Source organism: Pseudomonas sp. P4_C4 (genome assembly GCF_056402055.1).
The window spans coordinates 1-56,557 of the sequence record NZ_JBFUID010000011.1 but is presented as its reverse complement, the minus strand read 5'-3'; the positions used below and the strand labels follow the sequence as shown (position 1 = coordinate 56,557).

The 56,557-nt window shown below is 60.5% G+C and carries 53 protein-coding genes and 1 pseudogene (1 of these 54 cut by a window edge); 21 read left to right on the top strand and 33 right to left on the bottom strand.

Annotation, left to right across the window (positions count from 1 at the left end; translation table 11 throughout):
- Nucleotides 1–224, bottom strand: the 5' end (the start) of a protein-coding gene (locus AC1DXW_RS08490; RefSeq protein WP_477755309.1) for a TetR/AcrR family transcriptional regulator. It extends 484 nt beyond the left edge of the window; only the first 224 of its 708 coding nucleotides appear in the window; its start codon is at nt 222–224; its stop codon lies beyond the left edge, outside the window.
- A 229-nt stretch (nt 225–453) separates the two neighbouring features.
- Between AC1DXW_RS08490 and lexA the strand changes: the two genes are divergently transcribed.
- Together lexA and sulA are read left to right on the top strand one after the other, a co-directional pair.
- Nucleotides 454–1,062 carry a transcriptional repressor LexA gene (lexA, locus tag AC1DXW_RS08485; protein ID WP_477755310.1) on the top strand — a complete coding sequence of 203 codons (609 nt, stop codon included), beginning with the start codon at nt 454–456 and terminating at the stop codon, nt 1,060–1,062.
- Between the two features lie 10 nt (nt 1,063–1,072).
- Nucleotides 1,073–1,549, top strand: a complete 477-nt coding sequence (gene sulA, locus AC1DXW_RS08480; RefSeq protein WP_477755311.1) for an SOS-induced cell division inhibitor SulA — start codon at nt 1,073–1,075, stop codon at nt 1,547–1,549.
- Nucleotides 1,550–1,642: 93 nt separating this feature from the next.
- Here the strand turns inward: sulA and AC1DXW_RS08475 are convergent, their stop codons facing one another.
- From AC1DXW_RS08475 to AC1DXW_RS08445, 7 genes are all read right to left on the bottom strand, one after another.
- Entirely contained in the window at nt 1,643–1,876 is a 234-nt protein-coding gene (locus AC1DXW_RS08475) for a hypothetical protein (RefSeq protein WP_015095953.1), read from the bottom strand.
- A 94-nt stretch (nt 1,877–1,970) separates the two neighbouring features.
- Complete coding sequence (locus tag AC1DXW_RS08470; RefSeq protein ID WP_477755312.1) at nt 1,971–2,495, bottom strand: DUF6586 family protein; 525 nt, start codon at nt 2,493–2,495, stop codon at nt 1,971–1,973.
- A gap of 228 nt (nt 2,496–2,723) precedes the next feature.
- Complete coding sequence (gene topA, locus AC1DXW_RS08465) at nt 2,724–5,351, bottom strand: type I DNA topoisomerase (protein ID WP_477754641.1); 2,628 nt, start codon at nt 5,349–5,351, stop codon at nt 2,724–2,726.
- Nucleotides 5,352–5,465: 114 nt separating this feature from the next.
- Nucleotides 5,466–5,702: a DUF1653 domain-containing protein gene (locus AC1DXW_RS08460; RefSeq protein WP_477754640.1), complete on the bottom strand. Its 237-nt coding sequence runs from the start codon at nt 5,700–5,702 to the stop codon at nt 5,466–5,468.
- A 99-nt stretch (nt 5,703–5,801) separates the two neighbouring features.
- A complete protein-coding gene (gene fadA, locus AC1DXW_RS08455) occupies nt 5,802–6,977 on the bottom strand; it encodes an acetyl-CoA C-acyltransferase FadA (protein ID WP_053160736.1) in 1,176 nt (391 codons plus the stop codon).
- Between the two features lie 29 nt (nt 6,978–7,006).
- Nucleotides 7,007–9,154 carry a fatty acid oxidation complex subunit alpha FadB gene (gene fadB, locus AC1DXW_RS08450; protein ID WP_477759920.1) on the bottom strand — a complete coding sequence of 716 codons (2,148 nt, stop codon included), beginning with the start codon at nt 9,152–9,154 and terminating at the stop codon, nt 7,007–7,009.
- A 606-nt stretch (nt 9,155–9,760) separates the two neighbouring features.
- Nucleotides 9,761–10,198, bottom strand: coding sequence for a hypothetical protein (locus tag AC1DXW_RS08445; protein ID WP_477759919.1), 438 nt, complete (start codon nt 10,196–10,198; stop codon nt 9,761–9,763).
- A 104-nt stretch (nt 10,199–10,302) separates the two neighbouring features.
- On the opposite strand from AC1DXW_RS08445, the gene AC1DXW_RS08440 reads away from it, so the two are divergent.
- On the top strand, nt 10,303–10,743 hold the full coding sequence (locus AC1DXW_RS08440) for a universal stress protein (protein ID WP_477759918.1): 441 nt from the start codon (nt 10,303–10,305) through the stop codon (nt 10,741–10,743).
- Nucleotides 10,744–10,862: 119 nt separating this feature from the next.
- On the opposite strand, the gene AC1DXW_RS08435 is transcribed toward AC1DXW_RS08440, so the two are convergent.
- The gene (locus tag AC1DXW_RS08435) at nt 10,863–12,782 is read right to left on the bottom strand and encodes an ATP-binding cassette domain-containing protein (protein WP_477759917.1); all 1,920 of its coding nucleotides are present in this window, start codon (nt 12,780–12,782) and stop codon (nt 10,863–10,865) included.
- A 215-nt stretch (nt 12,783–12,997) separates the two neighbouring features.
- Here AC1DXW_RS08435 and AC1DXW_RS08430 point away from each other — a divergent pair, with 215 nt between their 5' ends.
- Complete coding sequence (locus AC1DXW_RS08430; RefSeq protein WP_477754635.1) at nt 12,998–14,926, top strand: transglycosylase SLT domain-containing protein; 1,929 nt, start codon at nt 12,998–13,000, stop codon at nt 14,924–14,926.
- Nucleotides 14,927–15,106: 180 nt separating this feature from the next.
- Here the strand turns inward: AC1DXW_RS08430 and AC1DXW_RS08425 are convergent, their stop codons facing one another.
- Together AC1DXW_RS08425 and AC1DXW_RS08420 are read right to left on the bottom strand one after the other, a co-directional pair.
- Complete coding sequence (locus AC1DXW_RS08425; RefSeq protein ID WP_477754634.1) at nt 15,107–15,544, bottom strand: Fic family protein; 438 nt, start codon at nt 15,542–15,544, stop codon at nt 15,107–15,109.
- Nucleotides 15,545–15,566: 22 nt separating this feature from the next.
- Nucleotides 15,567–17,342, bottom strand: coding sequence for an ABC transporter transmembrane domain-containing protein (locus tag AC1DXW_RS08420; protein ID WP_477759945.1), 1,776 nt, complete (start codon nt 17,340–17,342; stop codon nt 15,567–15,569).
- 251 nt (nt 17,343–17,593) lie between these two features.
- Between AC1DXW_RS08420 and AC1DXW_RS08415 the strand changes: the two genes are divergently transcribed.
- Nucleotides 17,594–17,773 carry a PA1571 family protein gene (locus AC1DXW_RS08415; protein WP_126046427.1) on the top strand — a complete coding sequence of 60 codons (180 nt, stop codon included), beginning with the start codon at nt 17,594–17,596 and terminating at the stop codon, nt 17,771–17,773.
- A gap of 103 nt (nt 17,774–17,876) precedes the next feature.
- Here the strand turns inward: AC1DXW_RS08415 and pdxB are convergent, their stop codons facing one another.
- Nucleotides 17,877–19,019 (bottom strand): 4-phosphoerythronate dehydrogenase PdxB, encoded by a 1,143-nt coding sequence (gene pdxB, locus AC1DXW_RS08410; protein WP_477754633.1) that lies wholly within the window; start codon nt 19,017–19,019, stop codon nt 17,877–17,879.
- A 190-nt stretch (nt 19,020–19,209) separates the two neighbouring features.
- On the opposite strand from pdxB, the gene AC1DXW_RS08405 reads away from it, so the two are divergent.
- The gene (locus AC1DXW_RS08405) at nt 19,210–20,613 is read left to right on the top strand and encodes an MATE family efflux transporter (protein WP_477754632.1); all 1,404 of its coding nucleotides are present in this window, start codon (nt 19,210–19,212) and stop codon (nt 20,611–20,613) included.
- Nucleotides 20,614–20,738: 125 nt separating this feature from the next.
- Here the strand turns inward: AC1DXW_RS08405 and tusA are convergent, their stop codons facing one another.
- Complete coding sequence (tusA, locus tag AC1DXW_RS08400; protein WP_007987255.1) at nt 20,739–20,990, bottom strand: sulfurtransferase TusA; 252 nt, start codon at nt 20,988–20,990, stop codon at nt 20,739–20,741.
- Nucleotides 20,991–21,161: 171 nt separating this feature from the next.
- On the bottom strand, nt 21,162–22,235 hold the full coding sequence (gene rlmM / locus AC1DXW_RS08395; RefSeq protein WP_154910041.1) for a 23S rRNA (cytidine(2498)-2'-O)-methyltransferase RlmM: 1,074 nt from the start codon (nt 22,233–22,235) through the stop codon (nt 21,162–21,164).
- Nucleotides 22,236–22,457: 222 nt separating this feature from the next.
- On the opposite strand from rlmM, the gene acnA reads away from it, so the two are divergent.
- On the top strand, nt 22,458–25,199 hold the full coding sequence (gene acnA, locus AC1DXW_RS08390) for an aconitate hydratase AcnA (RefSeq protein ID WP_477756329.1): 2,742 nt from the start codon (nt 22,458–22,460) through the stop codon (nt 25,197–25,199).
- 23 nt (nt 25,200–25,222) lie between these two features.
- Here the strand turns inward: acnA and AC1DXW_RS08385 are convergent, their stop codons facing one another.
- A complete protein-coding gene (locus tag AC1DXW_RS08385) occupies nt 25,223–26,086 on the bottom strand; it encodes a LysR substrate-binding domain-containing protein (protein ID WP_477759916.1) in 864 nt (287 codons plus the stop codon).
- Between the two features lie 96 nt (nt 26,087–26,182).
- On the opposite strand from AC1DXW_RS08385, the gene AC1DXW_RS08380 reads away from it, so the two are divergent.
- Complete coding sequence (locus AC1DXW_RS08380; protein WP_477755753.1) at nt 26,183–27,094, top strand: DMT family transporter; 912 nt, start codon at nt 26,183–26,185, stop codon at nt 27,092–27,094.
- Between the two features lie 130 nt (nt 27,095–27,224).
- On the opposite strand, the gene AC1DXW_RS08375 is transcribed toward AC1DXW_RS08380, so the two are convergent.
- Nucleotides 27,225–27,935 carry a FadR/GntR family transcriptional regulator gene (locus AC1DXW_RS08375; RefSeq protein ID WP_477755754.1) on the bottom strand — a complete coding sequence of 237 codons (711 nt, stop codon included), beginning with the start codon at nt 27,933–27,935 and terminating at the stop codon, nt 27,225–27,227.
- A 280-nt stretch (nt 27,936–28,215) separates the two neighbouring features.
- Between AC1DXW_RS08375 and AC1DXW_RS08370 the strand changes: the two genes are divergently transcribed.
- The 3 genes from AC1DXW_RS08370 (at nt 28,216) to ampC (ending at nt 32,187) form a co-directional block, all read left to right on the top strand.
- On the top strand, nt 28,216–29,562 hold the full coding sequence (locus AC1DXW_RS08370; RefSeq protein WP_477759915.1) for an MFS transporter: 1,347 nt from the start codon (nt 28,216–28,218) through the stop codon (nt 29,560–29,562).
- A 24-nt stretch (nt 29,563–29,586) separates the two neighbouring features.
- A complete protein-coding gene (gene gudD / locus AC1DXW_RS08365; RefSeq protein WP_477759914.1) occupies nt 29,587–30,930 on the top strand; it encodes a glucarate dehydratase in 1,344 nt (447 codons plus the stop codon).
- Between the two features lie 147 nt (nt 30,931–31,077).
- Nucleotides 31,078–32,187: a class C beta-lactamase gene (ampC, locus tag AC1DXW_RS08360; RefSeq protein WP_477755759.1), complete on the top strand. Its 1,110-nt coding sequence runs from the start codon at nt 31,078–31,080 to the stop codon at nt 32,185–32,187.
- 50 nt (nt 32,188–32,237) lie between these two features.
- On the opposite strand, the gene AC1DXW_RS08355 is transcribed toward ampC, so the two are convergent.
- Nucleotides 32,238–32,585 (bottom strand): DUF6124 family protein, encoded by a 348-nt coding sequence (locus AC1DXW_RS08355; RefSeq protein WP_477755757.1) that lies wholly within the window; start codon nt 32,583–32,585, stop codon nt 32,238–32,240.
- A gap of 522 nt (nt 32,586–33,107) precedes the next feature.
- Here AC1DXW_RS08355 and AC1DXW_RS08350 point away from each other — a divergent pair.
- Nucleotides 33,108–34,331 carry an AAA family ATPase gene (locus AC1DXW_RS08350; RefSeq protein WP_477759913.1) on the top strand — a complete coding sequence of 408 codons (1,224 nt, stop codon included), beginning with the start codon at nt 33,108–33,110 and terminating at the stop codon, nt 34,329–34,331.
- Between the two features lie 112 nt (nt 34,332–34,443).
- Here the strand turns inward: AC1DXW_RS08350 and AC1DXW_RS08345 are convergent, their stop codons facing one another.
- The gene (locus AC1DXW_RS08345) at nt 34,444–34,995 is read right to left on the bottom strand and encodes a DUF4174 domain-containing protein (RefSeq protein ID WP_477756574.1); all 552 of its coding nucleotides are present in this window, start codon (nt 34,993–34,995) and stop codon (nt 34,444–34,446) included.
- A gap of 180 nt (nt 34,996–35,175) precedes the next feature.
- Here AC1DXW_RS08345 and AC1DXW_RS08340 point away from each other — a divergent pair, with 180 nt between their 5' ends.
- Nucleotides 35,176–35,544: a VOC family protein gene (locus tag AC1DXW_RS08340; RefSeq protein ID WP_477756575.1), complete on the top strand. Its 369-nt coding sequence runs from the start codon at nt 35,176–35,178 to the stop codon at nt 35,542–35,544.
- Between the two features lie 20 nt (nt 35,545–35,564).
- On the opposite strand, the gene AC1DXW_RS08335 is transcribed toward AC1DXW_RS08340, so the two are convergent.
- Nucleotides 35,565–36,350 carry a sulfite exporter TauE/SafE family protein gene (locus AC1DXW_RS08335; protein ID WP_477756576.1) on the bottom strand — a complete coding sequence of 262 codons (786 nt, stop codon included), beginning with the start codon at nt 36,348–36,350 and terminating at the stop codon, nt 35,565–35,567.
- A 128-nt stretch (nt 36,351–36,478) separates the two neighbouring features.
- A complete protein-coding gene (locus tag AC1DXW_RS08330; protein ID WP_477759912.1) occupies nt 36,479–37,228 on the bottom strand; it encodes a hypothetical protein in 750 nt (249 codons plus the stop codon).
- A gap of 279 nt (nt 37,229–37,507) precedes the next feature.
- Between AC1DXW_RS08330 and AC1DXW_RS08325 the strand changes: the two genes are divergently transcribed.
- Nucleotides 37,508–38,329 (top strand): aldo/keto reductase, encoded by an 822-nt coding sequence (locus AC1DXW_RS08325; protein WP_477757007.1) that lies wholly within the window; start codon nt 37,508–37,510, stop codon nt 38,327–38,329.
- A gap of 29 nt (nt 38,330–38,358) precedes the next feature.
- Nucleotides 38,359–38,829: a DUF1810 domain-containing protein gene (locus AC1DXW_RS08320; RefSeq protein WP_477755777.1), complete on the top strand. Its 471-nt coding sequence runs from the start codon at nt 38,359–38,361 to the stop codon at nt 38,827–38,829.
- On the opposite strand, the gene AC1DXW_RS08315 is transcribed toward AC1DXW_RS08320, so the two are convergent.
- A complete protein-coding gene (locus AC1DXW_RS08315) occupies nt 38,794–41,154 on the bottom strand; it encodes a DNA polymerase II (protein WP_477755772.1) in 2,361 nt (786 codons plus the stop codon). The two genes, AC1DXW_RS08320 and AC1DXW_RS08315, sit on opposite strands and share 36 nt — an antisense overlap.
- Before the next feature lie 332 nt (nt 41,155–41,486).
- On the opposite strand from AC1DXW_RS08315, the gene AC1DXW_RS08310 reads away from it, so the two are divergent.
- Entirely contained in the window at nt 41,487–41,927 is a 441-nt protein-coding gene (locus tag AC1DXW_RS08310) for a CBS domain-containing protein (RefSeq protein WP_007987990.1), read from the top strand.
- Between the two features lie 66 nt (nt 41,928–41,993).
- On the opposite strand, the gene AC1DXW_RS08305 is transcribed toward AC1DXW_RS08310, so the two are convergent.
- Nucleotides 41,994–42,617 (bottom strand): glutathione S-transferase family protein, encoded by a 624-nt coding sequence (locus AC1DXW_RS08305; protein WP_477759911.1) that lies wholly within the window; start codon nt 42,615–42,617, stop codon nt 41,994–41,996.
- Nucleotides 42,618–42,877: 260 nt separating this feature from the next.
- Between AC1DXW_RS08305 and AC1DXW_RS08300 the strand changes: the two genes are divergently transcribed.
- Entirely contained in the window at nt 42,878–43,279 is a 402-nt protein-coding gene (locus tag AC1DXW_RS08300; protein ID WP_477755774.1) for a hypothetical protein, read from the top strand.
- 77 nt (nt 43,280–43,356) lie between these two features.
- On the opposite strand, the gene AC1DXW_RS08295 is transcribed toward AC1DXW_RS08300, so the two are convergent.
- Complete coding sequence (locus tag AC1DXW_RS08295) at nt 43,357–44,448, bottom strand: DUF1615 domain-containing protein (protein ID WP_477755775.1); 1,092 nt, start codon at nt 44,446–44,448, stop codon at nt 43,357–43,359.
- Between the two features lie 137 nt (nt 44,449–44,585).
- Here AC1DXW_RS08295 and AC1DXW_RS08290 point away from each other — a divergent pair, with 137 nt between their 5' ends.
- Nucleotides 44,586–46,121 carry an FAD-dependent oxidoreductase gene (locus tag AC1DXW_RS08290; RefSeq protein ID WP_477755776.1) on the top strand — a complete coding sequence of 512 codons (1,536 nt, stop codon included), beginning with the start codon at nt 44,586–44,588 and terminating at the stop codon, nt 46,119–46,121.
- A gap of 123 nt (nt 46,122–46,244) precedes the next feature.
- On the opposite strand, the gene hemB is transcribed toward AC1DXW_RS08290, so the two are convergent.
- Both hemB and AC1DXW_RS08280 read right to left on the bottom strand, forming a co-directional pair.
- Nucleotides 46,245–47,219, bottom strand: a complete 975-nt coding sequence (gene hemB / locus AC1DXW_RS08285) for a porphobilinogen synthase (protein ID WP_477755715.1) — start codon at nt 47,217–47,219, stop codon at nt 46,245–46,247.
- 153 nt (nt 47,220–47,372) lie between these two features.
- Nucleotides 47,373–48,083: a glutathione S-transferase family protein gene (locus AC1DXW_RS08280; RefSeq protein ID WP_477755716.1), complete on the bottom strand. Its 711-nt coding sequence runs from the start codon at nt 48,081–48,083 to the stop codon at nt 47,373–47,375.
- A 354-nt stretch (nt 48,084–48,437) separates the two neighbouring features.
- Between AC1DXW_RS08280 and AC1DXW_RS08275 the strand changes: the two genes are divergently transcribed.
- Entirely contained in the window at nt 48,438–49,109 is a 672-nt protein-coding gene (locus tag AC1DXW_RS08275) for a histidine phosphatase family protein (RefSeq protein ID WP_477755717.1), read from the top strand.
- A gap of 137 nt (nt 49,110–49,246) precedes the next feature.
- On the opposite strand, the gene mnmH is transcribed toward AC1DXW_RS08275, so the two are convergent.
- From mnmH to AC1DXW_RS08250, 5 genes are all read right to left on the bottom strand, one after another.
- Nucleotides 49,247–50,350 (bottom strand): tRNA 2-selenouridine(34) synthase MnmH, encoded by a 1,104-nt coding sequence (gene mnmH, locus AC1DXW_RS08270; protein ID WP_477755718.1) that lies wholly within the window; start codon nt 50,348–50,350, stop codon nt 49,247–49,249.
- The gene (gene selD, locus AC1DXW_RS08265) at nt 50,350–51,384 is read right to left on the bottom strand and encodes a selenide, water dikinase SelD (protein WP_477755719.1); all 1,035 of its coding nucleotides are present in this window, start codon (nt 51,382–51,384) and stop codon (nt 50,350–50,352) included. The genes mnmH and selD overlap by 1 nt, the downstream gene beginning before the upstream one ends.
- 176 nt (nt 51,385–51,560) lie before the next feature.
- On the bottom strand, nt 51,561–52,517 hold the full coding sequence (locus AC1DXW_RS08260) for a quinone oxidoreductase family protein (protein WP_477755720.1): 957 nt from the start codon (nt 52,515–52,517) through the stop codon (nt 51,561–51,563).
- 28 nt (nt 52,518–52,545) lie between these two features.
- A complete protein-coding gene (locus AC1DXW_RS08255; RefSeq protein ID WP_477755721.1) occupies nt 52,546–52,719 on the bottom strand; it encodes a DUF1427 family protein in 174 nt (57 codons plus the stop codon).
- A 106-nt stretch (nt 52,720–52,825) separates the two neighbouring features.
- On the bottom strand, nt 52,826–53,605 hold the full coding sequence (locus tag AC1DXW_RS08250) for an AraC family transcriptional regulator (protein WP_477755722.1): 780 nt from the start codon (nt 53,603–53,605) through the stop codon (nt 52,826–52,828).
- Nucleotides 53,606–53,753: 148 nt separating this feature from the next.
- On the opposite strand from AC1DXW_RS08250, the gene AC1DXW_RS08245 reads away from it, so the two are divergent.
- Both AC1DXW_RS08245 and AC1DXW_RS08240 read left to right on the top strand, forming a co-directional pair.
- On the top strand, nt 53,754–53,981 hold the full coding sequence (locus tag AC1DXW_RS08245) for a DUF6555 family protein (protein ID WP_477755723.1): 228 nt from the start codon (nt 53,754–53,756) through the stop codon (nt 53,979–53,981).
- Between the two features lie 34 nt (nt 53,982–54,015).
- On the top strand, nt 54,016–54,294 hold the full coding sequence (locus AC1DXW_RS08240) for a hypothetical protein (RefSeq protein WP_477755724.1): 279 nt from the start codon (nt 54,016–54,018) through the stop codon (nt 54,292–54,294).
- Between the two features lie 32 nt (nt 54,295–54,326).
- Here AC1DXW_RS08240 and AC1DXW_RS08235 read toward each other — a convergent pair whose 3' ends face one another.
- The 3 genes and pseudogenes from AC1DXW_RS08235 to AC1DXW_RS08225 all read right to left on the bottom strand — a co-directional run.
- The gene (locus AC1DXW_RS08235) at nt 54,327–54,491 is read right to left on the bottom strand and encodes a metallothionein (protein ID WP_015094211.1); all 165 of its coding nucleotides are present in this window, start codon (nt 54,489–54,491) and stop codon (nt 54,327–54,329) included.
- A 239-nt stretch (nt 54,492–54,730) separates the two neighbouring features.
- Nucleotides 54,731–55,486, bottom strand: coding sequence for a methyl-accepting chemotaxis protein (locus tag AC1DXW_RS08230; protein WP_437128390.1), 756 nt, complete (start codon nt 55,484–55,486; stop codon nt 54,731–54,733).
- Between the two features lie 102 nt (nt 55,487–55,588).
- A pseudogene (locus tag AC1DXW_RS08225) lies at nt 55,589–56,407 on the bottom strand (cache domain-containing protein); the annotation flags it as partial.
- Nucleotides 56,408–56,557: the final 150 nt, after the last annotated feature.

The window sequence follows — 56,557 nt, the reverse complement described above, 5'->3', positions numbered from 1 at the left end:
CGCCGCTCCAGCTCTTTATCGAGACTGATGCAGAACGGCCCGAGGAACCGCGAGAAAACCGCCTGGATCAACGCCTTCTTCGAACCGAAGTGATAGTTCACCGCCGCCAGGTTGACACCGGCCTTGCTGGTGATCAGGCGCAACGAGGTTTCGGCGAAACCTTTTTCCGCGAACAACTGCTCGGCAGCATCGAGAATGCGTTCAACGGTTTCCGACTGGGCCATGGCTACTCCGCCTGACAAACACTTGTTTGAAACATACGTTTCAGCCTGCGCCTTGTCAAGCCTGGCAGTTCGTTTCGGGAATGGTCGGTCAGACATTTAACCACACAACAGCGAAGCTTCAATCCACTGCCTGATTGACCGTCCGGCGGCCATTAAAAAAAGGAGCATTGCCAAGACCGGCTCACTGTATATAATCCCAGTCACTGTATAAAAAAACAGAGCGATCAATATGCTAAAGCTGACGCCACGCCAAGCCGAGATTCTGGCCTTCATCAAACGCTGCCTGGAAGACAACGGTTATCCACCTACCCGCGCGGAAATCGCTCAGGAACTGGGTTTCAAATCACCCAACGCGGCGGAAGAACACCTCAAGGCACTGGCCCGCAAGGGTGCAATCGAGATGACGCCTGGCGCCTCCCGTGGCATTCGCATCCCCGGCTTCGAAGCCAAGGCCGACGATTCCACCCTGCCGATCATTGGCCGGGTCGCAGCCGGCGCCCCGATTCTTGCGCAGCAACACATCGAAGAGTCCTGCAACATCAATCCCGCCTTCTTCCATCCGCGCGCCGACTACCTGCTGCGCGTCCATGGGATGAGCATGAAGGATATCGGCATTTTCGACGGTGACCTGCTGGCGGTCCACACCACCCGCGAAGCCCGTAACGGCCAGATCGTGGTGGCGCGAATCGGCGACGAAGTGACCGTCAAGCGCTTCAAGCGTGAAGGCAGCAAAGTCTGGCTGATCGCCGAGAACCCCGAGTTCGCCCCGATTGAAGTGAACCTTCAAGACCAGGAACTGGTGATCGAAGGCTTGAGTGTCGGCGTCATTCGCCGCTAAAGGAGGCACCATGCAGTTCCCACAGCCATCACCACAGCAAACCCAACTGCCGTTGTTCGAAGCGTTCATGGCGCAGCCATTGGCGCCGATTCTGAAAGACGTAGTCGAGTCCCCCTGGAGCGCCGAACCTGACGTTTTCAGCGAGCTGTCACTGCGTGGTGCAACCGGGAACTGCCTGAGCCTGCTGGCACCGATCCTCAGGGAATTGAGCCAGGACCAGGATGCACGCTGGCTGACACTGATCGCGCCACCCGCCAGCCTGACTCAAGCCTGGCTGCGAGATGCCGGCCTCAACCGCGAGCGCATTCTGTTGCTGCAACCGCGGGGCACCCAGAGCGCCCAGCAACTGACCTGCGAAGCGCTGCGCCTGGGTCGCAGCCACACGGTAGTCAGCTGGATCAACCCGTTGAGCCCGCAATCGCGGCAACAACTGATCAGCGCCGCCCGCACCGGGGACGCTCAGAGCCTGAATATTCGTTTGGGCTAACTGACAGACAGGGCGCGAGCTTCACCGCGCGAGGCTTCTCCAGGGACTGAGAAGCCGATGAATAGCGACATCAAGAAAAACGACAGACGGGGATCAATGAAGAACCCGTGACCCCTCGTCCTTGTCGAATTCGCCTTCAACCAGGCGACCCGCCATCTGAACACCGACGCTCAACATCGCCTTGGCGACTTCCACGTGCTGTCCTTGCAGGAACGCTTTGGCGTCCTCGGAGAAATCCAAAGTAACCAGAGAACCCTCGTCCTCGGCCCTGCGCAGCTCGATACGGCCGTCTGGTAACTCGACAATTTCTAGAAAGGACGTTGGCATAAAGGACTGTTCTCCACGAAAGGCGGGGATTATATAGGCATCGTTCGGGGTTCGCTTGAGATCTTGACCAGATGTCATTACCCAAATGTGTGCGTCAGCACTCGTTCAACCCTTCACGAAACCGGATCGCCAATGCTTTCAGGTTCTGACGCCAACTCTCCAGCTCCTCCCGACTCAGCTCTTCCGGCGCATCCTCTTCATCCAGGTTGACAGCCAGGATCAGTGGCTGGGTCACGTCCCCTTTCGGCTTGTGCGGCGCGCGCGGCGGTTGAAACAGCGCAGCATGGGCGGCCAGGAGTTTGGCCAGCCAGGTCTCCGGGTTATTGGCCAGCTCGACCAGCTCAGCCATTTCCGGAATGGCGATGGCATCCAGCACCTCGCGAGTCAGCAATAACTCTGCACGGGGCGCATTGGCCTGAGGCAAGCGATAGTAACCGGCGATTTCGTGACACAGCCCCAACAGCGCGCCGTACAGGTGAAACAGAGCGGATTCGCGTCCCGCCTGGATCAGCGCCAGCGAATTCATCGCCCGCCCCTCTTCAGTGCGGGCCAGTGCTTCCAGCGACAGGCCGGCGAAATAAATCTTCTGATTGGTGCGGGTATAAAGTTCGTGGGCCATGACGGCAGCCTCCACAACGAAATAATTGCTTCACGCAGGTTGGACAGTGTCGTGGATCAGCCGATCCAACCGCAAGCCCAAAACAAGAAAGGCCGCATGAAAACCCGAAGGTTCTCATGCGGCCTTGCGCACTGTAGGAGCTGGCTTGCCAGCGAAGGCGTCCGCAAGTTCGGCGCATGACTCAAGGGACCCTTCGCTGGCAAGCCAGCTCCTACAGGGTCGGCGGCTTTAAGCCTTGGCAGCCGGACGCTTGTCTTCGACTTTCCACTTGCCGCCGTCGTAGAACGCTTTCCAGCCAGTGGGCTTACCGTCAACCTCGGTCTGCACGTACTGTTCCTTGGTCTTGCGGCTGTAACGAATCACAGTCGGGAGACCATCCGGATCTTTCTTCGGCGCCTCACAGAGGAAGTGATACTTCGGATCGATCTCATCCTTGTGCGGGATGATTTCCATCACCAGCGGAGCACGGGTCTCGCGGTTTTTCGGGAACTGGCTGGCCGCCAGGAACAGACCGGATGCACCGTCGCGCAGAATGTAGGTGTCGTTGACCTTTTCGCACTTCAGCTCAGGCATCTTCACCGGGTCCATCTTCGGCGGTGCCGCATCGCCGCTCTTCAGCAGTTTGCGCGTGTTCTTGCAGGTCGCGTTGGTGCAACCGAAGAACTTGCCGAAACGGCCGGTCTTGAGCTGCATTTCGCTACCGCACTTGTCGCATTCCAGGCTCGGGCCTTCATAGCCCTTGATGCGATAGGTGCCCTCTTCGATTTCGTAGCCATCGCAATCCGGGTTGTTACCGCAGATGTGCAACTTGCGCTTCTCATCGAGCAGGTAGGCATCCATCGCCGTGCTGCAGATCGGGCAGCGATGCTTGCCACGCAACACCAGCGACTCCGACTCACCCTCGTCGTCCGCGGCGATTTCATCGCCCGGCACCAGGTTGACGGTGGCCTTGCAGCGCTCTTTCGGCGGCAGGCTGTAGCCCGAGCAACCGAGGAACACGCCGGTCGACGCAGTACGAATCTGCATCGGACGACCGCAGGTGGTGCACGGGATGTCGGTCATCACCGGTTGATTGGCACGCATGCCGCTTTCCGGGCTTTCGGCTACTTCGAGTTTCTTCTTGAAGTCGCCGTAGAACTCGTCGAGCACGTTTTTCCAGTCGCGTTCGCCCTGCGCCACGTCATCGAGATGCTCTTCCATGCCAGCAGTGAAGCCGTAGTCCATCAGGTTGGAGAAGCTCTCGGCCAGACGCTCGGTGACGATATCGCCCATCTTTTCCGAGTAGAAACGACGGTTGTGCAGCGCCACGTAACCACGGTCCTGGATGGTCGAAATGATCGCCGCGTAGGTCGAAGGACGACCGATGCCGCGTTTTTCCATTTCTTTTACCAGGCTGGCTTCCGAGTAACGTGCCGGTGGCTTGGTGAAGTGCTGGGTCGGATCAAGCTTGATCAGCTTCATCGCGTCGCCCTGGGCCATGTCCGGCAATACATCGTCGTCGCCCGGCTTGGCGATTTGCGGCATGACACGGGTGTAACCGTCGAACTTGAGGATGCGGCCCTTGGCGCGCAGCTCGAAGTCGCCGGCACCCACGGTGACGGTAGTCGACAGGTATTGCGCCGGCAGCATCTGGCAAGCGAGGAACTGGCGCCAGATCAGTTCGTAGAGGCGCTCAGCGTCACGCTCCATGCCCGATAGCTTGCTTGGCTCGGTATTGGCGTCGGAGGGACGAATCGCTTCGTGAGCCTCTTGTGCGCCTTCCTTGCTGCTGTAGACGTTCGGGGTCTCCGGCAGGTACTTCTTGCCGAACTCGCCTTCGATATAGGTACGCGCCATCGCCACCGCATCGACCGAAAGGTTGGTGGAGTCGGTACGCATGTAGGTGATGTAGCCGGCTTCGTACAAACGCTGGGCCATCATCATGGTTTTCTTCACACCAAAGCCCAGGCGGTTGCTTGCGGCCTGTTGCAGGGTGGAAGTGATGAACGGTGCCGACGGTTTGCTGCTGGTCGGCTTGTCTTCACGCTTGACGATGCTGTAGCTGGAAGCTTTGAGCTTCTCCAGCGCGGCCATGGCCTGGGTTTCATTGAGCGGCTTGAAGGCTTCGCCTTTCTCGCGAGCCACGTCGAAGCGCACAGTCGCGCCCTTGGCGGTGCCGAGGTCAGCGTGGACTTCCCAGTATTCTTCCGGGTTGAACGCACGGATTTCGCGCTCGCGCTCAACCACCAGTTTTACCGCAACCGACTGCACGCGACCGGCGGAAAGGCCACGGGCGATCTTGGCCCACAGCAGCGGTGAAACCATGTAACCCACGACGCGGTCGAGGAAACGACGCGCCTGCTGGGCGTTGACGCGGTCGATATCCAGCTCGCCCGGCTTTGAGAAGGCTTCCTGAATCGCCTTCTTGGTGATTTCGTTGAACACCACGCGCTTGTAGCGGCTGTCGTCACCACCGATGGCTTCGCGCAGGTGCCAGGCAATGGCTTCCCCCTCGCGGTCCAAGTCGGTTGCGAGATAGATGGTGTCAGCATCTTTGGCGAGCCGGCGCAGCTCTTCGATGACTTTTTCCTTGCCCGGGAGGATCTCGTACTTGGCTTTCCAGCCATGATCCGGATCGACACCCATGCGCGCGACCAGCTGCTTGCGCGCTTTTTCCTTCGGCGACAGTGCCGGCACTTCACCCGCAGCAGCCTTGCCGCGCTTGGCGGCTGGCTCTTTGCTGGCGCTAGCCGAACCGCTGGTGGGCAGGTCTCGGATATGGCCGATACTCGACTTCACCACGTATTCGTTGCCCAAATACTTGTTGATGGTCTTGGCCTTAGCCGGGGATTCCACAATGACCAGCGATTTGCCCATGGATCAGAAAATTCCTGAATTCGAGAAGTGAAAGGCGATTGGCGCCTGACGCGGCACCGCTATATATAGTGGCTACAAGGTGAGGTCAAGCGCAGGGTTCTGCGCGCACTCCCCTTATGGCTGCGGAAAAATGCTCGGTTCGGCCTGCACCAAAGCAAAGCGTGGCACCTGTTCGCCGTCAACCTCGACGGACTCCAGGAACATGCTCAAGGGACGCACCCAAAAGCCGTAATCGCCATACAGGGCTTGATAGAAGACCACTTCTTCTTCGCTTTCCGAATGCCGCGCAACACTGAATACGCGGTACTGCGGACCTTTGTAATGTTGGTAGAGCCCAGGTTGTATCGGCATGCTTTGGCCCTCACTCAAATGTTTTCAAAATAAAAACAAAAATAAATCCGGAAAAACAAAAACCGGGGCACTTGGCCCCGGCTTCCATCAACGAGACGCTTAAACGCGTTCGAAGACGGTGGAGATGCCTTGGCCGAGACCAATGCACATGGTGGCCACCCCGAAGGTGCCGCCATTCTGCTTCATCACATTGAGCAAAGTGCCGGAGATACGCGCACCGGAGCAACCGAACGGGTGGCCCAGGGCGATCGCGCCGCCGTGCAGGTTAACCTTCTCGTTCATCTTGTCGAGCACTTTCAGATCTTTCAGCACTGGCAGGGCCTGTGCGGCGAAAGCTTCGTTGAGCTCGAAGAAGTCGATGTCGGAGATGCCCAGACCTGCGCGCTTCAATGCTTTTTGTGTGGCCGGTACTGGACCATAGCCCATGATTGCCGGATCCACACCTGCCACTGCCATCGAACGAATCACCGCCAGAGGCTGGATACCCAGGTCCTGTGCACGCTGCGCCGACATCACGATCATGCACGAGGCACCATCGGTGATCTGCGACGAGGTACCGGCTGTCACGGTGCCGCCCTTCGGATTGAACGCCGGCTTCAGGGCCGCCAGGCTTTCCAGGGTGGTTTCCGGACGAATGGTTTCGTCGTAGTCGAAGGTTTTCAGGAAACCGTTCTCGTCGTAGCCCTGCATCGGGATGATTTCGTCTTTGAACTTGCCTTCCACGGTCGCCTTGTGGGCGAGTTGGTGGGAGCGCACGCCGAAAGCGTCCTGTTGCTCGCGGGTGATGCCGTGCATTTTGCCCAGCATTTCCGCGGTCAGGCCCATCATGCCCGAGGCTTTCGCCGCGTACAGCGACATGTGCGGGTTCGGATCGACACCGTGCATCATGCTCACATGGCCCATATGCTCGACGCCACCAACCACGAAGACGTCACCATTACCGGTCATGATCGCTTGCGCAGCTGTGTGCAGAGCGCTCATGGACGAGCCACACAGGCGGCTGACGGTCTGGCCGGCCGAGGTGTGCGGGATCTGGGTCATCAGCGACGCCATGCGCGCAATGTTCCAGCCCTGCTCCAGGGTCTGGTTCACACAGCCCCAGATCACGTCTTCGACTTCGCTCGGGTCAACCTTGACGTTGCGTTCCAGCAGTTTGCTGATCAGGTGCGCCGACATGTCTTCGGCGCGGGTGTTGCGGTGCATGCCGCCCTTGGAGCGGCCCATCGGAGTACGACCGAAGTCGACAATCACGACGTCTCTAGGATTCAAGCTCATAAGTTCACTCTCACTCTAGTTGGGGGCGCTTAACCGAAGAAGCTCTGGCCGTTCTTGGCCATTTCGCGCAGCTTCGCGGTCGGGTGGTACAGCGCGCCCAAATCAGCGTACTGGTCAGCCAGGGCAACGAACTCTGCCACACCGAGCGAGTCGATGTAGCGCAGCGCACCGCCACGGAATGGAGGGAAACCAATACCGTAGACCAGACCCATGTCGGCTTCGGCGGCGGTTTCGACGATGCCATCTTCCAGGCAACGCACGGTTTCCAGGCACAGCGGGATCATCATCCAGTTGATGATGTCTTCGTCGGTGACTTCGCGTTGCTCGTAAACGATCGGCTTGAGCACTTCCAGTACCGACGGGTCGGCCACTTTCTTCTGCTTGCCTTTCTTGTCGGTCTCGTAGGCGTAGAAGCCCTTGCCGTTCTTCTGGCCCAGGCGCTTGGCTTCGTAGAGCACGTCGACGGCCGAGCGACGGTCGTCCTTCATGCGGTCCGGGAAGCCTTCAGCCATCACGTCACGACCGTGGTGACCGGTGTCGATGCCGACCACGTCCATCAGGTAGGCCGGGCCCATCGGCCAGCCGAACTTTTCCATGATCTTGTCGATACGGACGAAGTCCACACCGGCGCTGACCAGTTTGGCGAAACCGCCGAAGTACGGGAACAGGACGCGGTTGACCAGGAAGCCCGGGCAATCGTTGACGACGATCGGGTTCTTGCCCATTTTCTTGGCGTAGGCAACGGTAGTCGCTACGGCCAGTTCGCTGGACTTCTCGCCACGGATCACTTCCACCAGCGGCATCATGTGCACCGGGTTGAAGAAGTGCATGCCGACGAAGTTTTCCGGACGCTTGAGGGCTTTGGCCAGCAAGGTGATGGAAATGGTCGAGGTGTTGGACGCCAGGATGGTGTCCTCCTTGACCTGGTCTTCAACTTCAGCCAGTACCGCTTGTTTGACCTTCGGGTTCTCGACGACCGCTTCGACCACCAGGTCCACGTGACCGAAGTCGCCGTAAGACAGGGTTGGACGGATGCCGTTGAGCACTTCGGCCATTTTCGCGGCGGTCATACGGCCTTTATCAACGCGGCCAACCAGCAGCTTGGCGGCTTCGGCCAGACCCTGCTCGATACCGTGCTCGTTGATGTCCTTCATCAGGATCGGCGTGCCTTTGGAAGCCGACTGATAGGCGATACCGCCACCCATGATGCCGGCGCCGAGTACAGCGGCCTGCTTCACTTCCTTGGCGATTTCGTCGTAGGCCTTGGCCTTTTTCTTCAGTTCCTGATCGTTCAGGAACAAGCCGATCAAGCTCTGCGCGGCAGAGGTCTTGGCCAGTTTGACGAAACCGGCCGCTTCGATTTCCAGCGCCTTGTCGCGACCGAAGTTCGCGGCTTTCTGGATAGTCTTGATCGCTTCAACCGGCGCCGGGTAGTTCGGGCCAGCCTGGCCGGCCACGAAACCTTTGGCGGTTTCGAAAGCCATCATTTGTTCGATGGCGTTCAGCTTGAGCTTTTCCAGCTTCGGCTGGCGCTTGGCCTTGTAGTCGAACTCGCCGGAGATGGCACGCTTGATCAGTTCCAGCGCGGCATCCTGCAGCTGCTCAGGAGCAACCACTGCGTCGACAGCGCCGACTTTCAGCGCGTCTTCAGGACGGTTTTCCTTGCCGGCGGCAATCCACTCGATGGCGTTGTCGGCACCGATCAGGCGCGGCAGGCGCACGGTACCGCCGAAGCCCGGGTAGATACCCAGCTTGACTTCCGGCAGGCCGATCTTGGCATTGGTGGACATGACGCGGTAGTCCGCCGCCAGGCACATTTCCAGACCRCCACCCAGCGCGATGCCGTTGATTGCGGCGACGGTCGGGACGTTGAGGTCTTCGAAATCGCTGAAAATCCTGTTGGCTTCGAGGTTGCCAGCAACAAGTTCTGCATCCGGCAGCTTGAAGTTGTCGACAAATTCGGTGATGTCGGCGCCGACGATGAACACGTCCTTGCCACTGCTGACGATCACGCCCTTGATCGAAGCATCTGCCTTGATGGTGTCTACGGCCTGACGCAGTTCGTTCAGGGTTAGACGGTTGAACTTGTTGACGGACTCACCCTTGAGATCGAACTTCAGTTCGACGATGCCACTTTCAAGAGCCTTAACCGTGATGGCTTTACCTTCGTAAATCATCAACTGATCTCCACGATATGGAAGCTGAACAGTACACGTCGGACGCAGGCGAATGGCTTGGCAGGGACGTTGATCGTCAATGCTACGCCCATTCCCCCGGCACACCCGCCAACGCGATAGTCGGGATTCTGTAGGAGCGGTCTGAAATACAAACGCTCAATTCATACGCCCGTTTGATTTGGGTACGTCACCTTCACGGAATTTCCGACAATTGTCAATCGCCTGAAAAACGGGTTGAAACGCGACTTTCCGGTCATTTCCGTACTGCGAAGACCTTAAACACGTTTGAGCATGCAAGGTCATTCATAGAATCAATTGTTAGAAAATTCGCCCTAATTCGCTGCAGCCCGTGTTTAACACGCTACGCTGGCGAAACTAGGGGAAAAAGTTGAACGCTTTGGCGAATGCCCAGCGTAAGATCAGCCCACACCGTTTTACCGGCCTGCCTGGCCAACCCCGCCCGATGATTGATGTCGGGCTTTTTATTGCCTGCAAAAAGCTTTTCGTAGGAGCTGGCTTGCCAGCGAAGACGGTAGTTCGCTCAACATTTTTGTTGAATGTGAAATAGTCTTCGCTGGCAAGCCAGCTCCTACAGGGGGAGTCGGCTTAAGCGAGGGCTTTGAGGATGGCGTCGATCTGTTGCAACACCTCGGCCTCGCCCTTCTCGCCCCAATACAAGGCGATTATTTGCTTGTCGGCCTCGACCTTGAAGACATTGCCTGGCAATTTTTCGAAATGATCGAGCAGCGCCCGATCTTCACAGATTTCCTGCCACTGATTCACCCAGACACCCGGTGATTTTTGCCAGTAACTCCAGCACGCCGGCTGACTGCCACGTCGCGGGCGATGGTACTGGGCGCAGGGGCTCGGCGGCTCCTGGCTCAGCCAGTGCGGCCATTGCTGGGGCGCCAGTTGCATGGCCAGGCCGATGCGCCGGGCCTCCATCCGCAGGGCGATACGCCCACTCTGGGCGCGCGAGGGGCGCAACCATGCCAGCGGGCTAAGTACCACCAGCAGGATTGACACCACTATCCAGACCGTCATATCTGTACTCCCGAATTTGAATGAGCCCATTGTGTCACTTTGGAACCAATGCGCTTGAAACCAGCCATACTTACCAATATTGCATCCCTCAGGAGGAGCACCTCATGCCCTACAACCATATTCTGGTCGCTGTAGATCTGACCGAAGAGTGCGACCCTGTGATCCACCGCRCTCGCGAACTGTCGGTGAGCAACGGCGCGAAGTTGTCACTGGTGCACATTGTCGAGCCGATGGCCATGGCCTTCGGCGGCGACGTGCCGATGGACCTGTCACAACTGCAACAGCAGCAGTTCGATCAGGCCAAGGAGCGACTGGAGCGCCTCAAGCACAAATACGCCGAACTCGAAGGCGCCAACTGCCACCTGACCTACGGCCAGCCACGCCAGGAAATTCACCAGATGGCCAAGGAGCAAACCTGCGACCTGATCGTGGTGGGCAGCCATGGCCGGCACGGCCTGGCACTGCTGCTGGGCTCCACCGCCAATGACGTGCTGCATGGCGCGCCTTGCGATGTGCTTGCTGTGCGCCTGCAAACCAAAAGCTGACAACACAAAACCCATGTAGGAGCTGCCGCAGGCTGCGATAGCTCCTACAAGGATTGCATTGCATATGAAAAGCCCGGCGTTCATCACTGAGCGCCGGGCTTTTTTTGTTACCGGATCAATCAGGCATCCAGCTCGGCCCAACGCTCGACCATGATGTCGAGCTCAGCCTGCAACTGCTCCAGCTGAGCAATCACCGCAGCCGTTTCGGCAGCAGGACGCTGATAGAAGCCCGCATCCGCCATCTGTGCTTCAACGGCGGCGATCTGTTGCTCCATGGCTTCGATCTGCCCCGGCAACGCTTCCAGTTCGCGCTGCAACTTGTAGCTGAGCTTTTTCTTCGCCACTGGCGCTTCGACGGCCGCCGCAACCGGCGCAGGCTCGGCCTTCACCACCGCGGAGTTCAGGTCGGCCTTGCCGGATTTGCTTTCGGTCACGCCCAGCAGGCGCGGCGAGCCGCCCTGGCGCAGCCAGTCCTGGTAGCCACCGACGTACTCGCGAACCTTGCCTTCACCTTCGAAGACCAGGGTGCTGGTGACCACGTTGTCGAGGAATGCCCGGTCGTGGCTGACCATCAGTACGGTGCCGTTGAAGGTCAGCAAGACTTCTTCGAGCAGTTCGAGGGTTTCAACGTCGAGGTCGTTGGTCGGTTCGTCGAGTACCAGCAGGTTCGCCGGCTTGCTGAACAACTTGGCCAGCAACAGACGGGCACGCTCACCACCGGACAGCGCCTTGACCGGCGTGCGCGCACGCTGCGGGCTGAACAGGAAGTCGCCGAGGTAGCTCAGCACATGGCGGCTCTGACCATCGATATCGATGAAGTCGCGACCTTCGGCCACGTTGTCGATTACGGTTTTTTCCAGATCCAGTTGATGACGCAACTGGTCGAAGTAGGCGACATCGATCCTGGTGCCTTCTTCCACTTTGCCGCTGGTCGGTTGCAGGCCGCTGAGCATCAGCTTCAGCAGCGTGGTCTTGCCGGTACCGTTGGCGCCGAGCAGACCGATAYGGTCGCCGCGCTGCAACACCATCGAGAAGTCCTTGATCAGGAACGGGCCGCCCGGGTGAGCGAAGCTGACGTTCTCGAGCACCATCACTTGCTTGCCGGACTTGTCGGCAGTGTCCAGCTGGATATTGGCCTTGCCGGTACGCTCACGACGCTCGCTGCGCTCGACACGCAGAGCCTTGAGGGCACGTACGCGGCCTTCGTTACGGGTGCGACGGGCCTTGATACCCTGACGAATCCACACTTCTTCCTGGGCCAGGCGCTTGTCGAACAACGCATTGGCGGTGGCTTCGGCAGCGAGTTCGGCTTCCTTGTGCACGAGGAAACTGGCGTAGTCGCCGTTCCAGTCGATCAGGCCGCCGCGATCCAGTTCGAGGATGCGGGTGGCCAGGTTCTGCAGGAAAGAACGGTCGTGCGTGATGAACAGCACGGCGCCCTGGAAATCCTTCAATGCTTCTTCAAGCCAGGCGATGGCACCGATGTCCAGGTGGTTGGTCGGTTCGTCGAGCAGCAGCAGGTCCGGCTCGGACACCAGGGCCTGGGCCAGCAGGACGCGACGACGCCAGCCGCCGGACAACTCGGCGAGGGTCTTGTCGGCCGGCAGTTGCAGGCGGCTCAGGGTACTGTCGACTAAAGTCTGCAAACGCCAGCCGTCACGGGCTTCGAGGTCGTGCTGGACGTGCATCAGCTTGTCCAGGTCGGCGTCGGTGACGCAGTTCTGGCTCAGGTGGTGATACTCGGCAAGCAACGCACCGACGCCGTCCAGGCCTTCGGCCACCACATCGAACACGGTCCGCTCGTCGGCCACCGGCAATTCTTGCGGCAATTCGCCGATTTTCAGACCGGGGGCACGCCACACCGAGCCGTCATCGGGCTTCTGGTCGCCCTTGACGAGCTTCATCATGCTGGACTTGCCAGTGCCGTTGCGGCCGATGATGCACACCCGCTCACCACGGGCGATCTGCCAGGACACCTTGTCCAACAACGGCATAGCGCCGAAAGCAAGGGACACATCGCTGAATTTGAGCAGGGTCATGAGCTTCTCCAAAAACCGGGCGCGCATTCTACCTGACTTGAGGCTTCAGAAGGCCGGCAATTTCGCTGTCGTAGCACTCTGCATGACAAATGTTGCGAACTGACGCGGGAAGACCCGCAAAGCTTTCACCGGCTGCTGGCAAAAGGCTAAGCTACAGACAATTCAGCGCGGGTCTGGCCCGCGCTTGTCATGATTTTTCTCTGCCCGGACGTCTCATGCGCAGTCGCCTTTTCAATCTTTTATCTGTTTTTTTACTGTCTGCCGCTGCCGTTCAATCCGTCCAGGCGGTGGACCTGTCCACCCAACGCCAGTATTACGATGAAGCCAAACGCGCCTTGGCCAAGGGCGACAGTGGCCCGTATTTCCGTTACAGCCAGGCCCTCGCCGATTATCCGCTGGAACCCTACCTGGCCTACGACGAGCTGACCGCGCGCCTGAAAACCGCGAGCAACGCCGAAATCGAGAAATTCCTCGCCGAACACGGCGACCTGCCCCAGGCCAACTGGATGAAACTGCGCTGGTTGCGCTGGCTGGCGGATCGGGGCGACTGGGCGACCTTCGTCAAGTACTACGACCCGAAAATGAACTTTACCGAACTGGACTGCCTGAACGCGCAGTACCAGCTCAGCCACGGTCTCAAGGCCGAAGGCAACGCCAACGCGGAAAAGCTCTGGCTGACCGGCAAGTCCCAACCCGACGCCTGTGACACGCTGTTCGGCATGTGGGCCGCCGAAGGCCAGTTGACCGAGCAAAAACGCTGGGAGCGCGCCAAACTCGCCGCCCAGACGCGCAACTACCCGCTGGCCAACAGCCTGGTCAACGGCATGACCGCCCTCGCCCCTCGCGGTCGCTTGCTGGTGGACGTCGCGCAGAAACCGGAACTGCTCAACCAGCCGTCACGCTTCACCCCGGCCGATGAAGCCATGTCCGATGTGGTCAGCCTCGGCCTGCGCCGCCTGGCCCGCCAGGACCCGGACAAGGCCATGGACCTGCTCGACGGTTACGCCAGTAGCATGCACTTCTCCCGGGATGAAAAAGTGGCGATCGCCCGGGAAATCGGCCTGACCCTCGCACGACGTTTCGACAGCCGTGCACTGGACGTCATGACCAAATACGACCCCGAGCTGCGCGACAACACGGTTTCCGAATGGCGCTTGCGCCTGCTCCTGCGCCTGGCGCGCTGGGACGACGCCTATCAGTTGACCCGCCGCCTGCCCCAGGACCTGGCCACCACCAACCGCTGGCGTTACTGGCAGGCCCGCAGCCTGGAACTGGCGCAACCGCAGAATCCGCAAGCGCAGACGCTCTATAAAAGCCTGGCCCGCGAACGCGACTTCTATGGTTTCCTCGCCGCCGATCGCTCCCAGTCGCCCTACTCTTTGCTCAACAAACCGCTGGTGCTCAGCCAAGCCACCATCAACAAGGTGCGTAACACGCCCGGCGTACGCCGCGCCCTGGAGCTGCACGCCCGCGGGCAGATCGTCGATGGCCGTCGCGAGTGGTATTACGTCAGCCGTCACTTCAGCCGCGACGAAATGGTCGCCCAGGCGAAACTGGCCTACGACCTGAAATGGTACTTCCCGGCGATCCGCACCATCAGTCAGGCGCAGTATTGGGATGACCTGGATATCCGCTTCCCGATGGCTCACCGCGAGACCCTGGTCCGTGAAGCGAAAAACCGCGGCCTGCATCCGAGCTGGGCGTTCGCCATTACCCGCCAGGAAAGTGCGTTCATGGACGACGCCCGCTCCGGGGTCGGCGCCTCGGGCCTGATGCAACTGATGCCGGCCACCGCCAAGGAAACCGCACGCAAGTTCAGCATTCCCTATAGCTCGCCACAGCAACTGTTCGATCCGGACAAGAACATCCAGCTCGGTGCCGCCTACCTGAGCCAGGTGCACAGCCAGTTCAACGGCAACCGCGTCCTCGCCTCCGCCGCCTACAACGCCGGCCCCGGCCGCGTACGCCAATGGCTGCGTGGTGCGGACCACCTGAGTTTCGACGTGTGGGTGGAAAGCATCCCGTTCGACGAAACCCGCCAGTACGTGCAAAACGTGTTGTCGTACTCGGTGATCTACGGTCAGAAGCTCAATGCGCCACAGCCGATAGTGGATTGGCATGAGCGGTTTTTCGACGATCAATGATTCAAATCGACCCGCAAAAGCCCGCATCGCAGATGCTAATGTTGTTCAGTTAAGGGAATAGTAGGAGCGAGCTTGCTCCGGGCGGCGTTCCGACGATGGACTCAAGAGCGCCGCGTTTAGCCAGTAAATACGCGTTATCGTTAACGACCATCGCGAGCAAGCTCGCTCCTACAGAGGTGCTCAGTGTTTCTTCGCCGACTTGAGCTGTGCGAAGACCTGTTTTCCGAGCTGGGTCAGGCGATACTTTTGTGCCGGACTACTTGGCGATTCGGGCTGGGTCATCTCTATCCATTCGATCGCTAATGCCGGCCTGAGATAGTTAGCCCGAAACGTCGCCTTGTGCACCAATCCGATGTCAGCCAACAATTCGCTGATCTTTCGTGGGCCGTTAACATTCAGCACAGAAAGCAACTTCTCTACTGGGTCGGTTACCAGGTCGGTTACTGGGTCGGTTACTGGGTCGATTTCTGGCTCACCCCGTACCGCCTCCGATAGTGCAAGGCTCATGGCTTGCAACATGAACTCTACGAAAGGCGTTGATTCGGCCAAATGATCGGCCGCCGACAATGCCGCGTAGTACGCCTCCTGCTGATCCCGAATCACCGCCTCAACCGGCAAATAAGATAATACCAGGCGTCATTCATGCCGCTTCATGTCCATCACTGAACTGCAACGCCGCCAACCGCGCATACAACGCATTGCTGGCAATCAGCTCCTGATGCGTGCCCACCGCCACCAGTTTCCCCTGGTCCATCACCGCAATTCGGTCGGCGTTTTTCACCGTGGCCAGGCGATGGGCGATTACCAGGGTGGTACGGTTTTTCATCAGGCTCGGCAGCGCCTGCTGGATCAGGTGTTCACTCTGGGCATCGAGGGCGCTGGTAGCTTCGTCGAGGAGCAGGATCGGGGCGTCCACCAGCAACGCGCGGGCGATGGCCAGACGTTGGCGCTGACCACCGGACAAGCCGAGACCACCGTCCCCCAGATGAGTCTGGTAACCGTTGGCCATGGCTTCGATAAAGTCATGGGCATAAGCGATTTTTGCCGCTTCCTGTACCTCGGCCAAAGTCGCCTTCGGACTGCCGTAGCGAATGTTTTCTTCAATGCTGCCGAAAAACAGTGCCGGGGCTTGCGACACCAGGGCGAAACAGCGACGCAGGTCCAGCGGATCGAGTTGAGTCAACGGCACGCCATCGAGCAGGATCCGTCCCTCGGCCGGGTCGTAAAAACGCAGCAGCAAGTCATACACCGTCGATTTTCCGGCCCCCGATGGCCCGACCAGCGCCAGCGTCTCACCGGCATTTACAGTCAGGCTCAAGCCGTCGACGGCATAACTTTCCGGCCGCGACGGGTAGTAAAAACGCACATTTTGCAGTTGCAGTTGGCCGTCGACCCGGTCCGGCAGTGTCACCGCGCCTGCCACCGGCGGCAGGATGATGTTTTCCGAACGCAGCAACTCGGCAATCCGCTCGGCCGCGCCGGCTGCCCGTTGCAATTCGCCAATCACTTCGCTCAAGGTGCCGAACGCGCTGCCGACGATCAGGCTATAGAACACGAACGCCGCCAGCTCGCCGGCGGAAATTCGCCCGGCGATGACGTCCATGCCACCGACCCAGAGCATCACCCCGACCGCGCCCAATACCAAGACGATCACCAGGGTAATCAGCCAGGCCCGCTGGAAGATGCGCTTGCGTGCGGTGTTGAACGCCTCCTCCACGGTCACGGCAAACCGGCGCTCGTCCTCGGCCTGATGGTTGTAGGCCTGCACGGTCTTGATCTGGCCCAGGGTTTCGGAAACATAGCTGCCGATGTCGGCAATCCGGTCCTGACTCAGGCGCGAGAGGTTACGCACCCGCCGGCCGAAGATCAGGATCGGCGCGATCACCAAAGGCAAGGCCAGCACCACGATGCTGGTGAGCTTGGGGTTGGTGATGAACAGCAAGACGATTCCGCCGATCACCATCAACAGATTGCGCAGGAACAACGACAGCGAAGAACCGATGACCGATTGCAGCAGCGTGGTATCGGCGGTCAGGCGTGACTGGATTTCGGAGCTGCGATTGTCTTCGTAAAACCCCGGGTGCAGGTAAATCAGATGATTGAACACGTTGCGCCGGATATCGGCGACGCAGCGTTCACCGATCCACGACACCAGGTAAAACCGCGCAAACGTACCGATTGCCAGCCCCATGACCAGCAACATGAACAGCGTGATGGACTGATTGAGCAGATGCGGTGACTGGGTCATGAACCCCTGGTCCACCAGCAGGCGAATGCCCTGCCCCATGGACAAGGTGATGCCGGCGGTGGCGATCAGCGCCAGCAAGGCGCCAAAGGCCTGCCAGCGATACGGCGCGATGAAACGACGGGCCAGGCGAACAGCACGGCGGTGACGGGCAGAGAGCATCGCAATCATCCAGGACAAAGCAGTCATTAGGGTCAGCCTACACCGCTCAATGGGGTGGCTCGCTGCAAATCACAATGAGTCAGGTTAATTATGTCCACCAACACTAGAGGCTAGACGCTATTGGTCTAAAGTTCGGCTAGCCACGCGAAGGCATTTCTGGTGGACTGTTTCTGTCCGCCCGGAAAGATCGCAGGGAGTTGTCATAGCCCGGTCACCTGGCGGTTCTACAGTAAGCACACAACCTGATGAGGAGACAGGCCATGTCCTTGCAACACAGCAGCGATGACAAGATTCAAGTGATCCGCACGCAACCAGACCAGTCTCTGGGTTGCTCGATTATTGACGAGCAGGGTCGCGAAGTACCGATCACTGAAAAAATGATCCAGAAAGCTTGCAGCGAACTGGAAAAGCGACTGGTCAAACCTGCCGAACAAGAGTGATATAGCCACCGTCTTCTTGACCCGGCCCATGGTTGGCCGGGTTTTTTATGCCTGCTTAATCCAATCCGGGACTGTGTCGCGCCCTTCACGGGCAAGTCGGTCTTTAAACCAGTGTTGCCCCCAACGCTGCCACAATCCCCAGCAACTCAGGCGATTCACCTTCGATCCGCACCTGCAATCCGTCGATCTCCCGGCGCAACGGGTATTGCTTGCGCAGCATATCGAATGCCGCACGCTGCTCGCTGACACTGCCGACCAGGCTGCGACGGAAATCCGCATCGTCACGACGCGGGTCATATACGCCACGGCACAGCATCGCCAAGGCCCAGGCTGGGTCGCTTTGCGCATTCAGGGTCACGTGCGACAGCCACGGTGCCGGCAGCAAATCGCTCAGGCTGACGCGGGCCGGTTGCCCGAGAAAGTCGCAATACGCCTGATAAATCTGCGCGGTCCCCCGCTGCTTGCCGTCGAGGCTGTAACCGGCAATGTGCGGCGTTGCCAGCACGCACAGCTCGGCCAGCGCCACGTCGACTTCAGGCTCGTTTTCCCACACATCGAGCACCGCTTGCAGGTCTTCGCGCTCCAGCAGCACATCGCGCAGGGCCGTGTTGTTCACCACCGGTCCGCGACTGGCATTGATCAGCCAGGTGCCGGACTTGAGCTGGTTCAGGCGTGTCTCATCGAACAAATGCCAGGTCGATAGCTGTCCCTGCCTGGTCAGCGGCGTGTGCAGGCTGATGACGTCGCACGCTTCGATGATCTGCTCGAGACTGACGTAGTCACCGCCTTCAGCGGCCTGCCGTGGCGGATCGCACACCAGCACCTTCCAGCCCAGACCCTGCAGGACTTTGACCAATCGCCCGCCCACTTCGCCGGCACCGACTACGCCGTAGGTACGCCGGGTCAGGTCGACGCCTTCGATTTCGGCCAGGGTCAGCAAGCTGCCGAGCACATAGTCGACCACGCCGCGGGCATTGCAGCCCGGTGCGCTGGACCAGGTGATACCGGCCTGCTGAAAGTAATCCAGGTCCAGATGATCGGTGCCGATGGTGCACGTACCGACAAAACGCACCTTGCTGCCTTCGAGCAGCGTGCGATTGACGTTGGTCACCGAACGCACCAACAGCACATCGGCCTGTTCGACCGTGGCACGGTCAATGGAACGACCCGGCACCCGGCGGATTTCACCGAAGCCTTCGAAGAAGGCATCGAGCAGGGGGATATTTTCGTCGGCAACAATCAGCATGGCAGGCTCCTTTGGCGGATCGGCAGTGTAGGCGTAGATGACGCATCGCGCCTAGACGCATCTCTCTGTAGGAGCAAGCTCGCTCCTACAGAGGGTTGATTACAAATCCACAACACGGGTCTTTTCCTGACTGCCGCGTCAACGCGTAGAATGCGCGCCTGTGCATCAACACCTTTTGGACGTTTCGCTATTGAATCCTGTAATCGAGAATACCGCCGCCATTGCGCCTGCGCGGACAACCCCCGTTCGCCTGGAACTCAAAGGCCTGCTCAACCTGGCCCTGCCCATCATGATCGCGCAACTGGCGACCACGGCCATGGGCTTCGTCGATGCGGTGATGGCCGGCCGCGTCAGCCCACGGGACCTGGCCTCGGTGGCCCTGGGCAACTCGATCTGGATTCCCGTCTACCTGTTGATGTCCGGCGTCCTGCTGGCTACCACACCCAAGGTCGCACAACGCTTTGGCGCCGGGCAGTTTGACGAGATCGGCCCGCTGGTTCGCCAGGCGCTGTGGCTCGCGCTGTGTGTCGGGTTGATCGGCAGTGGCCTGCTGCTCGGCGCCGAGCCGATCCTGCACTGGATGAAAGTCGATCCGCAGTTGATCGAGCCGAGCATGGGTTACCTGCACGGGATCGCCTTCGGCTTGCCGGGCATGGCTTTTTATTACGTACTGCGCTGCTACAGCGATGGCATGGGGGGCACCCGTCCGAGCATGGTCATTGGCTTGTGCGGCCTGCTGCTGAACATCCCGCTGAACTATGCGTTGATCTACGGCCACTTCGGCGCACCGGCCCTGGGCGGCGTCGGTTGCGGCTGGGCCAGCGGCATCGTGATGTGGTTCATGGCGTTGAGCATGGCCGGCTGGACGTTCTGGGCGCCCTTCTATTCCCGCACCCGTGTGCTGGTGCGCTTCGACCGTCCGCAATGGGTCGTGATCAAGCGCCTGGTCGGCATTGGCCTGCCGATTGGTATCGCCGTCTTCGCCGAGTCCAGCATCTTCGCGGTCATCGCGCTATTGATCGGTAGTCTCGGCTCTACCGTGGTGGCCGGGCATCAAATCGCCCTGAACATCAGCTCACTGTTGTTCATGATTCCTTACTCGCTGGGCATGGCGGTGACCGTGCGCGTCGGTCAGGCACTGGGGGCCGGCAATCCTTGGCAGGCGCGCTTCGCGGCAAAGGTCGGGCTCGGCGCGGCACTGGTGTTCGCGGCGTTCTCGGCGAGCCTGATCCTGCTGCTGCGCGAGCCCATCGCCTCGATCTACACGCCTGACAGGAACGTGATCCAGATTGCATCGATGCTGATTGTCTATGCTGCGCTGTACCAGTTTTCCGATGCCATCCAGGTGATTTGCGCTGGCGCGTTGCGTGGATACCAGGACACCCGGGTGACGATGATCCTGACCTTGTTCGCCTATTGGGGCATCGGCCTGCCGGTCGGCTACGTGCTGGGACTGACCGACTGGTTCGGTCCGGCCAGCGGCCCAAGCGGGCTCTGGGAAGGGCTGATTGCCGGCTTGAGCTGTGCGGCGCTGATGCTGTCGATCCGCCTGACGCTCAGTGCGCGCCGGCGGATTCGTAACAGTCAGGGTTGATCGCCGTACCCCTTGTAGGAGCGAGCTTGCTCGCGAAAAACGCCAGGACACCGCGGGGCATCAGGTATTACGCGTTATCGTTGACGTCCATCGCGAGCAAGCTCGCTCCTACAGGGGCTTGATGATCAGCCGGATTTCTTGCGAATCCAGTAGAGGTAGGTGCCCGCCTCTTCGTGCTGCGCCACCAGTTCATGGTCGAGAAACACACAGAACTTGGGAATGTCGCGACGGGTCGACGGGTCAGTGGCGATCACCTTGAGCAAGCCGCCAGGCACCAGGTCACGGATATGCTGGTGTAGCATCATCACCGGCTCCGGGCAGTTGAGGCCGGTGGCGTCGAGGGTGCCGTCTACCGGCGTATCAAGCATTTCACTCATGATTCACTCCTGAAACTGGCCGGCATTGTCGCGCATTGCCGGGTGTAACGTCATCTGCGACAGACATCCATCTTTGTAGGAGCTGGCTTGCCAGCGAAGGCGTCCGCAAATTCGGCGCATGACTCAAGGGACCCTTCGCTGGCAAGCCAGCTCCTACAGGGGGTGGTGTGGTTAGCGGGACTTGGGCTTCTTCACATCCAGCCGGCGCAAATGGCAGGTCACTTCCTCGCGGTCGTGGTACAGCTGCTTGCAGCCAATCTCGACCTTGATGCCCCGGGCCTTGAAGCCATCGGCAATGCGCTCGAGCAAACGCTTCACTTCGGCGTAACGCTGCTTCATCGGCAGCTTGAGGTTAACCACCGCTTCACGACAATGCCCCTCGCCGATCCACTCTTCCAGCATCGCGGCGTTGCGCGCCGGCTTCTCGACGATGTCGCAGACCATCCAGTCCACCGGTTGCTTGGGCTTGAAGGTGAAACCGTCGGCCATCAAGTGCTGCACCAGACCGGTGTCCATCAGGCTTTCGGCCATCGGGCCGTTGTCGATCGCCGTCACCAACATGCCGCGGTTGACCAGTTGCCAGGTCCAGCCACCGGGGGCGGCCCCGAGGTCAACGCCGGTCATGTCGCTGTGCAGGCGCTCGTCCCACTGGTCGCGCGGGATGAAGTGGTGCCAGGCCTCTTCCAGCTTGAGGGTCGAGCGGCTCGGCGCTTCGCGTGGAAACTTCAGGCGCGGAATGCCCATTGGCCACATGGCCGAGTTGTTTGACTCGGCCAGGCCCATGAACACTTCACGCCCACTCTTGAAGGTCAGCAACAGGCGCGGCTTATGCGCGTCTTCCACCAGTTTGCCAGCGGCCATCAGCGCCTTGCGCAGGTGCACTTCGAATTTCTTGCAGAAGTTCGACAGTTCCTTGCCGTCATTGGTGTCGACCATTTCCAGCCACAGGCTGCCGCACAGCGGAAAGTCCGCCATATGCGCGAGGATCACGCTGATGCGGTCGGTTTCCGGCAGATCGATGAAAATCCCCCGAGCCCACTGGCGCGGGAAGATCAGCTCGGCGAAACGCTGCCCGCGCATCAGGCGCTCGGCGCCGTCTTCTTCGGTGCAGACGAATTCGGCGCAGGCAGTTGCAGCTTTGGCCTTGGCATAACCGGCCACATTCAAGCGCGCGGCGAGGTCGGAAATCTCGGAACAGACTTCGCCTTCGAAGCCCGGCCGGCAATGCATAAAGAGGGTGTTCATTCTTACTCCTGGGCAATGGCGAGGAATTTCGGCCACTGCACGATGCCCAGGCTTGCGTTGAAGCAAAGCCTGTCACGAAAACCCGCGCATGATAGCTGACTTCGGAACCTCGGACTTGCCCATAGAATCGAGTTATTAGCCAGCTACTTAAAACAGGGCTAGGTTTAATGTTCTGCCCGTCCCCTCAGTCCGTAGCCGTGCGGACTTTAAGGAGTGATCGCAATGCCGTCCCTCGATAGCCTGAAAACGCTCAAGACCCTGCAAGTCGGCAACAAGACCTACCACTATTTCAGCCTGCCCGATGCCGCCAAAAGCCTGGGCGACCTGGACAAGTTGCCGATGTCCTTGAAAGTCCTGCTGGAAAACCTGCTGCGCTGGGAAGACGAAAAAACCGTCACCGGCGCCGACCTCAAGGCCCTGGCCGCGTGGCTCAAGGAGCGTCGCTCCGACCGCGAAATCCAGTACCGCCCGGCGCGGGTCTTGATGCAAGACTTCACTGGCGTTCCCGCTGTGGTCGACCTGGCCGCGATGCGTGCGGCGATGGCCAAGGCCGGCGGCAATCCACAGCGGATCAACCCGCTGTCGCCGGTAGACCTGGTGATCGACCACTCGGTGATGGTCGACAAGTTCGCCAGCAGCAGCGCCTTCGAGCAAAACGTCGACATTGAAATGCAGCGCAATGGCGAGCGTTATGCGTTCCTGCGCTGGGGCCAGAGTGCCTTTGACAATTTCAGCGTGGTGCCGCCGGGCACCGGGATCTGCCACCAGGTGAATCTTGAATACCTCGGCCGCACGGTCTGGACCAAGGACGAGGACGACCGCACCTATGCCTTCCCCGACACTTTGGTCGGCACCGATTCCCACACCACCATGATCAACGGCCTCGGCGTGCTCGGCTGGGGCGTTGGCGGTATCGAGGCGGAAGCGGCGATGCTCGGGCAACCGGTGTCGATGCTGATTCCCGAAGTCATCGGTTTCAAACTCACCGGCAAGCTCAAGGAAGGCATCACCGCCACCGACCTGGTGCTGACTGTCACCCAGATGCTGCGCAAGAAAGGCGTGGTGGGCAAATTCGTCGAGTTCTACGGCGATGGCCTCGCCGACCTGCCGCTCGCCGACCGCGCGACCATCGCCAACATGGCCCCGGAATACGGCGCCACCTGCGGTTTCTTCCCGGTGGACGACGTCACGCTGGAGTACCTGCGCCTCTCAGGCCGCCCCCTCGAAACGGTGCAACTGGTCGAGGCCTACAGCAAGGCCCAGGGGCTGTGGCGCCTGCCCGGCCAGGAACCGCTGTTCACCGACACCCTGGCGCTGGACATGGGCCGCGTCGAAGCCTGCCTCGCGGGGCCGAAACGCCCGCAGGACCGGGTATCGCTGCCGAATGTCGCCCAAGCCTTCAGCGACTTCGTCGACCTGCAATTCAAACCCACCAGCAAGGAAGAAGGCCGCCTGGAAAGCGAGGGGGGCGGCGGCGTCGCCGTCGGCAACGCCGATCTGGCCGGCGAAGCGGATTACGACTATGAAGGCCAGACCTATCGCCTGAAAAACGGCGCGGTGGTGATTGCCGCGATCACCTCCTGCACCAACACCTCCAACCCGAGCGTGATGATGGCGGCCGGGCTGGTGGCGAAGAAGGCTGTGGAAAAAGGCCTGAAACGCAAGCCTTGGGTGAAGAGCTCGCTGGCCCCCGGCTCGAAAGTGGTCACCGACTACTACAAGGCGGCCGGCCTGACCCGTTACCTCGATGAATTGGGCTTCGCCCTGGTCGGCTATGGCTGCACCACCTGCATCGGCAACTCCGGGCCGCTGTCGGAGCCCATCGAAAAAGCCATCCAGCAAGCCGACCTCACCGTGGCATCGGTGCTCTCAGGCAATCGCAACTTCGAAGGCCGGGTGCATCCACTGGTGAAAACCAACTGGCTGGCCTCCCCGCCGCTGGTGGTCGCCTACGCGCTGGCCGGCACGGTGCGCACTGACCTCAGCCGCGAACCGTTGGGCGATGACAAGGACGGCAAACCGGTTTACCTGCGGGATATCTGGCCAAGCAGCAAAGAAATTGCCGACGCGGTGAATCAGGTCAACACCGCGATGTTCCACAAGGAATACGCCGAAGTGTTTGCCGGTGACGCGCAATGGCAGGCGATCAAGGTTCCGCAAGCGGCGACCTATGTCTGGCAGGCCGACTCGACCTACATCCAGCATCCGCCGTTTTTCGATGACATCGGCGGCCCGCCGCCTGTGGTCAAGGATATCTGCGCAGCGAACATTCTCGCGTTGCTCGGCGACTCGGTGACCACCGACCACATCTCCCCCGCCGGCAACATCAAGGCCGACAGCCCGGCAGGGCAATACTTGCGCGACAAAGGCGTGGAGCCACGGGACTTCAACTCCTACGGCTCGCGGCGCGGCAACCACGAAGTGATGATGCGCGGCACCTTCGCCAACATCCGCATACGCAACGAAATGCTCGGCGGCGAGGAAGGCGGCAACACCCGCTACATTCCCACCGGGGAAAAAATGCCGATCTACGACGCCGCCATGCGCTATCAGGCTTCGGGCACGCCGCTGGTGGTGATCGCCGGCCAGGAATACGGCACCGGGTCGAGCCGCGACTGGGCGGCCAAGGGCACCAATCTGTTGGGGGTGAAAGCGGTCATCGCCGAAAGCTTCGAGCGGATTCACCGCTCCAATCTGGTGGGCATGGGCGTGTTGCCGCTGCAGTTCAAGCTGGACCAGAACCGCAAGAGCCTGAAACTGGGCGGCAGTGAAACCCTGGACATCCTCGGATTGACCGGCGTCGAGCTGACGCCACGGATGAACCTGTCGCTGGTCATCACCCGTGAAGACGGCAGCAAGGAAAAGGTCGAGGTGTTGTGCCGGATCGATACGCTCAATGAAGTGGAATACTTCAAGTCGGGAGGAATTTTGCATTACGTGTTGCGGCAGTTGATTGCCTCATAACGGCTCGCTCCCACAAGTGCAAATCAGGCAAACTCCTCGCGCAGCATCGCCACGAACGCCTCGCGCGCCGGGTGCACCCCGGCGTTTTCGTGCCAGTAAAACAGGTTGTCGACGGCGGTCAGTTCGGGGAATTCAAACCCCGCGCACCCCGCGCCTTTGGCGTATTGGTCGAACACGCCTTTGGGCACCAGTGCCACCCCAGCCCCGGCGCTGACGCAACCGACAATCGCGCCATAACTCGCCAGGCTGACAATCGGCAGTGCCTGCCCCTGTCGCAGCAACCAATGCTCCAGCGCCGCCCGGTACGGACAGCCCTGTGGCCACATGAATACGGTCTGGTCCCGCAAGTCGCTGATGTCCCGCAGCGGCCCCAGGGAGGTCGAGGCAATCAGCAATAAATCCTCACGGTACATCGGCGTGCGCTTGAGGTGCGAACGCTCGACATCCACCGCCACGATGGCCCCGTCGAGCTTGTGATTGAGTGTGTCGTCAAGCAACTGCCCCCAGGAGCCGGTGGCCAGCTCCAGCGCCACCTGCGGGAAACGCTTGTGGAATTTCGCCAGCAGACGCGGCAAGCGCCCGGTGGCCGACGACTCGATGGCGCCGATGCGCAACGGTCCCGAGGGCTCGGCCGAAGGATCGACCGCGCGCTTGGCCTCGGCGGTGAGGGCAAGGATTTTCGAAGCGTAGGCCAGGAAGGTTTGCCCCGACGGGCTGATGCGCAGCCCTCGGCCCTCACGCAAAAACAGCGCGACACCCCGTTCGGCCTCAAGGGCCTTGATGCGGGCCGTGATGTTCGACGGCACGCAATGCAACAGCTCGGCCGCGCGGGCGATGCTGCCGACATCGGTCACGGTCTTGAACATGCGAATCTGTGCCAGCTCCATACATCACCCATAGTGAACAGTTTGAGCATTATAAGTCAGTTGTGGCGAACGATACGCTTTCTGATACTCGGTGCATCCACCCACAGGTGCACGACCATGTCGCCGCTCACACCCTCCTCCGTTTCACCCTGGAAAATCATCCTGGCCATGGCGTTTGTCGTGGCGTGCTGGGGGTATTCCCCAACCGGCATCCATATCGGCCTGCAGGCCTACGACCCCGTGCACCTGGCACTCCTGCGCTTCCTGCTGGCCTCCGTGTTCATGGCAGTGATCGCGATACTCAAGGGCATTCGCTTGCCCAGGCTTCGAGACTTGCCGCTGATGTTCGGCCTGGGTTTCTTTGCGGTAAGCCTGCACCACGTGGCGATCAACTTCGGGCAGCAGGGTATCAGCGCCGGGGCTTCGAGCGTCCTGGCCCAGACCACACCGCTGTTCAGCACATTGATTGCGCGCTTCGTGTTCAAGGATCAGGTGAGCCTGTGGCGCTGGGGTTGTGTGCTGCTCGGCTTGTTTGGCGTGCTGATTGTGGTGGCCGGCGATCATGGCCTGGGCAGCCTCGACGCCCACGGCTTGCTGATCCTGTTGGCGGCGGTGTCCTGGAGCCTCTACTTTGCCCTGCAAAAGCATCACACCGGGCGTTACGACGGGCTGACGCTGGTGTGTTACACGGTGTGGTCCGGGACGGTGTTGTTGTTGATTTATCTGCCCGGCCTGATGGATCAAATCGCGATTGCGCCGCTGCATGTGCAGTTCGCCGTGTTAGCACTGGGGATTTTCCCCAGTGCCCTGGCGTACCTGGCCTGGGCCTATGTGCTGGCGCATGTCGATTTGAGCCGGGCGACGATGACGCTGTATTTGACGCCGCCGACGGCGATGGTCATTGCGTCCTATGCGCTTGGCGAGCGGCCGACGTTGATGATCGTGGTCGGCGGGCTGGTGGTGTTGGCGAGTGTGCTGGCGTTGAATCTGGAGCGGCGGGTTGTGGTTGTTCAGGTTGCCAGGGTCTGATCCATGCTTTTTGTTGCCTGGACTGACGCCTTCGCGGGCAAGCCCGCCCCTACAGGGGTACGCATTCCAATGTGGGAGCGAGCCTGCTCGCGATGAACGATGACTCGGTGCAACTGAAAAACAGACAACCTCAGCTAGCCGAAAACCGGTCGCGACTGTTGGTCAGGTGCAGCCACATCGCCGCCCGCGCCGTGTCCGGGTCCTGGCGCTTGATGGCGTTGAGAATCGCCTCGTGCTCAAGGTTGGCCAACTGGCCGAGCTTGCTCAAGTCCACCGCGCCACGCTCGGCGGCATTGACCCGGGTGCGCGGGATCATCGCACTGCCCAGGTGCTGCATGATCTCGGTGAAGCACAGGTTGCCAGTGGCTTCGGCGATCAGCAGATGAAAACGCCGGTCCGCTTCGACACAGCTGTCGTTGTTGGCCAGCAGGCTTTGATAGTCATCCAGTGCTTCACGCATCTGCGCCAGTTGCAGATCGGTGCGGCGAGTTGCCGCCAGCGCCGCCGCCTGGGTTTCCAGGCCCATGCGCAACTCCAGAATGCTGCGCACCCCCAACGCCGTATCGACATTCAGCCGCAGCCCCTGCTCCGGTGCGCGCTCGATCACGAACGTGCCAATGCCGTGCCGGGTCTCCACCAGCCCCGAGGCCTGCAGCTTCGAGATCGCCTCGCGCACCACCGTGCGACTGACCCCGTGTTCCTGAACGATGGTGTTTTCCGACGGCAACTTGTCGCCGGGCAACATCTGGCCGAGCAGGATGCGCTGGGTCAATTTTTCGACCAGGTCATGGGCCAGGTTGTGGCTGCGCTTGCGGGCGGGTACTTCGAGGTCTTCTTGCATGGGGGTGTCCGGAAATCGGGGCTATCGAATCGTAGCACCGCGCCGGGTGGGAATCCTGAAAAATCTCGCTCAACTTGTATGACAACACTCAACAACCACCCCATATTGAGTCGTTTCAAAGGCTACCTGCCACCACAAAAAGAATAAAAAATCTCTGTAATCGCTCTATTTCATTGGATAAACGTGGTTGCAAGATCAAAAAACCTAGTTGTATGATGTCTAGCAACAACGCAGCACCCAGCTTCACCCCGCATAAAAATAACGAGTGGGAGAAAACGCAGTGAATACATCCATCTCCGCGATGCACGACGACGCCAATTCAGCGCTGAAGTCCGCCATCGCCAAAGTCAAACGTCACGTCTTGCCGCTGTTCGTCATCATGTTCATCGTCAATTACATTGATCGCGTGAACATCGGTTTCGTCCGCACCCACATGGAACACGACCTGGGTATTGGCGCGGCCGCCTATGGCCTGGGTGCCGGTCTGTTCTTCATCGGTTATGCGTTGTTCGAAGTGCCCTCCAACATCCTTCTGCAAAAAGTCGGCGCACGTATCTGGCTGACGCGGATCATGCTGACCTGGGGCCTGGTCGCCGCGGGCATGGCGTTCATCCAGAACGAAACCCACTTCTACATCCTGCGTTTTCTGCTGGGCGTGGCCGAAGCCGGGTTCTTTCCCGGGGTGATCTACTACTTCACCCGCTGGTTGCCCGGCGTGGAGCGCGGCAAGGCGATTGCGATTTTCCTCAGCGGCTCGGCGATTGCCTCGCTGATCTCCGGCCCGCTGTCCGGGCTACTTCTGCAAATCAGTGGCCTGGGCCTGCACGGCTGGCAGTGGATGTACTTCATCGAGGGCATGTTTTCGGTGGGGTTGTGCGTGTTCGTCTGGTTCTGGCTGGACTCCAGACCCCATGACGCCAAATGGCTGAGCCGCGAGGAGCAGGACGCGCTAGTCAAGGCCATCGACGACGAACAGCTGGCCCGGGAAGCGGCGACGCCGATCAAGCCGTCACTGGGCAAGTTGCTCAAGGATCGCCAGATCATCCTGTTCTGCCTGATCTACTTCTTTATCCAGCTGACCATCTACGCCGCGACTTTCTGGCTGCCAAGCATCATCAAGAAGATGGGCGACCTGAGCGATGTCCAGGTCGGGCTGTTCAACTCGATTCCGTGGTTGCTGTCGATTGTCGGCATGTACGCCTTCGCCTCCTTGTCGGGCAAGTGGAAACACCAGCAAGCCTGGGTCGCTGCCGCCCTGCTGATCGCCGCGGCCGGGATGTTCATGTCCACCACCGGCGGACCGATCTTCGCCTTTGTCGCCATCTGCTTTGCAGCACTGGGCTTCAAATCCGCCTCGTCGCTGTTCTGGCCGATTCCCCAGGCCTACCTGGATGCGCGCATTGCCGCCGGCGTCATCGCGTTGATCAACTCGGTGGGCAACCTCGGTGGCTTCGTTGCGCCGACCACCTTCGGCCTGCTGGAAGAACGCACCGGTTCCATTCAGGGCGGGCTGTACGGCCTGGCCGCGACCTCGATCATCGCCGCGATCATCGTGTTTGCCGCCCGCAACACACCGAAATCCGCACCCGCCGTGGCGCAGAGCAAAGCTGCACCCAACCACGCCTGAATTCAGCTTTTTAAGGATTGGAAAATGAACCCACAAGACACCGCAAAAGCCCCGGTCATCACCAGCATGCAAGTGGTTCCGGTCGCCGGCCACGATGGCATGCTGCTCAACCTGAGCGGCGCCCATGGGCCGTTCTTCACTCGCAACATCGTGATCCTCAAGGACAACGCCGGCCACACCGGCGTTGGCGAGGTGCCGGGGGGCGAACGTATCCGCCAGACCCTCGAAGACGCACGCAGCCTGGTGGTCGGCAGCCCGATTGGCACTTATCAGAAGATTCTCAATCAGGTGCGCCAGACCTTCGCCGACCGCGATGCCGGTGGGCGCGGTTTGCAGACCTTCGACCTGCGCATCACCATTCACGCCGTCACCGGCCTGGAAGCCGCATTGCTCGACTTGCTCGGCCAGCACCTGGACGTGCCGGTGGCCGCCCTGCTCGGCGAAGGCCAGCAGCGCGATGAAGTGAAGATGCTTGGCTATCTGTTTTATGTCGGTGATCGCAACGAAACCGACCTCGCCTACCGCAGCGAACCGGACGCCGACAACGACTGGTTCCGTGTGCGGCATGAGAAAGCCATGACCGCCGACGCGGTGGTCCGTCTGGCCGAGGCGGCCCATGCCCGTTACGGCTTCAAGGACTTCAAGCTCAAGGGCGGCGTGCTCAGCGGCGACGCCGAAATCGAAGCGGTCACGGCCCTCGCCGAACGCTTCCCCGATGCGCGCATCACCCTCGACCCGAATGGCGCCTGGTCGCTGAAGGAAGCCATCCGCCTGTGCCGCGATCAGCACCACGTGCTGGCCTATGCCGAAGACCCGTGCGGGGCGGAAAACGGGTACTCGGGACGCGAAGTCATGGCTGAGTTCCGCCGGGCCACGGGCCTGAAGACCGCGACCAACATGATCGCCACCGACTGGCGGGAGATGGGCCACGCGATCCAGCTGCAGTCGGTCGACATTCCCCTGGCCGACCCGCACTTCTGGACCCTGCAGGGCTCGGTGCGCGTGGCGCAGATGTGCCACGAATGGGGCATGACCTGGGGTTCGCACTCCAACAACCACTTCGACATCTCCCTGGCGATGTTCACCCATGTCGCGGCGGCCGCGCCGGGCGAGATCACCGCCATCGACACCCACTGGATCTGGCAGGACGGCCAACGCCTGACCAAGGCCCCGCTGCACATCGTCGACGGCTGCGTGCAGGTGCCGCAGAAACCGGGGCTGGGGGTGGAGCTGGACATGGATCAACTGGCCAAGGCCCATGAACTGTACAAAGGCATGGGCCTGGGGGCGCGGGATGACAGCGTGGCGATGCAGTTTTTGATTCCGGACTGGAAGTTCGATAACAAGCGGCCGTGCCTGGTACGTTGAATCGACGGTGCGCACCTTGTAACAATAAACCCGACCCGCCTGTGGGCGGTCGGATTTAAAAACAGGGTTTTCCCCATAGAATGGCGCGCACCTGAATCAACGACGGATGAAACCAATATGGACAGGCTGAAAACCATCGCCGCTTGCATGGCGATATTCGCCGCGGGCCAGTGCGTGGCACAGGATCAAATCGAGACAGTGGTGAACGCCGCTGTACAACCGGTGATGCAAGCCGAGGGTATTCACGGCATGGCCGTGGCAGTCACCGTCAACGGCCAGGCGCATTACTTCAACTATGGCGTCGCCTCGAAAGAAACCGGCAACCCCGTCACGCAAGACACCCTGTTCGAAATCGGCTCCGTCAGTAAAACGTTCACCGCCACCCTCGCCGCCTACGCCCAGGCCACGGGCAAGCTGTCGCTGTCGGACAAAGCCAGCCAGGTCCTGCCGGCCTTGCGCGGCAGCGCGTTCGACCACATCAGCGTGCTGCAACTGGGCACCTACAGCGCTGGCGGCTTGCCACTGCAATTCCCTGCTGAATCTGATTCGGCCGACAAAATGCTCGGCTACTACCAACAATGGAAACCGCTCTACGCTCCCGGCAGCCACCGACTGTATTCGAACCCCAGCCTTGGCCTGTTCGGCTACCTCGCCGCCCAAAGCATGGGCCAGCCGTTCGATGAGCTGATGGAGAAAACCCTGCTGCCGAAACTGGGCCTCAAGCACACCTATGTGCATGTGCCGCAGGATCAGATGGCGCTGTACGCCCAGGGCTACAACAAGGACGGCAAACCGGTACGGGTCACTCCGGGGGCGCTGGATTCCGAGGCGTACGGGGTGAAAACCAGCGCCGCGGACTTGCTGGGCTATGTCGGCGCGAACATGAAGCCGGCGTCTCTGGAAAAGCCATTGCAGCAAGCCATCGCCTTGACCCATAGCGGTTACTACACCGTAGGCGATATGACCCAGGGCCTGGGCTGGGAGATGTATCGCTACCCGATCACGCTGGATCGCTTGCTGGACGGCAACTCCACGCCGATGGCCATGGAGGCGCACAAGGTCCAATGGCTGAACCCGCCGCAAGCGCAGCCGCAGAGCGTGCTGGTCAACAAGACCGGTTCAACCGGGGGCTTTGGTGCTTACGTGGCGTACGTGCCATCGAAGGACATCGGCATTGTGATGCTGGCCAACAAGAATTATCCCAATGAGCAGCGGGTCAGGATTGCCCATCAGATTCTGAGTGCCCTGACTCAATAAACCTTGTCGCCTTCTCCATAGATAAGGGCGACCTCTAGAGGTCGCCTTTTTTACTTTATCGGCACACCTTCGGGCGGGTCGATATTGTCCAGCGCGCGGTTCACCAACAATTCGCCCACGACTGCCAGTTGCTGAATCGAAAGCGCCACGTTGCGGTTGGAGCTTTCCAGCTTGCAGGCCAGGTCCGTGATCAGCACATTCAGGGACGCGAGGGTTTCGCAGGCGTGGCACAGCAGCGTTGGGGTGTCGACGTTTGGGAGGATGGTGAAGATGTGGCTGACCGGGTCGGCGTGTTTGGGGTTGCGCAAGCGAGCGCTGACGGCGGGTTCGGTGATGTCGGAGAGTGGGACATCTGCCTCGGATGGGGATTCCGGGGGATTCGGACTTAGCTTTTTCATGAAGAAGTACCATTGGGGATTGTCGAGAAAACTACCCATCTCACTTCCACATGAGGGTGGCAGCTGTACGCAGGTGTGGAAGTCCAGGTCAATCCACCAAAACCCGGTGCACTCGAAAGTGCTCCCGCGCACAGCCGCCAAAACGCGGCGATGTTGACATAAAAAATGTCGACTGCGCTCTAGGGGCATTGGTAGATGGCTTGAACCAACGGACTTCCACATCCGACCGCTGATTTTGCAGCGGCTGAAGAAGGTTATCGATACGGCCCAATGGGCACCAGTTCACGGGGTGCGCCACGTCATGCAGGAAATTTCCGACGCAACTGAAGTCCTTGCCTACGCTCGATTTTCTGAGCATCCAGTTACAAATACCTTTTTGCTCATGACCGTTGTGGTGCAGGTGAAACCGTTGTATCTAATGGACCTCTCAAGCCTGCGAACGGCATCGGATCAATCCGTGGCCAGGAATGACATAATGCGCGCTCAACTATTCAAACCGACTGACCCTAAAAGGGCGTTGTAATGGAAATTTTCAGCTTTCAGCTCAAGGATGTCGGTCGCTTCACCGATATGACCATTTACCTGGCCCCCACCCCCAAACACCGCTCAAATGTGACGGTGCTTGTGGGAAACAACGGTGCCGGGAAAACCACCCTTTTAAAATCATTGGCCACCTCATTGAGTTGGCTAGCTGCCAGGATTCGTACTGAGAAAGGTGTTGGCAGTTACCTTACAAATGAAGACATTCGAAACGGCGCTACAGTCGCAGTCGTTTTGACTTCCGTATCAGACAGTTCGCCGGCGCAACCACGTTCCCCCGACGATTATTCAAAACATGATCTCTTTAACTGGGCCATTGCTCGTGGCAGACAAGGGCGAAAGAGTGATGTCCATAGTGAATTAGCGGAAGCCAGCCTCCTTGCAGACCACTATCGCACTCAACTAACCATCGATGAAAAAGCTTCACTCCCTCTGATCGCCTACTACCCGGTTGAGCGCTCGGTTTTGGAAATCCCGCTAAAAATTCGCACCAAACATACCTTCGATCAGCTCGACGGTTACGACAACGCGTTGAATCGTGGAGTGGACTTCCGTCGTTTCTTCGAATGGTTCCGCGAACGCGAAGACAGCGAAAACGAAACCGGTGTATCCGATACTGCGTTATCCGAGATTTCCGCAAAGTTCGGCAATGACAGTGACATCTGGAAAACCCTTTCCCAATTGAAAGCTTCTTCCCGGGATCGTCAGTTGACCGCAGTTCGTTCCGCCATCGCCGCGTTCATGCCCGGCTTCAGCAACCTGCGAGTGCAACGCAAACCGCGCCTGCACATGGCCATCGACAAAAACGGCGTGACACTTAACGTCTCCCAGCTCTCACAGGGCGAAAAGTCGATGATGGCATTGGTCGGCGACATCGCACGCCGATTGGCGATGATGAACCAGTCTCTGGACAACCCATTGGAGGGTGACGGCATCGTCCTGATCGACGAGGTCGATTTGCACCTGCACCCTAAATGGCAGCGCAGTTTGATTCGGCAGTTGAGCGAAACCTTCCCCAATTGCCAGTTTGTCCTGACCACTCACTCGCCATTGGCCATCAGCGACGCGAAAGACGTGCTGTGCTACGTGCTCAATGACGGGGAACTGCAAGAACAATCAGGCCTGTATGGATTGGATGCCAATCAGGTGCTTCTGGAAGAACGCAACCTGGCACAAAACCTGTGGGAGCGAGCTTGCTCGCGATGACGGCCTGACATTCAACATCGATATCGACTTTTACGACGCCATCGTCGGAACGCCGCCCGGAGCAAGCTCGCTCCCACAGGTTAATTGCTCACCACAAGAATTCAGTGTCGGTTCAATCATCCGGCATTTCAGGCGGTTTGGCGGCCTTCGCCGGTTTGCTGCTTTTCCCGGGCTTGGCGCCTTTGGCTACCGGCTCGGCCTCAGTGACCGGAGCCGCCACTGTCGCGGTAAATTCTTTCTCGGCCGCCGGCAACTGATCGACAGCGCTGAAAATCTCGTCCAGCTTGATGGCGTCCGATTGTTCGAGTTTCTTTTCGCCGTCCTTGCCGACCAGGATGACCTTGGTCTTGGCGCCGGCCCCCAGCTTGAGCGAGCGGATCAGCGCCGCCGTGTCTTGTGGCCCGAGGTCTTTGCCGTCGCGCTGGCCCATCAGGTTCAGCACCGTATAGAGCACCATGTTGCGGTCGGTGAACCCCTTGCGATTGGCCGGCTCATCCAGCGACTTTTTCAGGCCGACCCAGGTCGGATCAACCGTGCTCGGAGCGATGACAATCAGTGGCCGGGCCCTGCCCTTGTCCATGTCCAGCGGTGAGTCGCCATCAGCGGCGAACGAAGTGCCGGCAATCGCCAGCAAAGTAGCCAGGGTCAGTGACCTGATGAGCATGCGCATCTCCTTTTGATATCCACGCTCTAATGATTGCGCATTGCGGCGATCGTTCCGGGTGACGTACCGCAAATATGTCTCGCCTTGCCCCAAGCTTAGGTCAGGGCGGTCATTGCGCAACAGGCTGGGCTAATCTGAAGACTCATGACAACCCGCCTGATCCGTCGTGAGGACTTGTGCATGAGCACTCAGTTGAACCACACCATCGTCTGGTGCCGGGACAAGCAGGTTTCGGCGAATTTCCTGGCCAGCCTCCTTGGCCTGCCCGCCCCGCAGCCCTTCGGGCCCATGCTGATCGTCAAACTGGATAACGGCGTGTCACTGGATTTCTACGATAACGACCCGCCGATAGCATCCCAGCACTACGCATTCTTGCTGGGCGACGAGGATTTCGATGCAGCCTTCGCACGCCTGCAAGCCAACGGTCAGCCTTGGTGGGCCGACCCGTGCAAGCAGCGACTGAGGGAGATCAATGATTACGCGGGAGGACGGCGGGTGTATTTCGATGACCCGGACGGGCATCTGCTGGAAATATTCACCCGCGAATGAAGCTGGCGTGGCGGCTTGAATCAGAACGCCAGTTTGTAGCCGATCAACAACAGCATGGTCGCCAGGCAAGGGCGCAGCAGTTCGTCGGAGATGCGCCCGGTCAGGTGGCTGCCCAGGTAAATCCCCGGCAACGAGCCCACCAGCAAGTAACCCAGGACGTGCCAATCCATGTTGCCCATGCTGGCATGGCCAAGGCCCGCGACCAGGGTCAGCGGCACGGCGTGGGCGATTTCAGTCCCCACCAGGCGGCGGGTCGGCAGCATCGGATAGAGGATGAACAGTGCCACGGTGCCCAGTGCACCGGCGCCGATGGACGTCAGCGCGACCATGGTGCCAAGGACCAGCCCGGTGATGACCGTCATCACATTCAGGCGCAGTCCGCTGGGGTTGTAATGGCCGCCCGCCCGTTTGTGGGCAAAGTCGAGCAGGCGCTTCTTGAACAGGATCGCCAGTGCGGTGGCAAACAACACAAAACCGAGGGCCTGCTTGATGATCGCGTTCATCGCCTCGGGGGCGCTGTGCAGGGTGCTGAGGAACCACAGCGTCAACGCCACAGCGGGCACGCTGCCCAAGGTCAGCCAGCCGGTAATCGCCCAGTCGATGTTGTTGTTCTTGCGGTGAACCAGTACACCGCTGGATTTGGTGATGGCGGCGTACAGCAGGTCGGTACCGACCGCCGTCGCCGGGTTGATGCCGAACCCTAGCAGGATCGGCGTCATGAGCGACCCGCCACCCACGCCAGTCATGCCGACGATGAAGCCGACGACCAGCCCGGCAACGACCAACCCGATGTTCACTAAATCCATGAATACGTCCACAAAGATCGCAAGGGAAATCTGGCCCGCAGCATAGCGATATTTCTTATAACCAGTTATATCGATGCGATCTATCTTTATACCCTGAACTCAATTCCCACAAGGAATATGTGTCGTGCTCACTGCACCGGCAGGAAGTTCAGGAACAGCAAGCTCTGGGCATAATTCAGGCCAATGCGCCGGTAGCGTTCGTCGAGCATCTGGGTCAGCAGGTCCAGCCGGGCGACGATCTTGCCGAACTCGACGGCAAAACTCAGGTTGCTGCCCTCCTCCGAGATTTCGTTGGAGAACAGCAAGGGCTCGCCCTCTTTGTTCTGTCGCTGGCTGAGGATCCAGGTGGCGATCTCGATGTTGCGCGCGGCATTGCTGACGAATACCGGGTTGATCGTATCGGTCATGTAGAACTCGAGGCGACTCCCATGGGCGGTCACCAGCATGCTGCCAATGGCATAGATGAACGCCCCGACCCGGTCGCCGAGAAACTCCGGGCTCATGGCAAAGCGCAGGGCCGCCAGATCCTTTTTGCCACCCAGGGTCGGTAACGGCTGCTGCTGTTCGATGGCCATGCGCACTTGCTTGCCGGCGGTGCGGGCATCGAGGAAACCGGACTTTTTCAGCTCATCGGGATTACGCAGGTAGAGCTTGCTCATCAGCAGGTAAAGGCTGTTGAGGTTGTCGCGCATGGTCAGGGAGGCCATGCGGTCGACGCTGGTCTGCATTAACTCCTGGGGTTTGCCTTCGCGCATCTGGGTGAGGATGTCGCCGCCCTGCTGCTGGCTGCAACCGCTGACGAAGAACATCGACAGACCTGCCAGCAGCAGGCAATGACGGCGGATTTTTGAAGTGATTGCGGGTGAAACTCGAGCCATGGGTTCTTGAACTTGGGCATGGGCCGACGGTGGGGATCGCCGCAGGCTGCCATGGATAGAGCCGGACATTGCGAAAAAGTGCAGTTTCGGGCGGTACCAATCGATCACTGGCAGGGGAATGTTCAAAGAAAAAACGGATCAGAAAATCATTAGGTCGGTACACACTCCCTGTAGGAGCTGCCGCAGGCTGCGATCTTTCGATCTTGAACAATCAAAGTCAAAAGATCGCAGCCTGCGGCAGCTCCTACACTTTTCACCGAATACACACAGGAGGTTTGCATGCGCACGCTTGAATTGGCTGGCGCCAGGGTCCCGGTTATCGGCCAGGGGACCTGGCAGATGGGCGAAGACCGTTCACGGCACACGGAAGAAGTCGCGGCCCTGCGCCTGGGTATCGAACTGGGCATGAGCCTGATCGACAGCGCTGAAATGTACGCCGAAGGCGGCGCCGAGGAAGTGGTCCGCGATGCCATCGCCGGCCAGCGCGACAGCGTCTTTCTGGTCAGCAAGGTGTACCCGCACAACGCCAGTCGCCAGGGCATTCCCCTGGCGTGCGAGCGAAGCCTGCGCAGGCTTGGCACCGATTACATCGATCTGTATCTGTTGCATTGGCGTGGCCAGTATCCGCTGGAGGAAACCGTCGAGGCCTTCGAACGCCTGCGCGAAGCCGGCAAGATCGGTCGTTGGGGCGTGTCCAATTTCGACCTCGACGACTTGCTGGAACTGGACGCCCCGGCCTGTGCCACCAATCAGGTGCTCTACAACCTCGAACAACGGGGCATAGAATTTGATTTGCTGCCCTGGAGCCAACAACGGCGGTTGCCGGTCATGGCTTACTGCCCGATTGGCCAAGGCGGTAAAATGCTCGCCAATGCTACGCTCAGGCAAGTGTCCGCCCGTCACGGGGTCACACCGGCACAGGTGGCGCTGGCATGGATACTGCGTCAGGAAGGAGTGATCGCCATCCCCAAAGCGGTCCAACCCGAGCATGTGCGGCTCAATGCCCAGGCCGCAACATTGCAGCTTGAACCCGGGGATCTGGAGGCGCTGGACCAAGCGTTTCACGCGCCACAACGCAAACAGCGGCTGGCCATGGTCTGAACCACCGCAGTCTGTCAGAGAGCTTCGCCATGAGAAGCACCGACCACCTGGACCCGTTCAATCTGCAACGCTTTCTCCAGGCTCAGGACCCGGTATTCGACCGGGTTCAAAACGAGCTGAGCAACGGACACAAGCGCAGCCACTGGATGTGGTTCATTTTTCCGCAGTTTGCCGGGCTCGGCGGCAGCGAGATGTCGCGCCGCTTTGCCATCCGCTCGCGGGAGGAAGCCCTGGCCTACCTTGAGCACCCGTTGCTGGGCGCCCGGCTACGCACCTGCACCCAGGAAGTGCTGAATATCCGGGAGCGCTCGGTGGCCGGGATTTTCGGCCCTCCCGACGACCTGAAGTTTCATTCCTCGATGACCCTGTTTGCCCAGGTCGCCGCCGCCGACAGCCTTTTCCAGCAAGCCTTGAACCAGTACTTCCACGGCATCCTGGATGACTGGACCTTGTCGCTGATGGACTCAAAACAGGCCCAGTTGCCCCCCAATCAGGGTTGAGAAGTCGTCGTCGACAAACGGCAGTATCGCGTCCGCCACCGGTTGCAGTTGCCGGGTGATGTAGTGGTCGTAATCGATGGGCGCGCTGCGCACTTCCAGCGGCTCGGGGCCGGCGACGGTGATCACATAGCTGATCCAGCCACCGTTCTGGTATTGCCGAGGACGACCCTGGCGGTCGTTGTACTCATCGGCCAGGCGCGCCGCGCGCACATGGGGTGGCACGTTACGCTGATAGTCATCGAGGCTGCGGCGCAGGCGCTTGCGGTAGACCAGCCGGTCATCGTATTCACCGGCCAGGGTCTTGCGCACGTAGTCACGCACATAGTCCTGATAGGGCTTGCGCAGGAAGATCCGCGAATACAGCTCCTGCTGGAATTGCCGGGCCAGCAGCGACCAGTCGGTGCGTACGGTTTCCAGGCCTTTGTAGACCATTTCGTCGCTGCCATCGGCACGGGTCACCAGCCCCGCGTAGCGCTTTTTACTGCCTTCTTCGGCGCCGCGAATGGTCGGCATCAAAAAGCGCTTGTAGTGGGTTTCGAACTGCAATTCGAGAACGCTTTGCAAGCCGTATTCCTGCTGCACGTGCTCGCGCCACCACTGATTGACGTGCGCCACCAGCGCGTGGCCGATCTGCGCCGCCTCCTGCTGACCATGGGCGCGACGCAGCCAGACGAAGGTCGAATCGGTGTCGCCATAAATCACTGCATGCCCCTGGGCCTCGATCAACTGGCGGGTACGCAGCATGATCTCGTGCCCGCGCAAGGTGATGGACGAAGCCAGGCGCGTGTCGAAGAAGCGACAACCGCTGGAGCCGAGCACACCGTAGAACGCGTTCATGATGATTTTCAGTGCCTGGGACAGCGGTGCGTTGTGTTCGCGCTTGGCGGTTTCCCGGCCTTCGGCCACCCGGGCGACGATGGATGGCAGGCAATGCCGGGTGCGAGAAAAGCGCGCGCCACGAAAACCCGGTACCGACTCGCTGTCGTCCGGGTGCTCGAGCCCTTCAATCAGCCCCACGGGGTCAATCAGGAAGGTGCGGATGATCGACGGATAGAGGCTTTTGTAATCGAGCACCAGCACCGATTCGTACAGCCCTGGTTGCGAATCCATGACAAAACCGCCGGGGCTGGCTTCGGGTGGCTTGCCACCAAGATTCGGCGCAACGAAACCCTGACGGTGCATCAGCGGCATGTACAGATGCGTGAACGCCGCCACCGAACCGCCCATGCGATCGGCCGGCAAACCGGTGACGCTGGCCCGCTCCAGCAGGAAGGTCAGTAATTGTGTCTTGGCGAAAATCCGCGTGACCAGTTCGCAGTCTTTGAGGTTGTATGTGGCCAGCGCCGGTTTGTCCTCGGCGAACATGCGATTGATTTCGTCCATGCGCTGGTACGGGTTGTCGATGGACTTGCCCTCGCCGAGCAAGGTTTGCGCGACGTTTTCCAGGCTGAACGAAGGGAAACTCCAGGTCGCCGAACGCAGGGCCTCGATACCGTCGATGATCAGGCGGCCAGCGGCTGAAGCGAAGAAATGGTTGCCGCTGCCGTGTTCGCGCCACTGCATTTCCTCACCGCCACGCCCCAGTTTCAACGGCACCGCCAGGCGCCGGGCGTGTTCGTGAAGCACCCGCAAGTCGAACTGCACGACGTTCCAGCCGATGATCGCGTCGGGGTCGAAGCGGGCAAACCAGTCGTTGAGTTTTTTCAGCAGCAAGGTCCGCGAATCGCAGTATTCGAGCTGGAAATCCACCTGGCTGGCGTCGCCATTCGGCGGACCGAGCATGTACACCTGACGTTCGCCGCAACCTTCCAGGGCAATGGAATACAATTCGCCCCGGGCCGTGGTCTCGATGTCCAGGGACACCAGTCTGAGGCTCGGCCGGTAGTCGGGTTCGGGTTTCATCTGCGCGTCGAGCAGCAGGCCCTCGGCATTCGGCGTGCCACTGAAGCGCACCGGCGCGGTGATGAAGCGTTCCATCATGTAGCGTTCCGGCGGGCGCACGTCGGCTTCGAACACCTCGACACCGGCCCGGCGCAGCGCGGTTTCCAGGCGCATCAACTGGCCATGTTGCTGGCAGTAAAGACCGAGGACCGGGCGATGTTCGAAATCCTGCAGGGCCAGGGGCCTGAGCTCGACGTTCTTCTCGTCATGCAAAACGCCTTCGGCCGCCTGACGCTGCGCAGCAGGGATGAACGCCACCGACGGTTGATGAGGCAGGCGGATGCGCCGGGGACCGCTGTCGGTCGCCAGCCAGAACTCGACTTCCGTGCCGGCCGGGGTGTCGCGCCAATGCCGGGTCAGGACGAAGCCCTGCTGTAGATCCACCACTGCAAACCTCAACGTTGATTCAGAAGAGAATTCTACCCGTCATCCGTCGCGATAGCGCGCTTACCGCAGGTCTATCAGGCAAACACCGATCCTGTGGGAGCGAGCTTGCTCGCGATGACGGTATGTCAGTCAACGTAGATGTTGAATGATAAGCCGCCATCGCGAGCAAGCTCGCTCCCACAGGAGATGCGCCGAGCCTGAAATGAGGGGTTTACCGAAGAAAAACCGTCGAATGACGTTTTTTGCGTGTTATCTGCCGCTTTCGCCCTTGCCCTGAACGCTCGCGTCTACGATTCTTCAAGAACAACGACAACACCCGAGTAACCACCATGAAAACCGTCGCCCAACTGCTCAAGCTCAAAGATCAGAAGAATCAGGAAGTGCACCAGATCAAACCCGATCACATGGTGCTCGAAGCGCTGATGAAGATGGCCGAGAAAAACGTCGGCGCCTTGCTGGTGGTGGAGAATGATGAAGTGCTGGGCATCATCAGCGAACGGGACTATGCACGCAAACTGGTGCTGCACGGCCGCTCTTCGGTGGGCACGCCGGTGCGCGACATCATGGTGTCGCCGGTGATTACCGTCGACACCCATCAAACCGTGGAGACCTGCCTGGGCATCATGTCCGATAGGCGCCTGCGTCACTTGCCGGTAGTCGAAGGCGGCAAATTGATTGGCTTGCTGTCGATCGGCGACCTGGTCAAGGAAGCGATTGCCGAACAGGCGGAGCTGATCAAGCAGCTGGAGCAGTACATCCGCGGGGAGTAAATCCGCACACGCCGCACCCCCCTGTAGGAGCGCGCAGGGCTCGCTCCTACAGGGGGTTTACGGTGTTCAGGCCGGCCAATGCCGGGCGAATACCGGCGTTAGCGCCGGGTAGCGGTCGATGCGTTCCAGCCAGGCGAAAAAACCCGGCCGGGCATTACGCAAATGCTCCCGACTGCCCGCCCATCGCGAGATCACCGCCGCCAGCACATCCAGCGCCCCTGGCTTTTCGCTGCCCAGGTACAACTCGCCCGAGAATTGATCGGCGAACACCTCCCAACTCCAGTGCAGGCGCCGGCGGGCGCCCTCCATGAGGTTGTGCCTGGACGACTCATCCGCCTTGGCCAGCCAGCGTTCGGGGTAATCAATGATGCCGATGGCCGCATAGCAATTGCTGACGATGTACGCCATGCCGCGAATGGCCTGCGCCCGCTCGGCCGGGTCTGACGGCAACAACCCCGATGCGGGAAAGGTCAGCCCGAGGTGAATCAGGATCGCCGCGCTCTCGGTCAGGACGCTGCCATCAGGTAGCTGCAAGGTCGGAATCTGTTTGAGCGGGTTGAGTTTCTCCAGCGCCTGGGCCGCCTCCGCGGAGGTCTCGACATCGATGAAGCGATAAGGAACATCACAGAGTTCAAGGGCGGCTTCGACGGCCGCCGCCCCGGAGTTCTGATAACCGTAGAGCTGGTACATATACGTCTCCTTTCACACCGCGATCTCTGCAGTGCCTCATCAACCGTCCCGGCAGAGGAACGCGCCAGCTATCCAGTGTAGAAGCCGCCAACCGTCACACACGGCCATCCGACGATCGCACCATCACGCTCACAAGGGGTATGGCACGGGCCCTATCATTGCCGTCGATGTTCACCATCACCTCAATGAAGTTCTCTTAAAAAATCCCCGGCGTAACATCTGCTCCATACCAACCCATAAGCACCCCGGAGCACACCATCATGAAACGCCAAGTCCTTCTCGGCATCGCTTTCTCGGTTTTCGCAGTTAACGCTTTTGCCGCAACTTCTGCTCAACCTGTGGTCGCTGAAGGCGGCTCGGATCGTCTGATTGAAAGCCGTGTGGCCGAGGGTGGTTCCGATCGCCTGATCGAGAATCGTGTGGCCGAAGGTGGTTCGGATCGCCTGCTGGAAAAACGTGTTGCCGAAGGCGGTTCCGACAAACTGCTGGAAAACCGCGTCGCTGAAGGCGGTTCCGACAAGCTGCTGGAAAACCGCGTCGCTGAAGGCGGTTCCGACAAGCTGCTGGAAAACCGCGTCGCTGAAGGCGGTTCCGACAAGCTGTTGGAAAACCGCGTCGCTGAAGGCGGTTCGGATCGTCTGATCGAAAGCCGCGCTGTCTGAATGCAGTGCTTTACCGCAGGACTCAACGAAAACCCGGCCTCACCCGCCGGGTTTTTTATGATTTTTTTGCACCGCAATTACTTCCCTGCCCGCGCCATGCAGCGCTGGTAACGTTCATCGACCCGTTTGGCGAACCACGCGGTGGTGAGTTTGCGGGTGATTTTCGGGCTTTGCAGCACGATCCCCGGCAACACCTCACGGGGTAACGGCCGGCCCTCGGCCCGTTCGGCCAGTTCGAAAACCCGCCGATAGAGTTTGCTGTCTTCGAACGCCAGGGTTTTCCCCTCCTCCAGTTGCTCGCGAATCGTCGGATTGCGCATGTCCAGTTGCTTGCCGAGGGTGCGCACGGCCAGTTCCGTGGTGCCGGGCATGATCGAACCGTAGTTCACCAGATCGCCATCCAGCGCCAACGGGATACCGGAAGCCCGGCTCACCGCGTCCTGAAACGCGGCATTGCGGCTGGCGTACCAACCCGCGTTGAAGTCCGCAAAGCGGTACAGCGGCTGCGGGTAGCTCACCGGGTACCCAAGCAGATGCGCGATGCCGAAATACATGCCACCGCGCCGGGTGAACACTTCATGGCGAATCGAGCCCTGCACCGGGTACGGATAGCCCTTGGCCTGCTGTTCGGCAAAATCAATGCCGACCTGCATCGGCCCGCCGGTATGCACCGGGTTGAAGCCGCCGAACAGTTTTTTGCCCATCGGTACCATGTCGATGAAGTCGTCGAAAATCGCGCTCAGTTCCTTTTCACTGCGCGCGGCACTCAGGCGGTCGCTATAGCTTTTACCGTTGGGCGAATCGAGCATTAACGCACCGCTCACCAGCAAGCCGGGAATGTGCGCCTTGGCGGCACGGCGGTCGATCTCGTCGCGGGCGATCTTGCCCAGCCCCGGTACGCCCGGATCGACTTGAAAGGTCGATTCCTGTTCGGTCACGGCCAGCACCGAGCACAGGTTTTGCGTGGTCGGCGAGATGTCTTGCGCGGTAAACGCCACCTGGATATCCGTGGCCCAACCCTGGGGATCGGCAGCTTTCGCCGGCAGCAAACGCACAATCTCGGCCTTCACTTCGGCCGGGGTGCGCGTCGTCGGCTCCTGAGTCCGCTGGCTGCCGCAACCGGTCAATACCAGCAACACGCCGACGCTTGTGATCAATCTGATTTGCATGTCGTTCCATCTGATCCATTGGTCCGGGCTAACCATACGACCAATGGCATGTCAGCGGCTACGGTCGTGGTAGTCCGACGGTTGCCGCCCTCCCCGACTGGACCATACTTGATTCACACAGCGAGGAGGACAGGTTCATGCACCGCAGCGACGTGTTGATCGTCGGCGCCGGCCCGACCGGGCTGGTCCTGGCGTTGTGGCTGAGCAAACTGGGGGTGCGCGTGCGGATCGTCGACAAAACCTCGGCCCCCGGCACCACATCCCGGGCGCTGGCCGTCCAGGCACGGACGCTGGAGTTGTATCGCCAGCTGGGCCTTGCCGATGCCGTGGTGCAACACGGCCATCAAGTAAAGGCCGGCAACTTCTGGGTCAAGGGTGAGCCCGTTGCGCGCCTGCCCCTGTCCCAGATCGGTGAAGGCCTGACGCCCTATTCGTTTCTCGAGATCTTCCCGCAGGACGAACACGAACGGCTGCTGATCGAGCGCCTGGAAGCCTTCGGCATCACGGTGGAACGCAACACTGAACTGGCAGGCTTCGAGCAAACCGCAGACGGCATCACGGCCACGCTGGACCTGCCCGACGGCCAGCAGGAAACCTGCCAGGCCTGTTACCTGGCCGGGTGCGACGGTGCCCGGTCGATTGTGCGCAAGACCCTCGACACCGGGTTTCCCGGCGGGACTTACCAACAGATTTTCTACGTCGCCGACGTGCAGGGCAGCGGCCCGACATTCAACGGCGAACTGCATGTGGATCTCGACGAGGCGGATTTCCTCGCCGTGTTCCCGCTGGGAGACAGTGGTCGTGCCCGTCTGATCGGCACGGTGCGCGACGAGCGCGCCGAACACGCCGAGACCCTGCGTTTCGAAGACGTCAGCAGCCGGGCCATCGAGCATATGAAGGTGAAGATCGAGCAACTGAACTGGTTCTCGACCTACCGCGTGCATCACCGGGTGGCGGATCACTTCCGCAACGGCCGGGCGTTTTTGCTGGGCGATGCCGCCCACGTCCACAGCCCGGCGGGCGGCCAGGGCATGAACACCGGGATCGGCGATGCCATCAACCTGGCCTGGAAACTCGCGGCAGTGTTGAGCGGCGGCGCCGAGGCCAGACTGCTCGACACCTATGAAACCGAGCGCATCGCCTTCGCCCGCAAACTGGTGGCCACCACCGACCGGGTCTTCAACTTCGTCACCGCCGACGGGCCAATTGCCGATTTGCTGCGTACGCGCCTGGCTCCGTTCCTGTTACCGAAAATGACCTCGTTCGAAACCTCCCGTCAGTTCCTGTTTCGCACAGTGTCGCAGATCACCCTGAATTATCGTGGAATGCCGCTGAGCACGGGCGTTGCCGGGCACGTGCATGGCGGTGATCGCCTGCCCTGGGCCCATGACGGTGAGGGGGATAATTTTGAATCGCTCAAGTGCCTGACCTGGCAGGTGCATGTCTATGGCGACACCAGCGACGAGATGATCGCCTGGTGCCACGAGCACCATCTGCCGCTGCATGTGTTCGACTGGCGACCGGCGTTCGAAGCGGCGGGCCTGGGGCGCAATGGCTTTTATCTGCTGCGACCCGATACCTATGTGGCGATAGCCGAGACGTGTGCGGACCCGAAAGTGATCGAACGGTACTTCCGTGATCACGGGATCCGGCCGTTTTTTGGCGCGACCTGATGCAACACAGATCCACTGTGGGAGCGAGCTTGCTCGCGATAGCGATCGTCAGTTACTGGATGAGTGACTGACACGCCGCCATCGCGAGCAGGCTCGCTCCTACAGGGGGGAATGTGCTGGCTTTCAGATCCCGGCCAGCGCCAGATCCATCGCAAAATAGGTAAAGATCAGATCCGCCCCGGCCCGCTTGATCGCCCCCAGGCTCTCGCGCACCACACGGTCCTCATCGATGGCCCCGGCCTGGGCGGCAAACTTGATCATCGCGTACTCACCGCTCACCTGATACGCCGACAGCGGCAGGTGCGAGGCTTCGCGGATGTCGCGGATGATGTCCAGGTACGCACCGGCCGGCTTGACCATCAGCGCATCGGCACCTTCCTGCTCGTCGAGCAACGATTCGCGTATCGCTTCGCGGCGGTTCATCGGGTTCATCTGGTAGCTCTTACGGTCGCCCTTGAGCGCACTGCCGCCAGCCTCGCGGAACGGGCCATAGAGCGCCGAGGCGAATTTGGTCGAATAGGCCATGATCGCCGTCTGGGTAAACCCGGCGTCATCGAGCGCCCGGCGAATCGCCTGGACCTGCCCGTCCATGGCCGCCGAGGGGGCGATCACGTCGGCACCGGCACGGGCCGCCGCGACGGCTTGCCGGCCGAGGTTGATCAGGGTCTGGTCGTTGTCCACTTCATGGTTGTGCAGCACGCCGCAATGGCCGTGGTCGGTGTACTCGCAAAAACAGGTGTCGGACATCACGATCATTTCAGGCACCGCGTCCTTGGCGATACGCGACATGCGCGAGACCAGACCGTCCTCGCGCCAGGTGTCGCTGCCGCTGCTATCCAGGTGATGGGACACGCCGAAGGTCATCACCGACTTGATCCCGGCACGGGCGTAGCGCTCGATCTCGCCGGCCAGCTTCGACTCGGGAATGCGCATCACGCCCGGCATGCTTTTGATCGGCACGAAGTCGTCGATTTCTTCTTCGACGAAAATCGGCAGCACCAGGTCGTTCAGGCTGAACTCGGTCTCCTGGAACAGGCTGCGCAGGCTCGCATTGCGGCGCAGACGGCGTGGGCGTGCTTCGGGGAACTGACTGGACATGGGTATTCCTGGATTTCAGAGGATGAGATGTAGGAGCGAGCTTGCTCCGGTCAGCGTTCCGACGATGGTCGTAAACAATAACGCGCTTTGTCTGAGTGCTCGCGTTGCCTTTACGTTTTTCGCGAGCAGGCTCGCTCCTACAGGGGGCGGCGTTCAACCCGCCACGGGGTTTGGAATCTGCAACCCGCGCACCACCGCCGGCCGCGCCAGGAAACGTTCCAGCACCCGCGTGACGTTAGGGAAGTTCTGGATGCCCACCAGATCGCCGGCCTCATAGAAGCCGATCAGGTTGCGCACCCACGGGAAGGTAGCGATGTCGGCGATGGTGTAGCGCTCGCCCATGATCCAGTCGCGCCCTTGCAGACGGCCGTCCAGCACCTTGAGCAGGCGTCTGCTTTCCTCGACGTAGCGGTCACGGGGACGCTTGTCTTCGTAGTCCTTGCCGGCGAACTTGTTGAAAAATCCGAGCTGGCCGAACATCGGACCGATCCCGCCCATCTGGAACATCAGCCACTGGATCGTTTCGTAGCGCGCTGCCGATTCCTGGGCCAGCAGTTGCCCGCTCTTGTCCGCCAGGTAGATCAGAATCGCCCCCGACTCGAACAGCGCCAACGGCAGGTCGTCCGGACCGTGGGGGTCGAGGATCGCCGGGATCTTGTTGTTGGGGTTGAGGGAAAGAAATTCCGGGGACATCTGGTCGTTGGTGTCGAAGCCTACCCGGTGAGGTTCATACGGCAGGCCGATCTCTTCGAGCATGATCGAGATCTTGACGCCGTTGGGGGTCGGCAAGGAGTACAGCTGAATCCACTCGGGATACTGGGCAGGCCATTTGCGGGTGATGGGGAATGCGGACAAATCGGTCATGGGCGGGATCCACGAATACATTGAGAGTGACGATAATAATGTAGATATCCGCTCAGCGATCCGTTGAAGCCATGAATCTCGCTGATAGGCGAGATCAAAAGAGATCACCACTTTTTCAACACCATCCGGTGTATTGTGTCCACATTTGTGCAACATCCTGTCGATAGCCTTCGCTGAAAACCCTTGAAGGTTAGCGGCACTCGACCGAAATCGAACCAAACGGGTTCAGGGGACTCTGAGCACCACTCCTTTGAAACGGACCGGCTTCAATGACATGGAAACACCCGACGCAGCACAATCGTGGTGTAAATGTTTGTCAGCCTTAACCGAATTGCGCTGAAGATCCTTTTATTCATGAACCTGTTCAATTTTGCCAAACGCTTTAAACATCGCGCTTACCTTTTGTTGCCCGCCCTCTTGGTGGTCAGCGCGTTGTTCCTGTCGCTGGAGCCCGGCGCAAGTCGCGCCCAACCGATGGATGGCACCCAGACGCTGGTCTTCCTGCGCCACGGGGAAAAACCCGCCGCAGGCCTGGGCCAGCTCAATTGCCAGGGACTCAACCGCGCCATCGACCTGGCCACGCTGCTGCCGGAAAAGTTCGGCAAGGCCAACTATGTGTTTGCGGCGAACCCGACCCGTAACGTCGAGGAAGGCGAGTTCGACAATTCCTACAGTTACATCCGCCCCCTGATGACCATCAGCCCCAGCGCCATCAAGCTGGGCCTGCCGGTGAACATCAATTTTTCCGCCAATGACACCGATGACCTGGCCGAAGAACTGCTCCAGGGCAAGTATCACAACTCGGTCATCTACACGGCCTGGTCACACGGCTACCTGCCGGAGCTGATCAACACGGTGGCCGAAGAAGCCACCGGCGAGGATGCGAAGATCATCGACGATTGGGAGTCCAGTGATTACGACTCGCTGTATGTGCTGACCCTGACCTGGCACAACGGCAAGGCCAGTTTGCAGAGCCATGTGTACAAGCAAGGCCTGGATAACGGCGCTGAAGCCTGCCCGACTTGAGACATGCGTTGTCTGAGCGGGTCTCATCGCGAGCAAGCTCGCTCCCACAGTAGATCTTCAGTGAACACAGATATTGTGTACGACGCAGATCCAATGTGGGAGCGAGCTTGCTCGCGATGAGGCCGGCAAAAGCACCCTCAACCCTTCTGATTCACCCGCTCGCGCAGATACTCGAGAACCGCCCCCCGCTCCCCGGCAAACTCGATCCGTGCGTCTTTCTTTTCCCGCTGAAACGCGTACATCGGATCGTAATACTCGCACAGCAACCCTTCGATCCAGCCCCGGTGCAGATCAACCGCGCCACTGCGGACCTGCTCCGCCAATGCCTCTTCCATCAGAACCAGCATGCGCCGATGACGTTCGCCACCCAGGCGCTTCTGCACATTGTTCAGGCTCGCCAGCAGGCGTTCGGAAAACAACGCAAAGCCGTCATCGCCATGCACGTCGATGAATTCGGCGCACAGATCCACCACGTAATCGCGCAGGATCCGCTCGACCCGACCTTCCAGGCTGTCTTCCAGCCACACCATCGGAAACTGTTGCATGCCCTGGTACAGCGGTAACGGCAGCGCACAACTGCCCACCGCACGGCTTTCGTCTTCCAGTACGAACTGCTCGATGCCCCGGGCGCGTTTTTTCAGCACGTCTACGGCCAAGCGGTTTTCGAAGTCGATATTCGAGGGTTGGCCCGTGGCGCGCTTGCCGAAACTGGAGCCGCGATGGTTGGCATGACCTTCAAGGTCCACGGCGTTGCCCAGTTGCGTGAGCACCTCGGTTTTGCCGGTGCCGGTCATCCCGCCCAACAGGACGAAATCGCACTGGGTCACGGCTTGATCGAGGGTGTCCAGCAGGAAGGTACGCATGGCCTTGTAGCCGCCGCCCACCCGTGGATAGTCGATGCCGGCCTCGTCCCTGAGCCATTGCTGGACGATCTGCGAGCGCAGGCCGCCGCGAAAGCAATACAGCAGGCCTTCCGGATGCGCCCGGGCAAAATCGGCCCAGGCCTGGATGCGTTCGGCCTTGACCGCGCCCGACACCAGTTGATGCCCCAGCACGATGGCCGCTTGCTGGCCGTGCTGCTTGTAGCAGGTGCCGACCCGCTGGCGTTCATGGTCATTCATCAACGGCAGGTTGATCACGCCGGGAAACGCGCCCTTGTTGAATTCGACCGGCGCGCGGGTGTCCATCATGGGCCGGTCATTGAGGAAAATGTCGCGGTAATCGGTGTAATCGACAGACATCAAAACACCTCGACCGCGTTGCTCTGTCGCTCGACCAGTTCACCGATCGGTTCCAGGCTCAAGCCCAGCTCAGCGGCCACAGAAAGGAATTGCTCGTTGCCTTCGGGCGTCACGGCAATCAGCAGGCCGCCGCTGGTCTGCGGGTCGCAGAGCACGCGTTTGTGCAGTTCCTGAAGGCGTCCGAGTTTGCTGGCGTAGCTGTCGAAATTACGCAGAGTCCCGCCCGGTACGCAGCCCTGTTCCAGGTAATACTCGACGCCCGGCAGGCGCGGTATGCGGTCGTATTCAATGCGCGCCGTGAGCTGGCTGCCGTCGGCCATTTCCACCAGGTGCCCGAGCAGGCCGAAACCGGTGACGTCGGTCATCGCGGTCACGCCATCGAGCTTGCCGAAGCGGCTGCCGGGTTTGTTCAGGGTGCACATCCAGTCCCGGGCCAGGCCGATGTCGGCATGACGCAACTTGCCCTTTTTCTCGGCAGTCGTAAGGATGCCGATGCCGAGGGGTTTAGTCAGATAAAGCAGGCAACCGGCCGTGGCGGTGTCGTTGCGCTTCATGTGGCGCTTTTCCACCAGACCGGTGACGGCCAGGCCAAAGATTGGCTCAGGTGCGTCGATGGAGTGCCCACCGGCCAGCGGGATGCCCGCCTCGTCACATACCGAACGGCCGCCGCGTATCACTTCCCGGGCAATTTCCGGGGCCAACACGTTCACCGGCCAGCCCAGAATCGCAATTGCCATCAACGGATCGCCGCCCATGGCGTAGATGTCGCTGATGGCATTGGTGGCGGCAATTCGGCCGAAATCGAAGGGATCGTCGACGATCGGCATGAAAAAGTCGGTGGTCGAGACCACGCCGCGTTCTTCGTCGATGGCATACACCGCCGCGTCGTCGCGCGAGGCGTTGCCGACCCAGAGCTTCGGATCGAGGTTCTGCGCCCCGCTGCCGGCCAGGATCACTTCCAGCACCTGGGGGGAGATCTTGCAGCCGCAACCGGCGCCGTGGCTGTATTGGGTCAGGCGAATCGGTTCGCTCATGGGGGCACCTCATTGGGTCAATAGGGCCGATTCTAACAGAGCGAGGCCTGCGCAAGGCATTGCGCGGCCACGGACCCTGCAGGAGCTGGCTTGCCAGCGAAAGCGGTCCGTCAGTTACGTTGATTTTGGATGTACCGCCATCTTCGCTGGCAAGCCAGCTCCTACAGGGGGTTGGGTCATGGCAGCAGAATCACCTTGTCGCCGCTGCCCTGGTTCACTTCGGCGTAACGCTCCAGCCCTTCGGCCAATGGCGACTCGAACAAGCCTTGGGGCAACGGCAACAGATCCTGATCGAAAAACCTGCCGAACTGCTCGAGCATCGCCGCACACGCCTGTACCCCGTACAGCAACGAGTTGATCCCCACCACTGAGCCACCCTTGCGATACAACGCCAGGGCCGGTAACTGCACGTGACCGTCCACCGGCGCCGCGATGATTGCGATGCGGCCGAACGCGGCCAGGGCTGGCACCGAGGCCGGCAGCCAGAAACCGGTGGTGTCGAAAATCACATCGGCGCCGCCGGCATACACCGCGTTGACCTGTGCGCCCAAATCTTCGGGTTTATCCAGTTGCAGGGTCTGATAGCCCTGGTCTTGCAAGTCCTTGACCTGTTCCGGGCGCCGCGCGGCCGCCAGCACCCGGGCGCCACGCACCTTGGCCAGGGCCAGCGCGGCACTGCCGACCGCCCCGCCACCGATGACCAGCAATCGGGTTTCGGCCGTCACCAGGCTGCGTTCCAGTGCATCCCACGCCGTGGTGTATGGCACGCCGAGGCTGGCGGCCTGGGCGAAGCTCAGGTGCCTGGGTTTGAGCGCCACGCCATTGGCCGGCAGCTTGACGAACTGCGCGTGGGAACCGTCGGCAAAAAAACCCAGTTCCCGGCCCGTGCCCCAGACTTCCCGGCCGATCAACGCCTGCGGGCCGGCCACGACCACCCCGGCAAAATCCCGACCGGGAATTCGCGGCAAGGTGGTGTAGGGAAAACGTCCCAGCACGTTTTTCACATCGCTGGGGTTGAGGCCAGCGGCCTTGATCTCGACCAGCACTTCATCGGCACCGGGCACGGGGGTCGGCACCTCGACGTAGCGCAGGGCCGAGAGATCACCGGTTTTGTCGAATTGCAGAGCTTTCATGGGCGTGTCCATTGAATAAAGGAAGGGGTCAGGAGATCCAGCCAGCCACCAGCTCCCTTCCCATCGGCCAGAGCTTTTCGCCGGCGAGCATGCCGAGCAGGCCTACCAACGCGATGGCCGGGGGTGCGGGGGAACGAAAATCCAGGGCGCCGTACAGCAGACCGACGCCCAGACCGATGGCCAGTGACATGAGGAAGTTCATGACAGACTCCGGGGGCAATTGAGGTATGCGCTGAGTCTAGAGGGCGTAACCTGCGAGCATCGGCCAAGTGCTTCTGAATTTCGGCCAAAGCCTGGCCTCGGCGAACTCAGTCCTGGCGTTGCGCCGCAGGAAACTGCGAGGGGGCGACACCCAGCTCACGACGAAACATGTCACTGAAGCTGCTCGGCGAATAGCCCAGCTCCCGGGCAATCGCACTGACCGGTACGCCCTGGATCAACCCGGCCACCGCCGTCGCCAGTTGCACCTGACGCCGCCACTCGGCGAAGCCCATGCCCAGGCCGTCCTTGAACAGCCGCGCCAGGGTGCGCACGCTGGCTCCGGCGTTATCCGCATGTTGTTCGAAAGGAATGTCCAGTGAAGGCGCGACCATGACCGCCTGACACAGGTTCATCAGCCGTCGGTCGGAATCGTCCGGCAGCGGGATTTTCAGCAGCGAACGCCTGGCGCGCTTGAGCTCCAGCAGTGCCAGCCCCACCAGCGCGTCGTAATACTCGGGCGGCCCGTCGTTGCCCTCCTCCACCAGACCGACGATCAGCTCGCGCAGCAAACCGCCGACCTCAATGACTTGCACGCTGTCATCCAGGGTCGCCGCCAGGGACGGGCGCAAGTAGATATTGCGCATTTGCAGGTCGGACACCACGCGAATCCCGTGGGGCACGCCGGGCGGCAACCACACCGCCCGCTGCGGCGGCACCACCAGCGCCTCGTGCGGCGTCTCGACCCACATCACCCCGCTCATCGCATACAGCAACTGGCCCCAGACGTGCTCATGGGGCTCGATGTACAACCCGCGCGGATAGGTGCGAGCCAGCGGTTGCACGGGCACATCGGTGTCACTCAGGTCAGGCGGTGCGGCGAGGGCCATGGTCTATGTTCATTTGGGGGGGCCGGAAGACGCCATGGTAACGAGGCACCGAACTTGTCGCCAGCAACCGCCGCCGTCCGACAAACCGAGTGAATTTTCCAGATGGCGCGCGATCCTTTTATGTAAGACAGGGAGGAACCGGAGCTTTATGAACAGTGCAAAATTATTCGTCATCGAGTACACCCTCCATGGCGCTCCGAAATCATTCATTATCCGCCTGGAAAAAATGGATAACGCAGAAGCCTGGCATTGGGCGAGCTGCGACGCAGGGGTGGGGCGAATCCCCCGTTTCGGACGCGAGAAGGTGCAAAAGACCAGCAAGCCGATGGCGGAAAAATTTGGCGTGGAAAACGTCAAGTGGCGGCCGACAAACTAATCACTGGCAGCCATCAGGATCGGGGGGAACGTAAATGACCGCGACACCCGTCAGCAGCCCCGCGCAGCTGGACTACGGTCTGGACACGCTAGTGGGGCGCATCAGCAAAAGCGCCGAGTGCCTGATCGGACTGGAACAGGTCGAAAATGACCCATTTTGCTTCGCCATACGCGTCCCGGCACCACTGCCGGAGGATCTGGAGCAAGCGAAAACCTTGGTGGTGCGGGTCGAAGGGCGGCGCTTGCAAGGCACCGTACTCCACTGCGAACGCCTGGAGGATGACAGCCTCAGGCTGGAAGTGGAGCCGGACTAGGCTCCACTTTTCATAGCTTGTCGCCAATGCCGTCAGCCATGGGAGCACTTGCAGCCTTTATGAGCGCACTCCTCGCCGTGCTCGTGGTGTTTGGCGCAGGCTTCACAGCAGTAATGCTTGCCGTGACGGGCAATCGGATGTTCACCGAGTTTGCAGGAACATTTCGGACAATCGCAGATACTTTCACGGTCAATCATGGGTCTGACTCCTAGGGTAGTGGTCGTCGGGGGGCTTGCGATGTAACCCGTCTTACCAAGTGTAGGAGTTGAGTCGAAAGGTGCGTGGAACTCCGTCCAGGCTGGTTGCCCAGCAGGTTCCAAACCCCACTTTCCCTGTGGGAGCGAGCTTGCTCGCGATAGCGGTGGCTCAGCCAACATCAATGCTGAATGTGCTGCCGCCATCGCGAGCAAGCTCGCTCCCACAGGTTGCAAACCAGTCAGATCCGGAACTGCCCCACCAGACTGCCCAAACGCTGCCCCAGATCCGCCAGACTGCGCGAAGTCTGCGCGCCGAGCTGGGTTTCATCGGCGACGCTGTCCACCGCCACGGCAATCTGATGCACGCTGCGATTGATCTCTTCGGCCACGGCGGTTTGCTCTTCGGCGGCACTGGCGATCTGCGCGTTCATCGAATTGATGGTCGCGATCAGTTGGGCCATGGTGTCCAGCGAAGCCCCCGCCTCGTTGGCCTGGGCCGAGGTGCCGTCGCCGGCCTCGCTGGAGCGGCGCATTGCCTCCACCGCCGACCGGGTGCCGGCCTGCAAGCGGTCGATCATGCCCTGGATTTCCTGGGTGCTGATTTGCGTGCGGCTGGCCAGCGCCCGCACTTCATCGGCCACCACCGCAAAGCCGCGCCCGGCCTCGCCGGCACGGGCGGCTTCGATGGCGGCGTTGAGCGCCAGCAGGTTGGTCTGTTCGGCAATCGAACGAATCACCCCGAGCACGCTGACGATCGACGACACGTCTTTTTGCAGGCTGTCCAGGGACACGCCGCTGCTGCGGATGTCGTCCACCAGCGCATGGATCTTCTCGATGCTGCCGGCCACCACACGCTTGGCCGCCTGGCCTTCTTCGTCGGTCTGCTGGGCAGCCACCGCGGCATTCTGCGCGCTTTTGGCCACTTCCTGGGCCGCCGCTGACATTTCGTTGATTGCCGTGGCCACCTGATCAGTCTCATGGCGCTGACGCTCCATGGCCTGGTCCGAGCGATTGGCCTGGTCGGACACCTGATTCACCAGCCCGGTCAGTTGCGAGGTCATTTCGGTGATCTGCCGTACCAGGCCGTGGATCTTGTCGACGAAACGGTTGAAGGAACCGGCCAGTTCACCGAGTTCGTCCTGGCTGGTGATGGTCAGGCGGCGGGTCAGATCACCCTCGCCTGCCGCAATGTCGTCGAGGTTGGCTTTCATCAAATGCAGCGGACGCAGAATGGTGTTGGCCAGCAACATCCCCGCAGCGGCGATCACCAGCAGCACCACGAGCGCCACGCCGACGATGCTCAGCACCATGCCTTGCATGCGCTCCTGGACCTTGGCTTCGACCACCGCCACTTGCGCTTCGATGCCGTCGAGGTTGACCGAGGTGCCGACCGCCATGTCCCACTTCGGCAGGTATTCGGTGTAACCGAGCTTGGGCACCAGCACCTGGGTGTTGCCGGGCAAGGGCGAGCTGTATTGCAGGTAGTGCGTACCGTCCCTGGCGACTTTCACCAGGTCGCGGTTGACGTAGACGCCGTTCGGGTCGCGGTTGTCCTTGAAGCTCTGGCCCACGCCTTCGGGGCTGTTGGCCTTGAACAGGCGCACGGTGTTGGAGTCGTAGCCGAAGAAGTAGCCGTCCTTGCCATAGGTGATGCTCGACAGCAGCTTGATCACCTGGGCCCGCGCCGTCTCATCGCCGGGGGCGGCCGCGTCGTAGAGCGGTTTGATCGTGGTCATGGCCACGGCCACGTAGCTTTGCAGGGTCGCCTTGGCATCGCTGAGCAAGCGCTCGCGGGTCTGCTCGACTTCCTTGCGCGCCTGTTCCTGCAGAATGAACAGCGTGGTCAGGCTGATGACCAGCGCAAACAGCAACACCGGGAGGACGGCAAGGGACAGGACTTTAGCCTTGAGGCTCATGCGCATGACGTTCACTCTTTTGATTTTGTTGGCGTGGTTAAAAGCTTTAACGGCACGCCGGAACAAAAGTTGAACGCGGTCATCAGGTCCGCCGAAGATCCCTGTGGGAGCGAGCTTGCTCGCGATTGCGGTGAAACAGACGCCATTGCT

Bases quoted from the DNA above. Each gene is read 5' to 3' on its own strand.
- AC1DXW_RS08430 (WP_477754635.1), top strand. From the start codon at position 12,998: ATGCGCAGTCGCCTTTTCAATCTTTTATCTGTTTTTTTACTGTCTGCC.
- AC1DXW_RS08470 (WP_477755312.1), bottom strand. From the start codon at position 2,495: ATGGCCCACGAACTTTATACCCGCACCAATCAGAAGATTTATTTCGCC.
- AC1DXW_RS08305 (WP_477759911.1), bottom strand. From the start codon at position 42,617: ATGTACCAGCTCTACGGTTATCAGAACTCCGGGGCGGCGGCCGTCGAA.
- mnmH (WP_477755718.1), bottom strand. From the start codon at position 50,350: ATGTCTGTCGATTACACCGATTACCGCGACATTTTCCTCAATGACCGG.
- AC1DXW_RS08355 (WP_477755757.1), bottom strand. From the start codon at position 32,585: ATGAAAAAGCTAAGTCCGAATCCCCCGGAATCCCCATCCGAGGCAGAT.
- AC1DXW_RS08460 (WP_477754640.1), bottom strand. From the start codon at position 5,702: ATGCCGATACAACCTGGGCTCTACCAACATTACAAAGGTCCGCAGTAC.
- pdxB (WP_477754633.1), bottom strand. From the start codon at position 19,019: ATGCTGATTGTTGCCGACGAAAATATCCCCCTGCTCGATGCCTTCTTC.
- AC1DXW_RS08340 (WP_477756575.1), top strand. From the start codon at position 35,176: ATGAGCACTCAGTTGAACCACACCATCGTCTGGTGCCGGGACAAGCAG.
- AC1DXW_RS08230 (WP_437128390.1), bottom strand. From the start codon at position 55,486: ATGGAGCGTCAGCGCCATGAGACTGATCAGGTGGCCACGGCAATCAAC.
- AC1DXW_RS08335 (WP_477756576.1), bottom strand. From the start codon at position 36,350: ATGGATTTAGTGAACATCGGGTTGGTCGTTGCCGGGCTGGTCGTCGGC.
- acnA (WP_477756329.1), top strand. From the start codon at position 22,458: ATGCCGTCCCTCGATAGCCTGAAAACGCTCAAGACCCTGCAAGTCGGC.
- gudD (WP_477759914.1), top strand. From the start codon at position 29,587: ATGAACCCACAAGACACCGCAAAAGCCCCGGTCATCACCAGCATGCAA.
- topA (WP_477754641.1), bottom strand. From the start codon at position 5,351: ATGGGCAAATCGCTGGTCATTGTGGAATCCCCGGCTAAGGCCAAGACC.
- AC1DXW_RS08345 (WP_477756574.1), bottom strand. From the start codon at position 34,995: ATGCTCATCAGGTCACTGACCCTGGCTACTTTGCTGGCGATTGCCGGC.
- AC1DXW_RS08260 (WP_477755720.1), bottom strand. From the start codon at position 52,517: ATGAAAGCTCTGCAATTCGACAAAACCGGTGATCTCTCGGCCCTGCGC.
- AC1DXW_RS08275 (WP_477755717.1), top strand. From the start codon at position 48,438: ATGAACCTGTTCAATTTTGCCAAACGCTTTAAACATCGCGCTTACCTT.
- AC1DXW_RS08300 (WP_477755774.1), top strand. From the start codon at position 42,878: ATGAAACGCCAAGTCCTTCTCGGCATCGCTTTCTCGGTTTTCGCAGTT.
- AC1DXW_RS08235 (WP_015094211.1), bottom strand. From the start codon at position 54,491: ATGATTGACCGTGAAAGTATCTGCGATTGTCCGAAATGTTCCTGCAAA.
- AC1DXW_RS08375 (WP_477755754.1), bottom strand. From the start codon at position 27,935: ATGCAAGAAGACCTCGAAGTACCCGCCCGCAAGCGCAGCCACAACCTG.
- selD (WP_477755719.1), bottom strand. From the start codon at position 51,384: ATGAGCGAACCGATTCGCCTGACCCAATACAGCCACGGCGCCGGTTGC.
- sulA (WP_477755311.1), top strand. From the start codon at position 1,073: ATGCAGTTCCCACAGCCATCACCACAGCAAACCCAACTGCCGTTGTTC.
- AC1DXW_RS08280 (WP_477755716.1), bottom strand. From the start codon at position 48,083: ATGACCGATTTGTCCGCATTCCCCATCACCCGCAAATGGCCTGCCCAG.
- AC1DXW_RS08240 (WP_477755724.1), top strand. From the start codon at position 54,016: ATGACCGCGACACCCGTCAGCAGCCCCGCGCAGCTGGACTACGGTCTG.
- AC1DXW_RS08475 (WP_015095953.1), bottom strand. From the start codon at position 1,876: ATGCCAACGTCCTTTCTAGAAATTGTCGAGTTACCAGACGGCCGTATC.
- AC1DXW_RS08445 (WP_477759919.1), bottom strand. From the start codon at position 10,198: ATGACGGTCTGGATAGTGGTGTCAATCCTGCTGGTGGTACTTAGCCCG.
- AC1DXW_RS08255 (WP_477755721.1), bottom strand. From the start codon at position 52,719: ATGAACTTCCTCATGTCACTGGCCATCGGTCTGGGCGTCGGTCTGCTG.
- AC1DXW_RS08350 (WP_477759913.1), top strand. From the start codon at position 33,108: ATGGAAATTTTCAGCTTTCAGCTCAAGGATGTCGGTCGCTTCACCGAT.
- AC1DXW_RS08385 (WP_477759916.1), bottom strand. From the start codon at position 26,086: ATGGAGCTGGCACAGATTCGCATGTTCAAGACCGTGACCGATGTCGGC.
- AC1DXW_RS08290 (WP_477755776.1), top strand. From the start codon at position 44,586: ATGCACCGCAGCGACGTGTTGATCGTCGGCGCCGGCCCGACCGGGCTG.
- AC1DXW_RS08245 (WP_477755723.1), top strand. From the start codon at position 53,754: ATGAACAGTGCAAAATTATTCGTCATCGAGTACACCCTCCATGGCGCT.
- AC1DXW_RS08380 (WP_477755753.1), top strand. From the start codon at position 26,183: ATGTCGCCGCTCACACCCTCCTCCGTTTCACCCTGGAAAATCATCCTG.
- AC1DXW_RS08320 (WP_477755777.1), top strand. From the start codon at position 38,359: ATGAGAAGCACCGACCACCTGGACCCGTTCAATCTGCAACGCTTTCTC.
- AC1DXW_RS08310 (WP_007987990.1), top strand. From the start codon at position 41,487: ATGAAAACCGTCGCCCAACTGCTCAAGCTCAAAGATCAGAAGAATCAG.
- AC1DXW_RS08250 (WP_477755722.1), bottom strand. From the start codon at position 53,605: ATGGCCCTCGCCGCACCGCCTGACCTGAGTGACACCGATGTGCCCGTG.
- rlmM (WP_154910041.1), bottom strand. From the start codon at position 22,235: ATGAACACCCTCTTTATGCATTGCCGGCCGGGCTTCGAAGGCGAAGTC.
- AC1DXW_RS08415 (WP_126046427.1), top strand. From the start codon at position 17,594: ATGTCCTTGCAACACAGCAGCGATGACAAGATTCAAGTGATCCGCACG.
- fadA (WP_053160736.1), bottom strand. From the start codon at position 6,977: ATGAGCTTGAATCCTAGAGACGTCGTGATTGTCGACTTCGGTCGTACT.
- ampC (WP_477755759.1), top strand. From the start codon at position 31,078: ATGGCGATATTCGCCGCGGGCCAGTGCGTGGCACAGGATCAAATCGAG.
- AC1DXW_RS08330 (WP_477759912.1), bottom strand. From the start codon at position 37,228: ATGGCTCGAGTTTCACCCGCAATCACTTCAAAAATCCGCCGTCATTGC.
- AC1DXW_RS08295 (WP_477755775.1), bottom strand. From the start codon at position 44,448: ATGCAAATCAGATTGATCACAAGCGTCGGCGTGTTGCTGGTATTGACC.
- lexA (WP_477755310.1), top strand. From the start codon at position 454: ATGCTAAAGCTGACGCCACGCCAAGCCGAGATTCTGGCCTTCATCAAA.
- hemB (WP_477755715.1), bottom strand. From the start codon at position 47,219: ATGTCCAGTCAGTTCCCCGAAGCACGCCCACGCCGTCTGCGCCGCAAT.
- tusA (WP_007987255.1), bottom strand. From the start codon at position 20,990: ATGAGTGAAATGCTTGATACGCCGGTAGACGGCACCCTCGACGCCACC.
- AC1DXW_RS08420 (WP_477759945.1), bottom strand. From the start codon at position 17,342: ATGATTGCGATGCTCTCTGCCCGTCACCGCCGTGCTGTTCGCCTGGCC.
- AC1DXW_RS08325 (WP_477757007.1), top strand. From the start codon at position 37,508: ATGCGCACGCTTGAATTGGCTGGCGCCAGGGTCCCGGTTATCGGCCAG.